Source organism: Paenibacillus planticolens, from assembly GCF_013141725.1.
Lineage (GTDB): Bacteria > Bacillota > Bacilli > Paenibacillales > NBRC-103111 > Paenibacillus_E > Paenibacillus_E planticolens.
On sequence record NZ_WHNZ01000017.1, the window covers coordinates 173,015 to 230,685 of the forward strand.

Annotated in this window: 47 protein-coding genes and 4 tRNA genes (2 of these 51 running past the window's edge); 7 read left to right on the plus strand and 44 right to left on the minus strand. The window is 45.4% G+C overall.

Annotated features, from left to right (window positions below):
* Together GC097_RS09530 and GC097_RS09535 are read right to left on the minus strand one after the other, a co-directional pair.
* Window positions 1-825 carry the 5' end (the start) of an S-layer homology domain-containing protein gene (locus GC097_RS09530; protein ID WP_171683093.1) on the minus strand. 2,049 nt of this gene lie to the left of the window's left edge, so only the first 825 of its 2,874 coding nucleotides appear in the window; it begins with the start codon at window positions 823-825; its stop codon lies off the left edge, out of view.
* 42 nt (window positions 826-867) lie between these two features.
* Window positions 868-6,528, minus strand: coding sequence for a carboxypeptidase-like regulatory domain-containing protein (locus GC097_RS09535; RefSeq protein ID WP_171683094.1), 5,661 nt, complete (start codon window positions 6,526-6,528; stop codon window positions 868-870).
* A gap of 1,230 nt (window positions 6,529-7,758) precedes the next feature.
* Here GC097_RS09535 and GC097_RS09540 point away from each other — a divergent pair.
* Window positions 7,759-9,033, plus strand: coding sequence for an ATP-binding protein (locus GC097_RS09540; RefSeq protein WP_171683095.1), 1,275 nt, complete (start codon window positions 7,759-7,761; stop codon window positions 9,031-9,033).
* Window positions 9,034-9,095: 62 nt separating this feature from the next.
* On the opposite strand, the gene GC097_RS09545 is transcribed toward GC097_RS09540, so the two are convergent.
* Window positions 9,096-9,629, minus strand: coding sequence for a YceI family protein (locus tag GC097_RS09545; protein ID WP_171683096.1), 534 nt, complete (start codon window positions 9,627-9,629; stop codon window positions 9,096-9,098).
* 199 nt (window positions 9,630-9,828) lie between these two features.
* Here GC097_RS09545 and GC097_RS09550 point away from each other — a divergent pair, with 199 nt between their 5' ends.
* Window positions 9,829-9,990: a hypothetical protein gene (locus tag GC097_RS09550; RefSeq protein WP_171683097.1), complete on the plus strand. Its 162-nt coding sequence runs from the start codon at window positions 9,829-9,831 to the stop codon at window positions 9,988-9,990.
* Window positions 9,991-10,032: 42 nt separating this feature from the next.
* On the opposite strand, the gene GC097_RS09555 is transcribed toward GC097_RS09550, so the two are convergent.
* The 15 genes from GC097_RS09555 to GC097_RS09625 form a co-directional block, all read right to left on the minus strand.
* A complete protein-coding gene (locus GC097_RS09555; protein WP_171683098.1) occupies window positions 10,033-10,458 on the minus strand; it encodes a MerR family transcriptional regulator in 426 nt (141 codons plus the stop codon).
* Between the two features lie 764 nt (window positions 10,459-11,222).
* Complete coding sequence (locus tag GC097_RS09560; protein ID WP_171683099.1) at window positions 11,223-12,665, minus strand: four-carbon acid sugar kinase family protein; 1,443 nt, start codon at window positions 12,663-12,665, stop codon at window positions 11,223-11,225.
* Window positions 12,666-12,671: 6 nt separating this feature from the next.
* Window positions 12,672-13,931 (minus strand): ribulose-bisphosphate carboxylase large subunit family protein, encoded by a 1,260-nt coding sequence (locus tag GC097_RS09565; RefSeq protein ID WP_171683100.1) that lies wholly within the window; start codon window positions 13,929-13,931, stop codon window positions 12,672-12,674.
* Between the two features lie 35 nt (window positions 13,932-13,966).
* On the minus strand, window positions 13,967-14,653 hold the full coding sequence (locus tag GC097_RS09570) for an aspartate/glutamate racemase family protein (protein WP_246294093.1): 687 nt from the start codon (window positions 14,651-14,653) through the stop codon (window positions 13,967-13,969).
* Window positions 14,654-14,824: 171 nt separating this feature from the next.
* Window positions 14,825-16,549 carry a glycoside hydrolase family protein gene (locus tag GC097_RS09575; protein WP_171683101.1) on the minus strand — a complete coding sequence of 575 codons (1,725 nt, stop codon included), beginning with the start codon at window positions 16,547-16,549 and terminating at the stop codon, window positions 14,825-14,827.
* A gap of 14 nt (window positions 16,550-16,563) precedes the next feature.
* Window positions 16,564-18,129, minus strand: a complete 1,566-nt coding sequence (locus GC097_RS09580; RefSeq protein WP_171683102.1) for a response regulator transcription factor — start codon at window positions 18,127-18,129, stop codon at window positions 16,564-16,566.
* Between the two features lie 37 nt (window positions 18,130-18,166).
* Window positions 18,167-18,985: a carbohydrate ABC transporter permease gene (locus tag GC097_RS09585; RefSeq protein WP_171683103.1), complete on the minus strand. Its 819-nt coding sequence runs from the start codon at window positions 18,983-18,985 to the stop codon at window positions 18,167-18,169.
* Window positions 18,985-19,854 (minus strand): carbohydrate ABC transporter permease, encoded by an 870-nt coding sequence (locus GC097_RS09590; protein WP_171683104.1) that lies wholly within the window; start codon window positions 19,852-19,854, stop codon window positions 18,985-18,987. The genes GC097_RS09585 and GC097_RS09590 overlap by 1 nt, the downstream gene beginning before the upstream one ends.
* A gap of 79 nt (window positions 19,855-19,933) precedes the next feature.
* The gene (locus GC097_RS09595; RefSeq protein WP_171683105.1) at window positions 19,934-21,295 is read right to left on the minus strand and encodes an ABC transporter substrate-binding protein; all 1,362 of its coding nucleotides are present in this window, start codon (window positions 21,293-21,295) and stop codon (window positions 19,934-19,936) included.
* Window positions 21,296-21,407: 112 nt separating this feature from the next.
* On the minus strand, window positions 21,408-23,222 hold the full coding sequence (locus tag GC097_RS09600; RefSeq protein WP_171683106.1) for a cache domain-containing sensor histidine kinase: 1,815 nt from the start codon (window positions 23,220-23,222) through the stop codon (window positions 21,408-21,410).
* A 102-nt stretch (window positions 23,223-23,324) separates the two neighbouring features.
* Window positions 23,325-25,931: a family 78 glycoside hydrolase catalytic domain gene (locus GC097_RS09605; protein ID WP_171683107.1), complete on the minus strand. Its 2,607-nt coding sequence runs from the start codon at window positions 25,929-25,931 to the stop codon at window positions 23,325-23,327.
* A 15-nt stretch (window positions 25,932-25,946) separates the two neighbouring features.
* Window positions 25,947-29,006, minus strand: a complete 3,060-nt coding sequence (gene lacZ / locus GC097_RS09610; protein WP_171683108.1) for a beta-galactosidase, LacZ type — start codon at window positions 29,004-29,006, stop codon at window positions 25,947-25,949.
* Between the two features lie 203 nt (window positions 29,007-29,209).
* Window positions 29,210-30,271 (minus strand): LLM class flavin-dependent oxidoreductase, encoded by a 1,062-nt coding sequence (locus tag GC097_RS09615; RefSeq protein ID WP_171683109.1) that lies wholly within the window; start codon window positions 30,269-30,271, stop codon window positions 29,210-29,212.
* 175 nt (window positions 30,272-30,446) lie between these two features.
* Window positions 30,447-30,528, minus strand: a tRNA-Leu gene (locus GC097_RS09620).
* A gap of 17 nt (window positions 30,529-30,545) precedes the next feature.
* Window positions 30,546-30,617, minus strand: a tRNA-Glu gene (locus GC097_RS09625).
* 155 nt (window positions 30,618-30,772) lie between these two features.
* Between GC097_RS09625 and corA the strand changes: the two genes are divergently transcribed.
* Entirely contained in the window at window positions 30,773-31,702 is a 930-nt protein-coding gene (gene corA / locus GC097_RS09630) for a magnesium/cobalt transporter CorA (protein WP_171683110.1), read from the plus strand.
* A gap of 395 nt (window positions 31,703-32,097) precedes the next feature.
* On the opposite strand, the gene GC097_RS09635 is transcribed toward corA, so the two are convergent.
* From GC097_RS09635 to GC097_RS09645, 3 genes are all read right to left on the minus strand, one after another.
* Window positions 32,098-32,186, minus strand: a tRNA-Ser gene (locus tag GC097_RS09635).
* 7 nt (window positions 32,187-32,193) lie between these two features.
* Window positions 32,194-32,269 (minus strand) — tRNA-Asn (locus GC097_RS09640).
* A gap of 19 nt (window positions 32,270-32,288) precedes the next feature.
* Window positions 32,289-32,762, minus strand: coding sequence for a SprT family protein (locus GC097_RS09645; protein WP_171683111.1), 474 nt, complete (start codon window positions 32,760-32,762; stop codon window positions 32,289-32,291).
* A gap of 151 nt (window positions 32,763-32,913) precedes the next feature.
* Between GC097_RS09645 and GC097_RS09650 the strand changes: the two genes are divergently transcribed.
* The 3 genes from GC097_RS09650 to GC097_RS09660 all read left to right on the plus strand — a co-directional run bounded on the left by GC097_RS09650 (window position 32,914) and on the right by GC097_RS09660 (window position 33,979).
* A complete protein-coding gene (locus GC097_RS09650; RefSeq protein WP_171683112.1) occupies window positions 32,914-33,267 on the plus strand; it encodes a hydrolase/acyltransferase in 354 nt (117 codons plus the stop codon).
* Window positions 33,268-33,341: 74 nt separating this feature from the next.
* Window positions 33,342-33,506, plus strand: coding sequence for a cortex morphogenetic protein CmpA (gene cmpA, locus GC097_RS09655; RefSeq protein ID WP_171683113.1), 165 nt, complete (start codon window positions 33,342-33,344; stop codon window positions 33,504-33,506).
* A gap of 149 nt (window positions 33,507-33,655) precedes the next feature.
* Window positions 33,656-33,979: a hypothetical protein gene (locus GC097_RS09660; protein ID WP_171683114.1), complete on the plus strand. Its 324-nt coding sequence runs from the start codon at window positions 33,656-33,658 to the stop codon at window positions 33,977-33,979.
* A gap of 126 nt (window positions 33,980-34,105) precedes the next feature.
* Here the strand turns inward: GC097_RS09660 and GC097_RS09665 are convergent, their stop codons facing one another.
* The 6 genes from GC097_RS09665 to GC097_RS09690 all read right to left on the minus strand — a co-directional run bounded on the left by GC097_RS09665 (window position 34,106) and on the right by GC097_RS09690 (window position 40,550).
* Window positions 34,106-36,415: a Tex family protein gene (locus GC097_RS09665; protein WP_171683115.1), complete on the minus strand. Its 2,310-nt coding sequence runs from the start codon at window positions 36,413-36,415 to the stop codon at window positions 34,106-34,108.
* Window positions 36,416-36,514: 99 nt separating this feature from the next.
* Window positions 36,515-36,865, minus strand: a complete 351-nt coding sequence (locus GC097_RS09670) for a type II toxin-antitoxin system PemK/MazF family toxin (RefSeq protein ID WP_028553893.1) — start codon at window positions 36,863-36,865, stop codon at window positions 36,515-36,517.
* 3 nt (window positions 36,866-36,868) lie between these two features.
* Window positions 36,869-37,150 carry a CopG family ribbon-helix-helix protein gene (locus tag GC097_RS09675; RefSeq protein WP_028553892.1) on the minus strand — a complete coding sequence of 94 codons (282 nt, stop codon included), beginning with the start codon at window positions 37,148-37,150 and terminating at the stop codon, window positions 36,869-36,871.
* Between the two features lie 216 nt (window positions 37,151-37,366).
* The gene (alr, locus tag GC097_RS09680; RefSeq protein ID WP_171683116.1) at window positions 37,367-38,539 is read right to left on the minus strand and encodes an alanine racemase; all 1,173 of its coding nucleotides are present in this window, start codon (window positions 38,537-38,539) and stop codon (window positions 37,367-37,369) included.
* Between the two features lie 403 nt (window positions 38,540-38,942).
* Window positions 38,943-40,121 carry an outer membrane lipoprotein-sorting protein gene (locus GC097_RS09685; protein WP_171683117.1) on the minus strand — a complete coding sequence of 393 codons (1,179 nt, stop codon included), beginning with the start codon at window positions 40,119-40,121 and terminating at the stop codon, window positions 38,943-38,945.
* A 144-nt stretch (window positions 40,122-40,265) separates the two neighbouring features.
* Window positions 40,266-40,550: a flagellin family protein gene (locus GC097_RS09690; RefSeq protein WP_171683118.1), complete on the minus strand. Its 285-nt coding sequence runs from the start codon at window positions 40,548-40,550 to the stop codon at window positions 40,266-40,268.
* Between the two features lie 203 nt (window positions 40,551-40,753).
* On the opposite strand from GC097_RS09690, the gene GC097_RS09695 reads away from it, so the two are divergent.
* Window positions 40,754-41,833 carry an acyltransferase family protein gene (locus GC097_RS09695; protein ID WP_171683119.1) on the plus strand — a complete coding sequence of 360 codons (1,080 nt, stop codon included), beginning with the start codon at window positions 40,754-40,756 and terminating at the stop codon, window positions 41,831-41,833.
* A 50-nt stretch (window positions 41,834-41,883) separates the two neighbouring features.
* Here the strand turns inward: GC097_RS09695 and GC097_RS34690 are convergent, their stop codons facing one another.
* From GC097_RS34690 to GC097_RS09775, 17 genes are all read right to left on the minus strand, one after another.
* Entirely contained in the window at window positions 41,884-42,009 is a 126-nt protein-coding gene (locus GC097_RS34690) for a hypothetical protein (RefSeq protein WP_281364279.1), read from the minus strand.
* Between the two features lie 85 nt (window positions 42,010-42,094).
* Complete coding sequence (locus GC097_RS09700) at window positions 42,095-43,501, minus strand: undecaprenyl-phosphate glucose phosphotransferase (RefSeq protein ID WP_171683120.1); 1,407 nt, start codon at window positions 43,499-43,501, stop codon at window positions 42,095-42,097.
* 6 nt (window positions 43,502-43,507) lie between these two features.
* Window positions 43,508-44,374: a glycosyltransferase family 2 protein gene (locus tag GC097_RS09705; RefSeq protein WP_171683121.1), complete on the minus strand. Its 867-nt coding sequence runs from the start codon at window positions 44,372-44,374 to the stop codon at window positions 43,508-43,510.
* Window positions 44,375-44,469: 95 nt separating this feature from the next.
* On the minus strand, window positions 44,470-45,417 hold the full coding sequence (locus GC097_RS09710; RefSeq protein WP_171683122.1) for a glycosyltransferase family 2 protein: 948 nt from the start codon (window positions 45,415-45,417) through the stop codon (window positions 44,470-44,472).
* Entirely contained in the window at window positions 45,404-46,261 is an 858-nt protein-coding gene (gene rfbD / locus GC097_RS09715) for a dTDP-4-dehydrorhamnose reductase (protein WP_171683123.1), read from the minus strand. The genes GC097_RS09710 and rfbD overlap by 14 nt, the downstream gene beginning before the upstream one ends.
* Before the next feature lie 2 nt (window positions 46,262-46,263).
* Complete coding sequence (gene rfbB, locus GC097_RS09720; RefSeq protein WP_171683124.1) at window positions 46,264-47,280, minus strand: dTDP-glucose 4,6-dehydratase; 1,017 nt, start codon at window positions 47,278-47,280, stop codon at window positions 46,264-46,266.
* Between the two features lie 18 nt (window positions 47,281-47,298).
* Entirely contained in the window at window positions 47,299-47,844 is a 546-nt protein-coding gene (rfbC, locus tag GC097_RS09725) for a dTDP-4-dehydrorhamnose 3,5-epimerase (protein WP_171683125.1), read from the minus strand.
* A gap of 20 nt (window positions 47,845-47,864) precedes the next feature.
* Window positions 47,865-48,602, minus strand: coding sequence for a sugar phosphate nucleotidyltransferase (locus GC097_RS09730; RefSeq protein WP_171683126.1), 738 nt, complete (start codon window positions 48,600-48,602; stop codon window positions 47,865-47,867).
* Window positions 48,603-48,683: 81 nt separating this feature from the next.
* Window positions 48,684-49,088, minus strand: coding sequence for a divergent PAP2 family protein (locus GC097_RS09735; RefSeq protein ID WP_171683127.1), 405 nt, complete (start codon window positions 49,086-49,088; stop codon window positions 48,684-48,686).
* Window positions 49,089-49,111: 23 nt separating this feature from the next.
* Entirely contained in the window at window positions 49,112-50,020 is a 909-nt protein-coding gene (locus GC097_RS09740) for a decaprenyl-phosphate phosphoribosyltransferase (protein WP_171683128.1), read from the minus strand.
* A gap of 18 nt (window positions 50,021-50,038) precedes the next feature.
* Window positions 50,039-50,389 carry an EamA family transporter gene (locus GC097_RS09745; protein WP_171683129.1) on the minus strand — a complete coding sequence of 117 codons (351 nt, stop codon included), beginning with the start codon at window positions 50,387-50,389 and terminating at the stop codon, window positions 50,039-50,041.
* Window positions 50,390-50,436: 47 nt separating this feature from the next.
* Complete coding sequence (locus GC097_RS09750; protein WP_171683130.1) at window positions 50,437-51,138, minus strand: class I SAM-dependent methyltransferase; 702 nt, start codon at window positions 51,136-51,138, stop codon at window positions 50,437-50,439.
* 95 nt (window positions 51,139-51,233) lie between these two features.
* Complete coding sequence (locus tag GC097_RS09755) at window positions 51,234-52,571, minus strand: glycosyltransferase family protein (RefSeq protein WP_171683131.1); 1,338 nt, start codon at window positions 52,569-52,571, stop codon at window positions 51,234-51,236.
* 6 nt (window positions 52,572-52,577) lie between these two features.
* Entirely contained in the window at window positions 52,578-53,519 is a 942-nt protein-coding gene (locus tag GC097_RS09760; protein ID WP_171683132.1) for a glycosyltransferase family 2 protein, read from the minus strand.
* Entirely contained in the window at window positions 53,509-54,600 is a 1,092-nt protein-coding gene (locus GC097_RS09765) for a glycosyltransferase (RefSeq protein ID WP_171683133.1), read from the minus strand. The genes GC097_RS09760 and GC097_RS09765 overlap by 11 nt, the downstream gene beginning before the upstream one ends.
* A 19-nt stretch (window positions 54,601-54,619) precedes the next feature.
* Window positions 54,620-57,367 (minus strand): glycosyltransferase, encoded by a 2,748-nt coding sequence (locus GC097_RS09770; RefSeq protein WP_171683134.1) that lies wholly within the window; start codon window positions 57,365-57,367, stop codon window positions 54,620-54,622.
* A 58-nt stretch (window positions 57,368-57,425) separates the two neighbouring features.
* Window positions 57,426-57,671 carry the final stretch of an ABC transporter ATP-binding protein gene (locus tag GC097_RS09775; protein WP_171683135.1) on the minus strand. It continues 1,068 nt past the right edge of the window, so 246 of the gene's 1,314 nt are visible here — the last part of the coding sequence; its start codon lies off the right edge, out of view; it ends in the stop codon at window positions 57,426-57,428.

Consider the following 57,671-nt stretch of genomic DNA (forward strand, 5'->3'; position numbering starts at 1 on the left):
CGAAGTAACCCCTGACATATAGGTGACGACTGCCTTCTCAGGTTTAGTACCGCTTCCGCCGCCGGATGAACCGCCGTTACCGCCAACACCTCCACCTCCGCCTCCACCGGGATTACTTATTCCTGGCGTACCGGACGTTGGTGTATTTCCCGAGTTGGGCGGTTCTGTCTTGCCTGCCTCTTGGAACCTCTCCAACGCACGGTCCAGCGCAACTACTGCCTCAGCCCTTGTAACCTTATTGAAGCCCTGGAACGTGCCGTCTTCGTATCCGTTAATAATCCCCAGCTGCTTCAGAACGTGTACGGAATCTTTAGCCCAACTTGGAAGCTCGGTTTCGTCTGTGAATCCACCCAGCGTAGCCATGTCTTTCTTCAGTACGGGTTCTAGCACCCGATAAATCATTACCATTAATTCATTACGGGTAATGGGTTCTCCCGGATGAAACAATCCATCCGGATAACCCTGAACATATCCGTGCTCATACGCTGCGGCAATAGCGTTATGAAACCAATCGTTCTTCTTCACATCCGGATAGGGAGATGCTGTTCCTTTGCTCTTCATCTCAAACGCACGGTATAAAAGCGTGACGACTTCAGCTCTCGTTACTTGTCGAGCGGGTCCGAATAGGTCATTTGAATAGCCTTGAATCCAATCATGGTTATACCATTTTTTCACAACCTGGCTCGCCCAATGATTCTCCATATCTTTAAATGGAGTCGTTCCCGTAGAAGGTTCCGCGCTGGCAGCATTAACCGCCGAGAGCGGAACAAGGAAGGCTACCAATAAACACATAATTAGCAACAGCTTAGTAATTTTAGATTTCATTGATTTAATTGATCTCATCGATTTCTTTAGTTTCATAGCTTTCTAGTTCCCCCGTTCCATTCGATTTTCGAGTTGATCAACAAAATCAATTGTTACAGGAATAGGCGTACCGCTGCTTTCATCCGTAACGAAAGATTTCGTTAAATCCAATTCGCCGTCAATCAGCGGAACGAGCAAATAATCGAAGATGGCCTTGTCGTACGGCGCCAGCTCATCAATCAGCCGTGGTTCAAGTTGCCCACTGTATGCCGATGTATACCCCGCCTCAGCGCTAGCCTCTTTCAGTTGAAAACGCAGCCGGTAAATAGGGGCGTCCGTCATATTTTCAATTTCAAAGCGGACCAGATAAGGCAGGCCTTTCTGTACCAGCTTTTCAGCCGTAATGTGCATCCGGTAAGCATCCCCTGCATATACCTTGATAGCATCATCCGTTACGAAATGAGCTGTGACAGGTACATGGAATACCGAGAGCTGTGCTTCAAAATCAGCACTCACCTTGTACTCGCCTTTTAGATCGCCTCTTAGAATCCATGTTGCATGCGTTTCTAGACTACCTGGAATACTCCCCAGATGAATGTCCAATGATTGCGACGTTGCTGTTGGTGCCAGCGATAAGCCTTCCGGCAATGACAGTGTTGCGGTCGCATTATCCAAACTGAAGGCTGAGCTGAACGAATTCCATAACACCAGCTCCACCATAAAAAACTCCTTCAAACTCCGCACCTCGCCAGGAATGATCAAGTAGGCTACTGAGGGCTCAATCTCCGGATGTCCCGGCACTGGGAATACGTTTAATTGCGCTTTACGTCCATCGCCTAAATCGATGCCGCGGGGCACGCCCCCTCCGTTGCTACCGCCCTCGCTGCCACTGCCGACAAAATCGCCCATTCCATTGATAGCGTAGGACACCTCATGCGTGGCTAGTCTGGTTGTGAACTGATAGACATACTGGTTTCTGCTGTCATTCGGATCGATCCCCTGCTGCTTGATTTGCTCGAGGGTCATCCGGTCTACAGTCATCTTCCCTTCGATTAAGCTTGCTTTTGTCAATTTGACAGTAGTGAACGTCTTTTGACCGTCAACCACCTTCACCTTTTGTTCAACAGGTTGAAATCCTGCGCGATACACATCGACCTCATATTCCCCTTGCGATAAAGCAGCATGAAGAACGCCCTGAGCATCGGTAACGGCTGATAAAATAGTTTCCTTATTGCTATTCCGGATAAGGACCATAGCACTGCCAAGAGGCGAGCCGCCCATATCTTCTACAGTTAAATTAAAAGGACCGTCTGTTTCTGTCCTAACGACTATCGTGAAATCTTGACTAACAGCAAATTCGCCTCTACTAATGGATGCAGTGATTTTTACTGTGCGGTCCGTCCCCCCGAAGGCTGGGCGTGTTACTTTTCCGTTTGCAGCTATAACATCAAGATCTTCGCTAGTCCACACAATATGAGTGCCATATGACCCAGATTCAGCAAATTTCAAATCATGGATGACAGTGCTCAAATTGCTGTTGTCTCCGGCGATACTTTGCTCGTTCAATTGATTGCGTGCATAATTCACTGCTTCTTCATCCGTCGGTTCCTTCTTCTTCACCAAAACTTGAAATATCTTCTGTTTCTGTTCGGTCCCTCTACGGGCAATAGCCGTTAGCTGCACCGCTGCATCCTCTGAATCAAAGGAAGGACGGGTTACGGTTCCGTCTGCTTGAACAATAACAGGCATGCTGGACAGCCATGAAATATCCGTCCCCTCAATCCCTTGCTGAGGCAAATTTAATGCGCTGGTGATTTGCAGCAGATTGATATTTCCACCCTTAATCGTGTCTTGCTGTATGCCATCCAAGGTCAGAACAACAGCTTCGGCATCCGTCATATCTTGACGTTTCACCACAACCTTGAGCGTCATATCTTGGGGCGCTGCAGTTCCTCTGGAAACCGCAGCCGTAAGCGTTACAGCAGTATTCCCCGTTGTATAAGCAGGACGGTTAACTATCCCCTGATTGGAAATTACATCGGGATGGCTGGAGCGCCAAGCAATAGCTGTATGCTCCAAACCTTCTGCTGGCAAAATTAAATGATCGACAATCTCATCCAAGCTGATGTTATTTCCCTTTATACTCTCTTGATTAAACCCTTGAATCGCAAGATGGATGGCCTCTTCATCTGTCATATCAAGTGCTATCACCTTGACCTCAAAAGATTTCGACCGAGAATCCGCGCTTCCCTTAGAAAGGGTAGCGACTAGAGTAACGTCTATCGCCCCCATCGTATAAGAAGGCCTGTGCACCGTGCCATCCGGCAAAAGATATCGGCTGATCGATGAAACCCAGGCAATATCCGTACCGTTCTGCCCCTTCTTCGGCAAATTGAGATTCGATGTAACCTGTGATAATAGCGGATTATCAGCCTTTATTGCATCCTCCGTCAGAAGCATCCAATCCTCGTTAATGGCTTGAATGTCCGCACTGTTATCCTCAAGCAAAATAATCGCTTGTAAATCAATCATTTTCCCTTGTTCAACTACAATGTCTCTGCGTTCAATAAGTTGATAGCCTTGCGCATAAATCCTAATGTTATAACTGCCATCTTTTATATCTCCAAAATGAAATTCTCCTAATGTCCCGGTCCTTGTTTGATACATAATCTCATCTCGATCATTAACAAGGAATACGGATGCGTTCGATACTGCGATGCCGTTGGCTAGAACAGTTCCCTTTATTGCTCCGCCTGTTTGGCTTCCATCACCAAAATCCAGGTTTATGTTGCCCAGATCCTGGCCAGGAAGAACGGTTATCGCTTTCTCGCGAATAACATCTGCACCATTGTTCTGAACAATCGCTTTGATCATATAGCTTCCGGCCTCGAGGGGTGATAGGGTGTAGGAATCGTTTGAGAAATATGATTTTATTTTGGGCAGGACGCTGCCTTGCTTGTCGCTTATCGTGAACTGTACCTCGCTTGCACTCCCGAACGGATTATGAATCAAACCCGACACAGTTGCAGCCTTTATTGGCGTAATCACGATTTTGGCTGTTTCTTGATCGGGGCTAACCCAGATATTCCCTAGCCATGCTGAAAAATACCCAATTGCGTCTGCTGACACCGTATAAATGCCCGCTGGAAGGCCTTCAAACTTAAAACGGCCTTCCGAATCCGTTGAAGTTGCCGTGTTCCACTGCATGCCGTCACTTATCGTCAGCTTCGCCTTCAACGGTGCCTCCGAAGGATCACGGACAATTCCTGAGACCGTGCCGCCCATTTGCATTTGGAAGTTCACATAGGATTTCGTCTCTCCAGCAACAACATCAACACCGGACAGCGTTTGCTCCATATACTTGTTTTTAGTTGCTCTAACCTTATAGGTTCCGCTCGGTATTCCATCAATTCCATACTCGCCCTTATTATCCGTGAGCGTTGATTTCATCGTTGTGCTATGATCCTGGAATACGCCAATCTCCACGTCCGAAAGCGGGTTTCCGTAAATATCTGTTACCGTACCCGTGATTCGGCCGCCGTTCGAAAAAACAAAATTAATTCCTGCTGTCGTCCCTCTGCTGTCAACCACAATCCCATTCTTCTCATAACTCGGGTATCCAGACTTCCAGGTACTAAGCTGGTAGGACCCTTCCCTTAAACCTCTTAATAGATAAATTCCTTGGGAATTCGTCATTTCGCTCTTATAGAAGAAACCTTGCTCACTATTTGCCGACACCTGTACACCTTCCAAAGGATTTCCGCTCCCGTCGGTGACGGCCCCCATAATTATGCCGCCTTTGACCAACGCAAAGTTCAGGCCTGTAACGGGTGTTCCGATGGCAACGTTCACATTCTCTCTCTGATCAGGAAGGTAATCCTCCGACCACGTCTCAACCGTGTAAGTCCCGCTTGGCATTTTGGAAACGGAGAAATGACCTGAACTATCGGTATAGGAAGAACTTATCTCCATTTGCTTCTCAGGCTCTTTCACTATGACCCTAATGTCACGCAAAGGCTGCCCTTGTTCATCCGTTACCGTACCCTCAATGATTGCCGAGGGCTTAAGGTTAAAATTCACATTGGCGTGCTCTTGTCCGATAACGGCATGAATACCGGATATCGTTTCTTTCAAATAGCCGTCTGCTTCCGCTGTTACATCATAAGTTCCTTCCGGCAGCATCCCCAACATGTAACGGCCGTCATCCATGATACTCTGTCCATAGCCATTATGGGTAAGCGTATCGAAAGCCATGATCGAAGCATTTTTCAGCGGGATGCTGCTATTTGACGTCACCTTGCCTGATATAATTGCAGCTGGAGCTAATTTAATCCTTATTCCTTCCTGATCTTGTCCCTCGCTGATGGTCGCCCTCGTGTTCCTACCGGAAATATATCCATTGGCGGTTACATCGAGGGTGTAAATTCCATCTGACAATCCGGCGATATGAAATCTCCCGGATGAATCTGTCGTTACGTATTCGGAACCTCCTCGGTCACCGCTTGCATATACGTTTGCTCCGGCAATGGGATGATCCAATTCATCCGTTACCATCCCGCTCAGGCTTGCACCCTGTTGCAGAACGAAGTCTGCATTGGGGTTCGCTGAACTTGCATTTACCTCTACCCAATCACGTTTAGCTCTTGTGTACCCTTGTTTGTATGCTTCCAGACGATAACTCCCTGTAGGTAAAGCATCCAAACTATACGTACCTGAAGCATCTGTTTGCGCAGAATCTTGGTAGCGGTTCGACAGAGCGTCATAAGCCATAACATTGACTCCTTCGATAGGGGCGCCATTCGTATTTGTGATTTTCCCCGTGACCGAACCGGCTTTTCTTAAAATAAAATCTACCTTTCTTTCTTCCGTGCCTGCAGTGACAACGATGTTATCTCTTTGCTCACGTGCATACCCTCTCGCATTTACGCTTAAAGTGTATGTTCCTGGAACCAAATTACCCAAACGAAACGCACCGTTCACATCCGACGGTTGACTGGAAAATCCACTCTGCGTTTGTTCGTTATAACCACTAACGTAAACGCCGGAAATTGGCGCTCCTGACTCATCTTTTATGTTGCCTGTAATCACTACCTCCGGCTGCAGCTGAAATCGAAGGCCTTGTGTGGTTTCTTGGGCTCGAACCTGCACATCCGTAACGCTTTCTCTCGCATAGCCGCTTGCCGTTACTTCCACCGTTACAAGCCCAGGCGGGACGGTCGCTAGCCAGAAATTGCCCTTTGAATCTGTATAAGCACTATCGTAATAGGAATAGTTGCTATCATGGACAAACACTGTTGCTTGCGATACCGGCACTCCTTGTGGATCCGTAACCGAACCGCTGACAGCTCCAGCTATGCTTAGCGCATAATTTTTTGTCACTTGTTGGTTACCCATGACCAAGACGGTACTTTGATTGTCTGCCACAAATCCATCAATCCTCACTTGCAGCGAATAAGTATTTGAAGCTAGTCCATTTACTTCATAATTGCCATCTGCATTGGATTGTACGGTCTTAACAAACTGATACGCCCCGTATGTGGATTCGAACACAGTTATACTTGCCTGAGCCAGTGGATTTTGATTGGTATCCGTGATTTTACCCGAAATACTTCCACCGGAAGCCGCTTCTACAGCCAGTGCCGGAAAAAATGGCATCAACAGGATGAAGCATAGCAATAGAATAATGAAACCTTTTTGACCTTTTTGCTTATGAGCTCCTAACAAACTTACCCCTCCTCAAAATAAGACCATCGGTAAAAGGAATCGCAACAAAAAAAGCGATACATAACTACCGCTTCTTCATGTCTAATTGGCTTTTCCATTTGAGTTGCATGCTTAAAACACCAGTATGATATATATTACAGACCAAAAGACCTATCGTAAACAAGAATTCTGTCGATTAATCTTCATATTTCCTAAAGAAATAATAAAGTAACGCTTAGCTCCGCATACTCCTTGCCGTGCCTGCAACTAACAGACCCTAGTTCCCTATCCCTCGCTCTAAGGACTGCGCTTTCAAGTGGGGGAGTTTCTGCTCGTGGAAAAACCAGGTGATGGAATCCTATGTCTCATCACACTTCGGACACAGGGGCCGTTATCTTCGCGAAAAGCGTCGTGTCTCTCTACAAACAGACACCAGAGTCTTTATATGCCGATTTCGTGGCGAAATCAGTCCCCAAGTAAGCAAGTAACAGCGCTGGTGTCCGTTACATGTTTGAAGTGGTCCTTTTCCATCGAATAAGGGCATCTCTGTCCGTCAGCGAGGACAAAGACTATGCTAACGCCCATTGCGTCTGCTCGACCGGCTGAGCAAACAGCCTTCCAAAGCTTTTCGTCGCAGGAACAAGTTATACATGAACGCCACTTTCAACAGTACGGTATCCGTAAGCATCGCTCACGTCCGAACGCCAATATGTGTGAACAAAAATCGCCAGGGAGTCCTGACGATCCTTTTGCGTGTAAACTCATTCTTTCTGCATACGGATTGATAAATAATCATGGTACATACGCTTGTAAAATAGAGGACTGTAGTTCTCCTCATCAAAAATTAACGATATCCCTGACAGAAACCGACATTTATTGAATCCCTCTTCGTATATAATCAAAAAGATGAAGATCGTGAGTTCCATCATTCATTATAAAAGTCGGGAGTGTTAACTGTTGGTCATCAAGATACTCAAACATATTGGGGTCCCCTTGATTTGTTTTTTGACCATTTTTTCATCCATTCTGTTAGGAAAAGCGCCAATTATCGCAGCAGTCCTCGGCTGCGTTTTTTATCTCAGCATTGCCTTTGAGCGTAAGCTCCCTTTTTCGCGTGTCTTTCAGTTTATATTCCTCGCCCTTTTTCATTGGTACAGCCATTTAAATTGGTGCTTGATCCTGTATTATTTATTGATCTGGTTCGCTATTGCAGATAAACAGAAAATCACCTACACCCTTCGGACTACTCTTATGTATATCGGGGTATACTCCATTATTCGTTTATCCTATGTACCCTTTACTTCCTACAACCTGCTGGTTTCGATCTACGATATCGCCAGTTCTATGATTTTCGTACTGCTTATGCAATATGTTCTTAAATCCGAAATAGAAAACAAACGGTTACAGCAAGAAAATGATTATCTCACTACGCATGATCCGCTAACAGGGCTCCTTAATTATGAAGGGTACGTAACCACCATTGAAAATCTAATCGTTAAGCGCTTCAACTTTGTGCTGGTTTTACTGGATTTTCAGGATTTCAAATCGGTGAACAGCGAAAATATACATAACGGAAATGAAACGTTGAACCAGATCTCGCTTTTGCTCGGCAGCATGTTCGACGATTCATATGCCATGTCGCGGTACGCCGGGGACCAGTTTGCCATAATTTTGCCGGCCAAGGACAATCTCATTCCTACGATTAGCGAATCCTTGGATTCGAATATTTTAGGCTTTCAAGTCACATACAGCTTTGCTCAATATCCTTTAGAGGCGTCTACGAAGGAAGAGCTAATCTCACTGGCCGAAGAGCGGTTGTTCCAGAATAAACGAGCCGTGTGGCTCAAAAGAGAAGAGCATTTATTCCGCTCTGAGAAAATGAAGATGATCGGGGAACTGGCCGCAGGCATGGCGCATGAGATTCGAAACCCGCTCACAACCATCAAAGGCTTTATGCAAATCGCGACCACAAGAGCATACAATATCCAACCTTGGCATGAGCTGATTATGAGTGAAATTCGAAGAATGAACGAGCTGACCGCGGAATTTCTGCAATTCTCCAAACCGCATATCAGCAATATGAAGCCGGAGTCCGTAAGCGATTGTTTGGACAGGGTTTTGTCCTTGGCCGAATCGGATGCGCTGTATCGCGGGCATAACATCATTTTTGAAGACACAGAGGAAGCCTTGTATATTTTCATTGACCGGGATAAAGTTGTACAAGTTCTATTGAATTTGATCCAGAACGCGTTTGAGGCGATGACACAGCCCGGCGATGTTCACGTGCGCATAAAACAGGAAAATGAACTCGCGATCATTGAAATTGAGGACTCCGGCGGCGGCATGTCCGAAAGCGAACTGGAGAAAATTTTCAACCCCTTTTATACGACCAAGGAAAACGGTACAGGTTTGGGGCTCTCCATTTGCCATAAGATTGCTGTAGATCATGGGGGATCGCTGGAAGTGAAAAGCTCAATAGGCTCGGGCTCCATCTTTAGCTTCAAGCTGCCGATCGTGGAGATGTAGCTGCAGGCGAAAAAAAACCAGCTGAATGGGAAGCTTCCCGATTCGCTGGTTTTTGTTATCATTTAGGGCTGCTTAACAGCCTCAATTTCAATTGAAATTTTGACCTCATCGCCAATGAGGACTCCGCCTGTTTCCAATACGGCATTATAGGTTAATCCAAAATCAGCCCGCTTGATGCTTCCGGCTGCGCTGAAGCCAACCTTTTCGTTGCCCCAAGGATCCTTGCTCGCGCCTTCATACGTAACTTCAAACGTTTCCGGTTTCGTAACGCCGCGAATGGTCAGATCGCCGGTTACCGCGTATTCCCCATCGCTGGTTTTTGTGACTTGCGTAGACTGGAACGCCATTGTGGGATGCTGCTCGCAATCGAAGAAATCGGCCGAACGCAGGTGCGCGTCGCGATCTGTATTCCTTGTGTCTATAGAGCTTAGATCAACTTGAAAAGCAATATTCGCTGACGTGAGATCCTCCGCATCCGCTTCTATTTGTGCCTCGAACGAGTGGAATGTGCCCTTAACTTTAGCGATCATCATGTGCCTAACGGAGAAGTCAATACTGCTGTGACTTGCATCTACTGCCCATTTCGATTTTGCCATAAAAGTTACGCCTCCTGATTAGTTATAGCTTATTTAAAATAATATACTAACTAATACTCATTCCTCATTCATCGTAACCCGGGTACCGCCTTTTGTCAAACAAATTCTGGAAGATACGCATTGTTTAATCCCCCATTTAGTGATACATTATGTATCAGATAGTTTAGAAAAAACATCCCATTTGTAGGAGGAATCCGGCATGACTTCAGAACCCAAAAAACCTGTGTATTATGATGGCAGCGGGGTGCTTCAAATTCCGCCCCAGGAGGCGAATTCAAAGGATACTGTCATTAAGCCTGCAGATGCGAATGCCCAGCCTATCCAGATTCCATATTTCCCTTATTTACATTTAAGGCCTTGACATGCGTGGAGACCGCCAGGGTCATAGCCCTGACGGTCCGCTTTACTTAGACATATTTTCAAGCGCAGCTTGAACTCGTTTGTACTTGAGTTCCGTGATTTGGCGAAACTCTGCAATTTTGGCGAGCTTCAAATCCATAAGGTGAAGCTGGTCCCGAATAATTTGCTCCATCTCCTGCAATTCCTGTTTCTTCAGCATATTGTCTTCCGTTTGCAAAAAACCTTGATGATGCGTACTCAACTTCCTGCTAATCGATACAAAGTCTTGAATCTCCTGCAGGGAGAAACCCAATACATCGCGCGCATTAACGATTTGCTTCAGCTGATCGATATGCTCACGCGCGTACAGCCGGGTACCTCCTTCACTCCGATCCGGCGCCTCGAGCAATCCAATTTCTTCGTAATAGCGGATTGTTCTTTTTGTTAACCCTACTTCTTTAGCTACATCGTCTATTTTATATGTGTTCAAGGTACAGCCTCCCCTTGTCTCTAACAAGCTATCCTTCCATTTTACCAGACCTTTCATTCACAATAAAATAAGGGATCGTTTAGTGTAGAAGGGTGCCCTCGGGGCACCCTTTAGCTATTGCGAGATTTCCGCGTCACTTGTGCCGCGGTGCCAGGAGCGACGCCCTCTTTCATCGTACGGCGCACCGCATAAGGGAACTCAGAGCCTCTATTTTGCCGAATGTGGCCAGATGCTCTTATAGGGGGAACCACAGGGCCTTATTTGACATTCTTGCACCTCCTATCGGCCAGAAACAGTAAAATAGAGCCCTGTAGTTCCCCTTCAACCGCCAAAATGCCGCTTTTCAGGTAAATAGGGGACCGTAGTTCCCAATCAATAGCCGTTAGCGTTGGGAAGCAGCTGGACTTTGACCGTGGTTGGGCCTCCACGTCATCGTTAAGCTTGTTTTACAGCGTTAACTTCAACCGGCTGCCCATTCACCACACTTTATCGCGGAAAACAGGGTTAGAGCAGGACTTTGGCCGTGGTCGGGGCTCCCACGTCATCGTTAAACATGTTTTACAGCAGCGTAAACTTCATCAGGATGCCCATCCATCACACTTAGCGCTGAAAAACAGCGTTTCAGCAGGCTTTGACCGTGGTCCGGCTCCCACCTACAATAAAAAAATCCCACCTTGGTACGCATTGTGAAGATGCGTGGTGGGATCCTGCCAATATGCTGCATATACGTCAACAGGCGTAATGGGAATGCAAGCATTCCCTTCTCACCTATACTTTGCAACCCGCTCAAAAAAGTCTTTGCCGCCCACCTGTCCGCCCTTGAGCACAAGCTCCAGACCGTTAAATTGCGGCTCATTCGAATAAGCCCGGCAAAGCGGCCCCCCCGGATCAAGCACAGAGATGCACTCTAAAGCATAGATACCTAGCTCCCTGGTCACATAGCCTGAGGTGTCCCCTCCCGCTATCAAAACACGGGAAATTCCGAGCTGCCTGACCAGCTCTTTCGTCAGAGCGCCTAGTGCTGTGCCGAGCAAACGGCTGCTGTCTTCAGATCTAATTCCCTGCGCGGATAGCACTTTCCGCATGCGTTCGATGCTGTCATCGTTAGGTCCCGTCGCAGAGTAAACGATGACGCTTTTGCCGCTTGCCAGCCATCGCTGCGCCTCTTGCTGTAAAGCAGCTCTAGCCGCCTCCTGCGTATCAGGGCTCAACAGCTCCTCCATCCCAACTCGAATGCCCACAAAACCGGCCTTCAGCGCTTGCCCGATCTGCTCTTCCGTGACCGGCGAACAGCTGCCTGAAACGACCAACAGCGGAGTTTCCCTTGGGGCTTCCACTCGCGGGGGCTCCGCACGGTTTAATGCACGACCGGCTACTGCGTTAATCTCCACCGATCCTGCATCTTTCCGCCAAACAGCCCCAAGCGCATACTCAACGCCCGAAGACCCGATGACAAATAATCCGTCCTGAACCGCTGCTTCTTCCCAGATCATTCTCCCGGCCGCTTCCAATCGCCGTTCATCCAATACGTCAAACAGGAGAAGATCGGGCTCTTCCTGCCCAATAACCTTCTCCAAGCGCTCCCGCACCTCGGCATATGAGCCGTCCAGCGCCAAAATATCCAACAAAGCAGTTTTCAGCCCTGTCTGCTGCGCTAAATGCTTGCGAAGATCGGCTTCCGCCATTGGCGTAACCGGATGCTTGGACATGGTCGGATGGCGGTCCAACCGATGCACAATCCCACCGCTGCCGCCAGCTGCAAAATGGTTGCCGAACAGCGTATAGCGGCCCAGATAAGGAACTCCGGCGAGCAGCGGAATGTACCGGCCGTCGAATACCTCGCGCCCGATTTCCGCCGCCTTGCCGATGCTGCCTGTGCCGGGCGAAGAGTCAAACGTCGAGCATATTTTATAATGCACGACTGCGGCTCCAGCCGCTTTTAGCATTGTAAAAATCGGTCGCAGCTCCCGTTCCATCTCTTCGGGAGTAAAGGAACGCCCCACGCCGGCAACGCCGAAACAGTCGGCGTCTTGAAACCGCTCCTGCAGTAGCTCAGGCGTAGGAGGCTCCAAAAACAGGACGGTTTTGAGACCCGCCTGGAACAGTGCTTCCAGCACATCAGTGGAACCGGTAAAATCGTCGCCGTAATAACAAAGCGGCCGCCGAGCAGCAGGCTTTGTCCCTGCCTGTTTAGGGGTGTCGTTCATCGGCCTTCACCCCTTCCCGTATTTTTCAATCGCCTTTTGCAAGGAAGGATGCTGAGCCGCATAAATGTCCAAAGGTATGCCCTGAACCGCCGCCTCCCAACCAAGCTTCATGCTCTCAAAGCCTGCCGCCGGACCGTCCGGATGGGCAAGCATGCCTCCCCCGGCTAAGTGCATCACGTCAACCGTGCCCGTTGCCGCATACGTAGCCGGCGCCGTTCCGGCCCACTGGGCTGAGGAAACGACGGGCATCGCCTTGTAACCGCCGAACAGAGGCGCCGAGCAAGCCGCAATGGATCGAACCACAGACTCGTTGCTTTCGTAAAACTTACTATTTAAGCCGTTAACATGCAAATGATCAGCCCCGGCTAGCCGGCAAAGCTTCTGATACGCCGTAAATTCAATGCCAAGCAGCGGTGAACGGGTTAGCATCCCCCATTGATTGCGATGCCCATGAATCGGAACCTCGCTGAATTGGTTCAGATACGCAAGCCCGGATAACCCGATGCTGAGGATGCTCACCATGACGCAAGTACCGCCTGCTTTTACAACTAAGTCATGGTTCCTGCGCAGCTCATCGTAATCGCCTGTAATGTTAAAAGCATACATCAGCTTCTTGCCGGTGGCATCGGCAGCCCGTTCGACAGCTGCCATGACAGCCTCGACTTTGTCCGCTAAAGGCGCATAGGGCGGATTCGCATTCAATTCATCGTCTTTGATGAAATCCATGCCTGCTCTCGCCAGTTTGCCCACCAAATCCGACAACTCACCGGTCGTTAATCCTATGCTGGGCTTCACAATCGTCCCAAGTATCGGCCTGTCATACACGCCCGTCAGCTTCCTTGTTCCTTCTATCCCGAATTTCGGTCCGGTGTAGCGCGAAGCAAAAGCGTCCGGCAGCTCCAAATCCAAGAGTCTCAGTCCGGACAATTCCTGAAGCTCATACAAATTGCCGGCTACGGCAGACATCAGGTTCGGAATGGAAGGACCGAAATTATGGAGAGGAAACGATACCGTCACCCGTCCACGGCGATATTTACCGTCATGGCCCGGTGGCGTCTTCGCTCCCGGCAGGGACGGAGTATCCGTTTCTTCCAATGCTTCAATGCTCTCTACTCTTGCGCCATGCCGCTGCTTCAAGTCATCCGTCTCTCCCGGGACAGCCGTGAAAGTCCCCGTGGACTGCTCGCCGGCAATGGAAGCGGCAGCCCGCTCCAACGAATACGCCGTCTCCACCAAATAGACAGCTGTTACGCGATCTTGCTTCATCCTGCTTCTCCCCCTCCTCTAATCCAAGCCGCTAATTAGGAACTTGACTTGGCATCCTTCGCCGCTTCAAGAATAGCCTTCACATGCTCGACGCCGAATCTCGGCGATGAAAGAACAGGCTTCCCGGTCGCCTCTTCCAGCGCTTTCTCCATGCGCGCCATCGAGCCTTGCGCCAGTACCAACACATCCGCCTCGCTGGCGACCCGCATCGCGGTTTCCAATAAAAGACGGTCATGCTCTTCCGGCTTGCCGCTAATCAAAGCATCGAAGGCCCCTTCAGCGAGCCCGTTCACAAGCTGCACTTCTCTTCCAGCTTCATTGGCCTTACGACCAACTAATCGCAGAGTTGGTTCCAAGGTCGATGGCAGCGTGGCCAACACGCCAATCCGAGTATAGCTCGCCACCGCTTTGGCCGCCATCCATTCATCGATTCGGACAATCGGTATACCCAGCATCCCCACCGCTTCATCCGCCACATCACCGACGGAGGAACACGTGTTGAGGATTACATCCGCACCGAGCTCTTCCGCATGACGGTAATACTGAACCAAATGACGGGTCACGACATCCGGAATATGCCCGGCACGCACGACATCGCCAATCAGGCTGTCATCGATAATATTCACGAGTCGAATATAGGGCAGCAGCTCTTGAAATACCTTTTTCAAAGGATCAGCCAAGCCCTGACCTGTATAGATCGCAACAACGGTCTGCATAGACATCGAATTCCTCCTCAACGCTTCCCACCAGGGAAGCCGATTTAAACTGCACTTACTCCTGTACTATTCCTGCACTTGCACTTGCACTTGCACTTGCACTTGCACTTGCACTTGCACTTGCACTTGCACTTGCGCTTGCGCCTGCACTTACTCTTGCACCCTCACTAGCCATACTTACCAAACAAACTCCCGATCCAACCGGCGATAATCCCCCTCACGCATCGGAGCCTCTTCAAACACCTGACGCCCGCTGTACAAAGGCTTCTTCGTCCCTTTCGGCGTTATATTCACGACATCGTCACCACGCCATTCCGTTTCAAACGTTTGTCCCACCGCGTTCTCCAGCGTTTTGCGGAAGCTCAGCGGGAAGGTCACCGTAATTTTCTCTCCTGCGACTGCCGAGCCAAGCAAGAGGAAGTGCTTATTGACCCAACTGCTCGCCTCGCTGCCCTTGCCTTCGATCACTTCGCCGCCACGTTCACGTACATATTTAATTTTCGTAAAGCCGGCCCACTCCGGAATTCGGATCTGCAAACGAGAAATATCCGTATGAATATCGAGGACGACCTTCCCTTCATGCGGCAGGTAGGAACTGACGTCGAGCCATTTGGATCCGCGGTTCAAAAGGAAATTGACGCTGATCGCACCGTTTTTCTCGGTGATCGTATGACTCCAGCCCATAAAGAGACCGCGTGTCCCCGAGCCCAAGCAGCAAATCTGCAAATCGCTCGTATGCCCGCGTCCTTCGTTCACATCGCAAACAAAATCGTTCGGAGCCGAGTAACCGGCAAATGAACCCCGCGTGCGCTCCGCTACTTTATAGAAGCTTTTGTTCGCCGGAATGTCACTCGACTTGTCGTCGGACTCTTCCACCCAATCCAAGTCAAGCAGCTGCGACTCTGCCAGATGGTTGCGCAAAAACCGTTCCACAGTTCCCCAATATTCCACATAGCCGCTTTGCGCCAAGGTGATTCCTGTCGCAATTAAATCGACCAAGGAGCATGTTTCATGCTCATAGGCTTGTTCGTGCAGATCGCCCGGCGTCCAGCCAAAATTCGTACATTTGGTCAATGCCCAATCGTAGCATTTCTTAACCCAAGCAATCATCGCCGCATCACCCGTGAATACGCCGAACCTCGCAATAGCGTCAAGCGTACCGATCCGCGTATGGAAATGCCCGCTCCGGTAAGCAAGCGAGTCGTTGAAGCTGCCGTCCGGATTGAACACGCCGCTGCGTTCCATAATTAAGGCCGTGAAAAACTGGCACAGCTCAAAAGCATCCTGATTCCCCGTAAGCTCATGATATTTCAGCAAAGGCATCACCAAACGGCCGCAGAAGGCTGCCGGATCCGGCGCCAAACGCAGCTGAATCGCGTTGCTGGACGGCCAGCCCGTTTCTTTGTATTCCGAAGCCGGATAGTACCAGACATCTCGCTCTTTGACTGCGATACGCTTGAGTGCCGCCACATGACGGTCAGCCGCTTCTTTGACCTTCGGGTCCTTCGATTCCATGTACCAAGTCGTCAAAGACAATATTACCGCCCGCTGATCGATCAGGTTCGCATTCGGCTCCCAATTGCGGGTCGGATTGATCTGTCTGTAGCTCATCCCGTCTTCTTTAAAAAAAGACAGCAGATTCGCACGGTAACGCTCCTCGACCTCTTTCCCGAACTCTTCTCCCGACATATGGCGGGCAAGAATTAAACCGTCGATCATCCGTCCGTGAGAGGAACCGTAGTCCCAATCCCCGTGCGTCATGAAAGCGGGCTTGTGCATCAAATCAGCTGCGAAAAACGGGATATAGTTATGGTCGCGATCCGCCATGCCGATCATGGCATTAATAGCGTGTGCGGCACGTTCTTCGAGCATAAGCGTATCGGGAATTAGACGTTTCGTCATACATTCTTCTCTCCTTATTGGTCCGCCTGACCGATGACTTTGCGGTATTCACCGATGGTCATGCCGACTTTTCTTTTGAAAATCTGGCTGAAATACCGGTAATCCTCGTAGCCAACCTTTTGCGCGACTTCATAATTTTTGTATTTCGATTTATTCATCAGCTCTTTGGCTTTATGCATGCGGATATCGGTTAAATAGTCGACGAAGTTTTTCCCCGTCATTTTCTTGAAAATCCGGCTTAAATAATCAGGATTCAAATAATAGCTGCTGGCAATTTGATGTAAGGAGAGAGACTGGTCATAATTGCTCTCCATCCACTTCTTCAGCTCGCCGACGACCTTCTCTCCTTGGTTTTCCCCTGATTGACTGTAGAAACAAAGCACAGCAGGAAGAAGGTCATCTTTGAAAATCTTTTTCATAGCCTCTACATCATTGCGCTGGTGAATCAATTCCGAATACATGAGCGTATTTTTGCCGCATAGCTCCTCTACTCGGATGTCCTTCGCCTGAAGCTGCTTCTCCATCGCATGAAGGAGCAAATCCGCGCTCCACTGCAAATGCCCCACCGTCGTAGCGTCATTCACGAATGCCGCAAACAATCGCTCAAACTCTTGTTCCACAGCTTGCTTATTGCCAGATTGAAGCACCCATAAGAAAGCATTCTCTTGGTCCTGCGGGTAGTTCCCGGATAAATGCACAGCATTGTTCTCGGCAAAAAGCAAAGCGCTTACCGCCGCCAGCGGTTTACCCGACAATGCCTTTCTCGCTTCGCTATACGCCTCTCCCAGCTTGGCGGCCTCCAGCTTCCTGGTGCTCACACCAAAGCTGAAGGTCGTACTTCCGGCCTGCTTCAATGCGGTTTGCACACTGGTATGCAACCGGCCGAAATCTTTCGGCTCCAGCCGTGCTCCGCAAAGGGCAATCGCGATTTCCCTGCTGTCCGAGAACGTCGTAACCTCAACCTCCCAGCGTCCCCCGAAAAGGAAGGGCTTCATCCGGTTTATTTGTTCATGAATGGCCGGCAGCAGACGAGCAAAATCACACTGTTCATGGAAGGTGTCCGTATGTCCCAGCATCAGGGCATACTCGCCCCCTTGCCAGCTCGATGGAACGAAGGCTTCCTCCCCTTCCTCGGCATGCAGCAGCAGCTGCCGCAGCCAATCTTCTCTTTGGACGCGGGATGCCTTGCGTTTCTCCGCTTCGCGCCGATCCAGCTCCAGAAGGGCCTTCTCCACCACGGCGGCAAGCTCTTCCTTTTTGACCGGCTTTAGCAGATAGTCAAACGCTTTATGGCGAATCGCTTCTTTCGTATATTCGAAATCCGAATACCCGCTGATCACGATGGTCAGCAAGTCCGGCAGCTCTTGGCTCAGCATGCCGAGCAGCTGTTTGCCGTCAAGGCCCGGCATACGCATATCGAGGAAAAGCAGATCCGGCTTTTTATCCAGAGCCATTTCATAGCCCTCTCCCCCGTCACTCGCTTCGCCAGTAAGCTCCAAGCCCCATTCGTTCCAGGAAATGGACTGAATCAATCCTCTGCGTATCCACTTTTCATCGTCAACTATGATGACTCTCCGCATTTCCTTTCCCTCCTAAAGCTATCGATTTCGTTTATATTCAGCCTTTCATGGAGCCGGCCGTCAGCCCGTCAATAATATATCTTTGAAGCAGTAAATAAATAATCAGAATCGGCGAGATGACAATCACCATGAAGGCAAACACAACGCCCCAATTCGTGCTGTACATCGTGACAAAATTGAAAATTTGCAGCACAATCGTCCACTTCGTACTGTCTGTCATGAGATAGAACGGCCCAAAGAAATCGTTCCATACCGATACCATCACGACAATGGACACGGTCACGAGTACCGTTAGCAGCAGCGGCAAAATGATTTGCCAGTATAACCGGAAATAGCCGCAGCCTTCCAGCAAAGCCGCTTCATCCAATTCCCTCGGAATCGACTTCATGAAGCCCACGAGCAAAAACACGGCAAAAGGCAGCAGCACCGCCGTATAATACATAATCAGGCTGAAATAAGTGCCTTTAATATGAAGATCGCCAAGCAGCTTAATCGTCGGCACGATAGATACGGGGACGATTAGCCCCATAATGAACATGTAGTAAGCCCCTTGCAGGAACCGGCCGTCTCTTCGTTGGATGATGAAAGCAGCCATAGAGGCAAATAAATTCACACAGACAACAACCAAACCGGAGATCAGAATACTATTTTTAAAGCCCCGCAAAATGTTCGCCTGCTGAAAAACTTCCTTATAATTCGTAAACTGCCATTCCGAAGGAAGGGATAAGCCGAATAGTGCCGATTCGCGAATGCCTTTGAACGAGTTGATCACAATCATCAGAAAAGGAATCAGAATGAGGCATGCCAAGCCTATCGCGATTATTTCCAGAATCCATAATCTCCATCTTTTTCCCATCACATCTCGACCTCCCTCTTCTTCATCGCCATCAGCACGGGAACGCCGACAATAGTGACAAGGACGAACAAAACAACGTTAACCGCCGTCGCATAACCGAATAAACCTGTACTGAACATTCCGCGAATGTACGTATAAAATACTTCCGTTGTATAGCCAGGCCCCCCTTCCGTCAGCACCATCACCATCTCGAACACTTTCATGGAACCAATCATCGAGAGGAGTACATTGACCGTAAGTGCCGGAGCTAACAGCGGGAAAATAATGGAGCGGAAACGCTGCCAATACTGCGCCCCGTCCATGGACGAGCTTTCAATCAAATCCTTTGGAATAAATTGCAAACCAGCCAAATAAACGACCATCGAGAACCCTGCAACACGCCAAAGATCGGTCACAATAATCGAAAACAAGGCATACTTAGGATCGTTCAACCAATCATGCACCATGAAGGAAAGCCCTGCTTTATCCAACAACGTATTGATGATGCCATGCTCAGGATGATAGATCGCTCGGAAAATATAGCCTATAACAATCGGCGCAATCACGTAAGGCAAAAAGAAGATCATGCGCAGCAGATTTCGCAGTTTAAGTGCTTCGTTCAAGATTAAGGCTAATCCTAATCCCAAAAAATTTTGCATCAAGGTCACGACTGCCGCAAAAATCAATGTATTGACCAAAGCCGTTTTCAAGCGGGGCTCTTTGAACAACTCGATATAATTATCCAATCCATTAAAACGAATCTGATCGGCGTTAATGTTCCAGTCCGTAAAGCTGTAGTAAAACCCAATCAAAGTTGGGGTAATGAAAAATAATAGAAAAACGGCGAGAGCCGGGAATGAGAAATAAAGCGGGTATTTCATCTTGCCCATCTCGTCTCCCCTCCTTCATCTTAAGATGTTCCGGCCGGAAGCGGGTTCCGACCGGACTGTAGCATAGATGCAGATTAGCTTATTTGAAACCATCCAGCAGCTTGGCTTTTCCGTCTTTCTCATAGTTCGCAGAGAATTCCTTCAGCGCTTTGTCGACATCTCCATCGATGAAGAAATTTTGCAGCGTTTTCTGGAAATCAGCGAAAGTTGGTGTCAGACGGTTTTGCACGTTGATTTTCGCTTTATTCGCATCGATCAGATCCTTCACCGTTTGCTGTACAGGATACAAGCTGCTCTTAGCGCCTTGGAAAATCGGGATACCCGGACTTGTCTGGTAGTACAGATCCACCATCTCCGGCGAAATCATGAATTTAACCAACTCGGCTGCCACATCCGCATGTTTCGCTTTGTTCGGAATCATTAACTGATTCGGCGGCGTTATCATAGCTGTTCCTGCGTCCGCTGCGGCAGGGAACGGGAAGAAGCCGATTTTATTGGTGACGAAATCTTTGCCGAATTTTTTCTCCAATTGCGGAATGATGCCGTCCAGCATGAAGGCCATGCCTACTTTGCCTTCGCCCATCAAATTTTGCAGTTCATCGAATGTGCCTGCCAGCGGGTTGGACTGGATCAGTCCAAGCTCTTTCAATTCCTTTTGTTTCGCAAAAAGGTCTTTGAGCGCTGGAATATCGGCCAGCTTGAGCGCATTCTTCTCGAGATTTTGAACGCCCGCATCCCCGATGACCGGGTCCACATTCGATACCCAACCCGTGAAGTAGAAAACTTGCGGCGGCCATCCGTCTTTGACACCCTCATAGAATGGCGTGACGCCCGCTGCCTTGATTTTCTTCGCGCTCTCGATCATGTCCGCATAGTTTTTCGGTGGCTGAACGCCCGCCTTGGCAAATACGTCCTTGTTGTAATAAATCCCCATCATGCCGGTGGCGCCGAAAGGGACACCATAAATTTTCTTGTTCGCATCCGCTTGAAATTCTTTCATCGTCGGAATAATACGGTCCCATACCGCCTGATCCCCCGACCATTCGCGAAGCGTTTCGGATGCTCTAAGCTTCACATACTGTTTAGGGCCCGGCTGCATGAGAAACAGGTCCGGGAAGTCGCCTGTGGAGAAGCGCGTTTTCATCATGTTATCGAAATCGCCGCCAGGCAGTGCCTGCAGTTCGACCTTATTGCCCGTTTTCGCTTCAAACTCTTTGAATATTTTATTAAAAGGTGTGGCGTCAACCGTATTGGCAATGGCAAAAGTGAGCGTGACAGGATCCTTTTTTGCCGGAGCCGGTGTCGCTGTGGTTGTTGATGCCGCAGGTGCCGCAGCTTTCGGTGTAGAGCTCCCGGCGCCAGTTCCTTCGCTTCCGCAAGCCGTTAATGCCATAACTGCCGCAATGGATGCAGACAGTGTTACCGTTTTCATTTTCCTCATTTTCTGTACCCCTCCTTTAATGTTGCTTACGTATTTGATTATATTGCAACCGCTTACTTCAACCCCATGCACGATAACGACTTTCAATGTTGAATATTCCTACATCCCGTTTTTAGTTAAGTTGGGAAGCCAGCTTTAAGGTTACTCCGGTGCCTGCCCCTTTTTTACTTTCAATACTGAATTGAAACTTTTCTCCGTACCGAATTGTGTATCTCGCGTACACGTTCTGAACGCCAATGCCGCCACTTGCGGCAGACAGCTTATATTCCTCTTGATAGAGCGGTTGTCTGAGCGATGCAAGAATCTGCTCCAGCCGGTTCTCCGAGATGCCGACCCCATCGTCTTGGACTTGGATATATACCCAGTCATCTTCCTTCCAAGCCTTCAGGTGAATCGTGCCCTTGCCTCTTTTGCGTTCGATACCGTGAAATACCGCATTTTCTACTAGGGGCTGCAGCGTCATTTTTAACATAGGATAATTGTACAGGTCTTCTTCGATCTCTACGTGATAGTCGATTTTCCCCTCAAAACGAATGCTCTGGATGTTGATATACGCATCAATCTGCACGAGTTCTTCCTGCAGTGTGACGATTTCATCGGTATTTTTCGTGTTATAGCGGAACATATCGGCTAGAGACTGCGCCATTTGGCCAATTTGCTCCACATCGTGGTAATCGGCCATCGCTTTAATGCTATCGAGCGTGTTGTATAAGAAATGAGGGTTAATCTGCGAGTAGAGCATCGCCAGCTCCATCTGCTGCAGCTTAATTTGATACACATACTTCGTTTCGATCTGCTTCTGCAGCTCATCCTGCATAGCGTTGAAATTCATAGCGATCCGGCCAATCTCATCTTTTCGTTTAATATCCACCCTAACGGAGAAATCCCCGCGTTTAATGTGGTTTACCGTTTTATATAGATTAAGAATCGGATTGGTAATACTTCTTCCGAACAGCAGGGAGAGGATCGCCGTCACCAAAAAAGCGGCCAAAGCCGTCCAAACGGCTGTCGTTTTGATGGAATCAAGCGAACTGAAGATTTCTTTTTTGGGCATGATGAGCACCGTTTTCCAATTGGAATACGTTGAGCGGGTGTACGAAACAAGCATCGTCTGATCGCCGCTGCCCGTCCAAAACTTACCGTTGTCCCCTTTGATCTGGGCTAGCGTTTGCGCATCGATGGCAGCTGCTTGCCCTTCTCCCGAGTCGAATATCGGATTATTAATCTCATTCAAAATAAGAAAACGGCTGTTCTTCGTCAGATCCGCACGTTGACCGATCCCTTTGAACAGACCGTAATTATAGTCGGCACGTACCACAATAAACCCGATCGGATTTGAAAAATCGCGAATCAGCATCGAGGTCGAATACGCTGTTGCACTCTCATCCTGACCGCTGGCCTGCGGGGGGCTGAAGAAATTCACAAGCCCGTCTTTGGCGACAGTTTGCTTAAACCATTCGGCGTTCAGCACCTGGCTCGCGCTGCCAGACGAGCTATTGTCCGAGGAGTTGAGCAGCTCCCCATTGCTGTAATAAATCTGAAAACGGATGAAGTCCGGAATCGGCGTAATGTTAAAGCTTTTCAAAAACAGATCCCCAAGCTTCTGGCGAAAAAGAAACTTGTTCTGGCTGTCCATAGCCGGGTACGCATTAATATTGTCAATGTACTCCTGATTGTAATAGGGGGCGAGAAGCAGATTTCTTTTATTATGAAAATCGTTATCCATGTTAAACTCGATCTGCCGGACGATTTGAGCGCTGGCCGTCTCCACGCGTTCCGCCATGGAATTGTATGAGATGTAGAATGAAGCGGTACCGATCAATGTAATGCAGAAAAGGATGATGACAAAATAACTTAACAGCAGCATCGTACGAATTCTCGGAAATAGAGCCTCTAGCTTCTTTCTTAAGCTTTCCATCCAACGCATTCTGAAGCCCGCCTCTCTTTCTATGCGAAAACAGCCGGAGCCAGATGGAAGGAAGCGCTGCCCGCTCACCCTCTATCCGATTCCGGTCTGTTTGACTTGCCTTTAGTTTAGCATAGAAACGCTTTCAAACACATAACTTCCTGAACCTACCTTATGCACGGAGGCGGTTGGGCCCGGCACATGAATGGTTGCCGTCGTATTGGCGGGCACTACTACTTGAAGACGGAAATCCCCCGCCTCCGATAGACTCCACTCTACCTTGACGCACCCATACAGCGATTCATAGCTTGCCTTCACCCAGCTCAAATTTCCGCCCGGCTTTGGCCTTATAATCACATGCTGAAAACCGGGCTTCTGAGGATCCGCTTCAATGCCAGCCATATACCGGAACATCCACTCGCCGACAGAGCCAAGAGAGTAGTGATTGAAAGAATTCATCGAAGGCGTCTGGAAGCCTTGCTCTTCCGTCCATCCATCCCAGCGTTCCCAGATTGTGGTCGCTCCGTGTTTGATGGAATACATCCAAGACGGGAACGCCTCCTGCGTCAGCAGCTTGTATGCGACATCCAGGCTGCCGTTGTCCGTCAGCGCCGGCAATAAGTAGCCTACGCCCAGGAAGCCCGTCGACAACCGGTCGCCACGTCCATGGATGTCAGCCACAAGATGCTCGAGCGCTTGTTTGCGCAGCTCTTCCGTTAAGAGTCCGAATTTCAGAGCTAAGACGTAAACCGTTTGCGTATCGCCGTGAATTCGTCCGTCTTCCGTGACAAAAGCGTTGCGGAACGCCCTAGCGATATCGTCAAACAAGGCTTGGTACTCATTCGCGTCTTCGGTTTTGCCCAGCACATCGGCAATTTGGGCAAGCAGCTTCGTGCTGTAAGCAAAATAAGCGGTTGCGAGCACTTCGTTCGGCGTATCAGCCCCAATCGACAGCCAGTCGGCGTAATTGGCATAATCTGGACGCACCAGTTCATCTGTAGTGTTTCTCAAATAGTGCACCCATTTAACCATGGCGTCATAATGGGTTTCGAGAATGCGAACATCCCCGTACATCAAATAAACCGTCCACGGAATAATAACGCCGGCATCTCCCCAACCGGAGTTGTCCGGGGCGAACCAATTCAGCCTCGTGTTCCAGTTTTTATGGCGAATCCAGCCCGCATCCGGTGCCACATCGGTAAAAGCGCCCGACGGCTGCTGACAATCCACCATATCCCATACATATTTGCTGAAAAATCGCGACACGTCCATATTGTAAGCTGCTGTACGAGCGAATATTTGCGCATCCCCTGTCCAGCCAAGCCGCTCATCCCGCTGCGGACAATCCGTCGGCACCGACAGGAAGTTTCCGCGCTGTCCCCATGTAATGTTGGCGTACAGCTGGTTCACCATCGCATTCGATGTCTCGAGCGAACCTGCGACCGGCGTATCCGAATGGACGACTTTCCCTGTAATCGTGTCGAGATCAGGCTCTCCGGGGTATCCGAGCAGCTCCACATAACGGAAGCCGTGGAACGTAAAATGCGGCTCATAGCTCTCCTGCCCTTCTCCCTTCAGGATATAGTGATCCTGCTGGCATGCTTCGCGTAAGTTATCCACATATACTGTACCGTCGGGGTTCAGCATCTCCGCATGACTTAATGTGATCATCGTGCCACGAGGACCTTGCACCTTCACGGCTGTCCAACCGACCATATTCTGGCCCATATCATAGATATAGGTACCCGTTGCTGTCTTCTTTAGGCTAATCGGTTTTAGCGTTTGCGTAATACGGATCGGAGGTTCTACCGCAGCCACCAGAAGTCCGTTATACCCGGAGCGAACATCCGGCGCTTCCCAAGACGAATCATCGTAGCCGGGCTCGTGCCATCCGGTAAGCTCCTCTCTCGCATCGTACGCTTCCCCTTTGATCATATCGGAATATTGAATCGGCCCCCGGCTCGTCATCCACGAATTATCCGTGATGATAGTTTCCTGCGTTCCATCCTCATAGTCCAAGCTTACCTGCATGAGGAAAAAGGGTCTTTCTCCGTAAACTTTATCACCGAGAAATCCGACCGTTCCCGCATACCAGCCGTCTCCCAAAATAACGCCAAACGCATTGTCGCCAGCCTTCAGCTTGGCTGTCAGATCGACAGCTTGAACCTGTACGCGGATATTATAATCCGTCCATCCCGGGGCAAAGCGGTCGCCGACTCGCCCCCCGTTCACATACAAATCATAAACGCCTAATGCTGTCGCATACGCAATAGCCCGCCGCACCTTTTTCTTGACCCCAAACGTTTTTCTAAAATACGGCGAAGGCTGCATGAGAGCGCCCGGCTCGGATTTGCGTCCGATCCACTGAGCTTTCCATTCGCCTCGCGACAAAATCCCCATCATCCAATACGCCGTTTCGCTCCATTCGGATACCTCGCCGGCGCCGTCCCAGATGCGTACTTTCCAATAATATTCCCCTTGGGATTGAAGCGTTTTACCCTCGTACTGCACATGCGTTGAAGCGTTCGAGCTTACTTTGCCGCTGTCCCACATATCCGCTTGGCCGCTCTCAAGCCTATCCCGGGATGAAGCCACCATAATGTGATAGGCGCTTTGCACTGCCCCTTCGCTATCGGCGAGCAATTGCCAGAAAAACCGGGGCTTCAGGACATCAAGGCCAATTGGATTCGTCAAATATTCGGTTTTACATGCTGCAACTCGTGTCGTCATTAGATAACCCTCCATTTACAGTGTTGTTGAATGTGAAACAGGTTTCAAACTAATCGTAAAATGCATCGGTTTTGCTTCCAGCAAGTAGGCCTGAAGCGTAGGCGCATAGCCGCAGCTATGATTGCCTAGTCCGCTCTGGCGGGCATCTATTTTGACGATCGTTTGATCGACCTTGGTCAGTTGATGAACATGCTTCGCAGTCGTCAAATCTTCCGTCGTATAATGGTGGACACTCGTATCGAATATCGGCTGCCCTGTGAACAAAAGCCCGATGCCTTGCTGATTCATCAGGGATGACCAGCGTACGTCCGACTTGTTGCCATTTTCCTGCGGCTTAATATAAGGTACGAACTGATCCTGTACCGATCCGCTGTAAATGCCCAGCTTCCCGCTCTCTTTGCGGTCCGCATAGCACTCATGAGGCCCACGGCCAAACCAGGCCAGACGGTTGAAATCAGCCGGCATGACAAGCTCGACCCCGAACCTCGGAAGGGGCGGCAGCTTCTCTCTCGGTTCCAGCACCACTTGCAAGGTCACTTCCCCGCTCGCAGCGATGGCATAGACCAGGCTCGACTCAAAAGCAATCTTCTCTCCGCGCGCCCCGACGATGGATGTCATCGTAATCCGGCAGCCTCCTGCTTCCGTACGCTCAACCTTGGCCTCGCGCACATCAGTGGCAAGCCGGTTGTAGCCGGCTTTCACCCACTCTTTGGCGAGATGAACATCATTATCGACCGGAGCCCGCCATAGATTGAGTTTGGGGCCCGCTGTCAGCAAGGCAACCCCTTTATACTTCCACGTTGTCATGGCGCCCTGATCTTTATCGAATTGCATGCAGAAATCATCGCCCGTAAGCGTAATATGTCTGCCGTTTTCCTCAATCGTCAGAGGGCTGGCCTTCTGGCTGGTAGGACTTGCAGCTAGCTCCTCTGTGACGACAGTCACCGGAATATCCGCCCAGGCGACTTCATGCCCTTCATTAGCCCAAAGAACCGTGTCCCGCAGTACGAAACGCAGGTGGAGCCAATATTCGCCCACCAGCTTCAGCTTATGGCTGTCCATGGGAATGCCGACATCCTCCATCTCGCCGGCAGGGGTATGCAGGATTCCGAGTACCCCTTCGTCCACAACGGATCCGTCCCGCAGCAAACGCCACTCCCCCTGCAAATGAGACAGCGAAAGGACATCATACCTGTTCCGCACCCGCAACTTTCCATGCAGCGCGTCGATGCCCTCGATCTTCACCGGCTCAATCGCCTTCTTGTACTCCAGCAGAGAGGCTTTGACCGACCGATCCGGGAATAGCAGCCCATCGAGGCAAAAATGACCGCTGTGCGGCTCTTCACCGAAATCGCCGCCATACGCATACCAAGCTTCATCCGTTCCCGTGCGCTGCCCGATGCCTTGGTCCGCCCATTCCCAAATAAGGCCGCCAAGCAGGCGGGGATACGTATAGACCGCGTCCCAATACTCCTGCAAATTCCCGACGGAATTGCCCATCGCATGACCGAATTCGCACATTAAATAGGGGCGTTTATCGTCCTTGCTCCCCTCTTGGATGATCGTTTCCACCGCAGGGTACATCGAGCTGACAATATCGACGACCGGAGCGTCATAGGCACGTTCGTAATGAATCGGGCGAGTCGGGTCGGCTTCCCTGATCCATGCCGCCATCGCATCGTGATTAGCGCCATACCCGGACTCATTGCCAAGCGACCAAATGATGATGGAGGGGTGGTTTTTATCCCTTTCCACCATTCGTTTCGCCCGCTGGACGAACGCTTCTTTCCACTCGGGAAGCTGCGCCAGATGCCCCTCGTTCCCGTAGAAATGAAACCCGTGCGTTTCAAGATCCGTTTCATCGATGACATATAAACCAAAGCGGTCACACAGCTCCAACCAGCGCGTATCATTCGGATAGTGCGATAAACGAACCGCATTGATGTTGTGCCGCTTCATTAACGTCATATCGTGCAGCATCGTTTCCATCGTTGTCACATAGCCAAGATCGGGATCGAACTCGTTCCGATTGACGCCTTTGATAATAATCGGGCATCCATTAACGAGCAGCCGTCCCTCCTCGATCCTAACGTCCCTGAAGCCGACGTGTATTCTTTTGACCTCCAAGATTTGCTGCGCATTACCGTACATGGTCAATAAGAGCGTATATATATAAGGTGTTTCCGCCGTCCATAAAAAAGGAGAGAGCACTTCCTCTGCCAGCTCAACCGTAGGTTCATCCTGCCTTACATGATGGAAGCGGTCGCAGACGATACGATGCTCCGCATTCAACAACGTGATTCTTAACTGATGGGAATCCGATTCTAATGAGTGATCCATTACTCCGGCAAAATCTACACGAACCTCTAAGCACGCTTTCGTGTAACTCTCATCCAGACGCGTCCTCACCCTTGCGTCCCTCACTGACACTTGAGGCGAAGCCAGCAAATACACGTCGCGGAAAATGCCACTCATACGCCACTTATCCTGGCTTTCCAAATAAGTCCCGTCGCACCACTGATAAACTTGAACGGCTATTACGTTATGCCCCTCGCGTAAGTAAGGGCTTACAAGAAACTCGGAATGAAAGTGGCTCCCTTGGCTGTAGCCGACGAAGTGTCCGTTAATCCAGAGGTGAAATGCCGAATCCACGCCTTCAAAAACGAGATGAACTTGCCGATTCTTCCATGTCTCTTGGAGCTGAAACCGGGTTCTGTATAAGCCAACTGGATTGAGATTGGGTACATAGGGCGGATTGATTGGGAAAGGATACGGACAGGAGCTGTATTGAGGCCTCCCATATCCGTGCAATTGCCAGTTGGAAGGAACCGGTATCGTGCTCCACCCGATCGGCTCAAAGGTGTCCGCATGGAAATCAGCAGGCGCGGCAGTCGGTGATTCTCTATAGCTGAAATCCCATTCGCCATTCAACGATTGAACATACGGCGAACGTTCCCTCTCATTAGCCAGAGCGCCCTCCCAATCTCCGAACGGTATCAAATCCGCATGCGGCTGCTCTGTATTTCTCTCTAAAACACTTAGATTTTGCCAGTCCGGAATATGTTCTATAGCCATCCTATTCTTCGCCTCCATCGTCGATCCTATCTAGCATAGTCTACGAATAGGGAGGGTGAACATTCAAAAATCCGACTATTTTTGTTGTGAAAACTGTGCTGACACAGGTCGGTGTTTTTGAATCAACTTGAAATTAGCGGGAGAATTCCGGTACAAAAAAAAGACGATCACATCTCAGATGTAATCGTCTTTTCTCCAGTAGCCTACGGCGTCGCTTCGTTCTCCGCTTCCCATTTCGCTACTTCTTCCCGTACACGCGGTGCCACCTCTGTGCCCAACAGCCGGATGGCCTTCATCACATCTTCATGCGGCATCGAGCCTACAGGCACGTGCATCATAAACCGTGTGATACCAACGTTTTTTCGCAAATGAACGATCTTCTGGGCAACGGTCTCCGGATCCCCTACGTACAAGGCGCCATCGAAGCTCCGCGCCGCATCAAAGCTGGACCGGTCGTACCTCCCCCAACCACGCTCGCGCGCCAGCACGTTCATAACTTGCTGCGTTGGAGGGAAGAACTTGTCGGCAGCCACCTGCGTATCCTCCGCTAAGAAACCATGGGAGTGCGAGGCAACCGGCAGCTTCGAGACATCATGGCCGGCGCGTGCCGCCGCTTGCTTATAAAGCTTCACGAGCGGTGCGAACTGAACCGGGCTCCCGCCAATGATGGCAAGAACAAGCGGCAAACCGAGCATACCAGCACGGATGACAGACTGGGTATTTCCACCGCTGCCAATCCAGATCGGCAATGGATTTTGAACCGGGCGGGGATAGATGCCCAGATTATGAATAGGCGCCCGATGTTTGCCTTGCCAACTCACCTTTTCGGACTGCTGCAAGGTCAACAATAAGTCCAGCTTCTCATCGAAGAGCTCGTCATAGTCATTCAAATCATAGCCAAACAACGGGAAGGATTCGATAAAAGAGCCGCGGCCCGCCATAATCTCCGCACGTCCGTTCGAGAGTCCGTCCAATGTAGCAAAATCCTGAAACACCCGCACGGGATCATCCGAGGATAGAACCGTAACCGCACTGGTCAGCCTGATCGTTTTCGTCTGCATAGCCGCAGCGGCCAGCAGCACGGCAGGCGATGACGCCGCAAAATCTTGACGATGATGCTCGCCTACCCCGTACACGTCCAATCCTACTTCATCCGCTAAAACAATTTCCTCCACCACTTCGCGCAAACGCTGCGCATGGCTGATCACCTCGCCCGTTTGGGGGTCCGGCGTTGTCTCTACAAAGGTCGTAATTCCTATCTCCACTTGCTATTCCTCCTAGCTCAAAGCAGGTTATCTTATCATGGCTCATGCTTATATTTTGTACTTTTCGGCCAACGATTACAAGTTATCGGGACGTGACCTAACGACTCGAATATGCAAAAAACCTTTAATTCCACTATAATAGCGGAATTAAAGGTTCTCTTGTCATAACTTGGGATGCGGTCGGAGGGATTTGAACCCTCACGCCTTGTGAGCGCCACCCCCTCAAGATGGTGTGTCTGCCGTTCCACCACGACCGCATAAGAGGATAAATAACTGACCCGTAGGGGACTCGAACCCCTGTTACCTCCGTGAAAGGGAGGTGTCTTAACCACTTGACCAACGGGCCGCGAATGTCTTTAAGCTTGTGCAGCCCTTTTTGACGACAATTGTTATTATAAGGGATGAGTTCATAATTGACAAGTGCAAAATCTGGAACACAAGCGGACAAATATGGTATGCTGAAACCAATTCATCCTAACCGAGGTGTTTGGTTTGCCGTCCATGCTCATTTATGAATCCACACATGCTGCAGTCCACGAGGAAGAGGCACGCGTTCCTGCCTCAAACGAAGTCGTTTGGGTGCGAATGGAGAACCCATCGCCGGATGAAGTCAAACATGTCCTAGGCGACATATTCAAGTGCCACCCGCTCCTCGTTGAAGATGCCATCAAGCTCAATCAACGACCGAAGATGGATATGTATAAAGAGCATGTCTTCCTTACTTTCTTTGCCGTATCCGAGGAGCTGGAGCCGCAGGAAATTGCGATTGTCATCGGCTCGAATTTCGTTATTACCGTCTACAAAAATAATCTACCTTTCATGGATCAACTCTACCACACATGTCAAAAGGTCCCTGAACGGCTAAGTCACCCTGGCGCTATTCTGCATGCCATTCTGGACCGCTGTGTCGACGATTACTCCATCATCGTGGAGCATCTGGACGACCGCCTGGACAGCATGGAACAGGCTGTGTATAATGACCCTTCGATTCGCATCGCCCAGGACATTTTCCAGCTAAAAAGGATGATGCATCAAATACGCCGCGTCATCGTCGACGAAAGAATAACGCTAACGGCAATCGCGCACCATTCATTCCCCTACACTCGTGACGAAGATGACGTATACTTCCTGGATATCATGGACCATATCACACGTGTCGTAGATTCACTGGATATTTTTCGCGAATCGCTCACTGGGCTGCTGGAGCTCCAAATGAGCATGAAGTCCGACCGAATGAATGAAATTATGAAAACATTGACGGTTTTCAGTACGATTTTTTTACCGCTAACTTTTATTGTCGGCTTATATGGCATGAATTTCAAAGATATTCCCGAGCTAAACTGGGACAATGGCTACGTGTACGTCTGGATTCTGATGATCGGCATCAGCGCCTTGATGTGGTACTTTTTTAAGCGCAAGCGTTGGTTCTAACTTTGGAAACGAAGGGCATCCCACATGTCAACATCGCAGAGGTGCCTACTCTCCCTAAAGATCCGCCCCCCGGCTTAGGGGAACTTGAGTCCCTTATTTTGGCGAAAAGTAGAATTTCTGAAGGCGGAGGGGAACTGCAGGGTCTTATTTCACCTCAAACCGTCCAAATATTTGTCCCGATTGCGATATAGCGGACCGTAGTTCCCTTTCCCTCGCTCAGAAAGCTGTTTCTGGAAAAATAGCGCCCTGTAGTTCCCCCTCCGCCTCACCTCATCTCATCTCATCTCATCTCAACTCACCTGCCCGAGACCATTGAAGCCCACCATCACCCCAAAACAAGAAAAAAATAAGCTCAAACGGCGTAAACGCCATTTGAGCTTATTTTCAATTCAGTACGGAGAGAGAGGGATTCGAACCCTCGCACCGCTTACGCAGTCTAACCCCTTAGCAGAGGGTCCCCTTATAGCCACTTGGGTATCTCTCCAAACATATGGCTCCCCGAACAGGACTCGAACCTGTGACAACTCGATTAACAGTCGAGTGCTCTACCAACTGAGCTATCAGGGAATGAATAAGTTTAATTTTATTATGAAGGCGCTTGTAAGTCAAGTGTATACGATTTCAATTTTCCCTTGCATTTTCCACAGGCATATTTGCGGACATCCACTTTACGCTTGCGGTAGTACTCGGTTTTGCAATTGACGCATTCCAGGCGGTATTTAAAAGCTCTTTTCTGACGTGCCTGCGGCAGCGATTTGCAGAAGCGGGTACCTCCGACCTGCGCCAGCAGCGTTTTGAAATCATGATCGCGATGCTGGTAGCCCCGTTTTAAAATATGCAAATGATAATGGCAAAGTTCGTGCTTAATGATTTTCTCAATTTCATCCCGGCCAAATGTTTCCCACTGCATCCAAGAGATTTCGATATCGTGGGATTTTGTAAAATAGCGCCCGCCCGTCGACCTCAATCTTCGGTTAAAACGTGCCTGATGAACAAACGGCCTGCCAAACGAAGCCAAAGAAATCTGCTCAATCCACTGCTGCAGCTCCCGATCCTCCATCCCCTACGCTCCTTACAGTTTTCTTTAGAAAACTTGCCTCGTAAGCATTGCTTAGACAAGTTCTCACTTGAATTTGTACCGTATGTACGGCTATACTGTCAAGTAGAAAAGAAAGAACGAAAGCTTTCCACAGAAAGGATTGAACAATCATATGCCACAAATGCGATATGCCATTCTTCAACTCGACCAGCAATTGGAATTCGTTGCGATGCCATCATCTTATTCCTACCAACTGACCGCCCTGAATCAAAGATTGCACAAAGAATTAGATAAACTGACCGCTGACGATGTCCCTAGACTCCCTAAAGTAATTGCCGAATGCGACGATTTGGAGCTGATCGGTACGACGTATACGCTCATTCAAGGATTAGAGTATCTGAATCGTTTGGAGAAATCTTTTGCCGGCATTCAGGAGAAATCCTATCCGCTGATCTCGCTGCTAACCGAAATCCGCGCGCTTCAAGCGCAGCTGGAGCAGTGGTACGAAGAGGAATTTGAAGGTTAATACCAAAAGGACCTGCACCCAACTCCCTGTATCTTCATATGCTATAAGTACATGGCGAAGAAGGGGATGGGCATATGCCGCAATGGCTCTGTAATCAATTAATGCGGGCCTTCCAGAACAAAAACCGCAGACAAATCCGATTGCTGAATGACAGCTGGTACTTTTACCGCACCCGCCGCTCACAAGAGGAGTGGCCTGACACCCAAACGACGGACGGACCGGGCAAGCGTAAATTTTGATAAAAAAATATGTTGCATATTTGAAATGAGCCCACTATACTGTAAATAAAAGTAAACTCGTTGAGTGAAGCACACTCGATCCGGCAGGATGACCTGCGGTTCGGTGTGCTTTTTTGCTATCTAAAAATAAATAAAGGGAGTGTATGATCATGGTTTTACGCCGTAGAACAAAAAAAGTTCAAGGAGACAACGTTTACTTGCTGCAAGAGAGGAAGTCATCATATAACGTGCACAGAGGACCTACGTTCTCCACTCCGGATCTGTGGGAGTTACGAAAGCAAGTTATACTTCAGGTTGCCAAGCGCTGCGATGGCATCATCCATATTCGGGACATCGCAGCTGAATGCAATGTCAATATTCGCATCGCGTCCGAATGGCTGAAGCGTTTGGCACGGGAGGACATGCTTACTGCCGTAGCCGGTCAGCGAAATACTGCCGTTTACTCCGTAAAGGAGGTGGGGCCGCAGCGGTAATGAGCGTTTACTCCGGTTAGAGAGGATGATGTGAAGATGATTTTGGAGATTACATGATGAGAGGATGATGTGAAAAAATAGAAAAAAGCAGCTGACAGTCGGAGGCTGACAACTGCTATCTACTTCTTATTGCTGGGGCTTTTTCATGGTCAAGCCGACACGGCCTTTTTTCTGATCCACGTTCAGTACCCACACTTGGACGATGTCTCCGACGGAAACCACATCCATCGGATGTTTCACGAAACCGTTCTTGAGCTGGGAGATGTGTACCAGCCCGTCGTTTTTAATGCCGATATCGACGAAAGCGCCGAAGTCGATAACGTTGCGCACCGTGCCGGTCAATTCCATGCCCGGCACAAGGTCCTCAAGCTGCAGCACGTCGGTGCGGAAGATCGGCGCGGGGACTTCGTCCCGCGGATCCCGCCCAGGCCGCTGCAGGCTGTCCAGGATGTCCCGCAGCGTCGGGACACCAACGCCCAGCTTCGGAGCCAGTTCCCCCGGCTCCAGCGTCTGCAGCAGCGCCAGAAGCTGCTGCGAGCCCAGCTGCGCCAGTTCCAGGCGCAGCTCCTTGAACAGCCGATCCACGACGTCGTAAGACTCCGGATGGATCGGGGTGTTGTCCAGCGGGTTCCCGCCGCCGGGAATCCGCATGAACCCGACACACTGCTCGAAGGTTTTCGCGCCGAGGCGCGGAACCTTCGACAGCTCCTGTCGGGAGCTGAACTTGCCGTTCTCCTCGCGATACTTGACGATGTTTTTGGCCAGTGTCGCGTTCACGCCCGACACGTACGAGAGCAAGGACGGGGACGCCGTGTTGAGGTCCACGCCGACATGGTTAACGGCCGATTCGACGACGGCCTTCAAGTTCTCGTCCAGACGTTTCTGCGAAACGTCATGCTGGTACTGCCCGACGCCGATTGCCTTCGGCTCGATTTTCACCAGCTCCGCGAGCGGGTCCTGCAGCCTCCGCGCGATGGAAATCGCGCTGCGCTCGGCGACGTCGAGGTCCGGGAACTCCGTCTGCGCCAGCTTCGACGCGGAATACACGCTCGCCCCCGCTTCGCTGACGATCAAGTACTTCAGCTTCTGCTCCTGGATCTCGCTAATCAGCTCCGCAACAAACTGCTCCGTTTCACGGGAAGCCGTTCCATTCCCAATGACGATCAGCTCTACGCCGTGCTTGCTGATCAATTGCTTGAACTTCGCCTTGGCTTCCGCCACCTTGTTATTCGGAGGTGTCGGGTACGTCACGGCGATTTCAAGCATTTTACCGGTGTCGTCGATGACGGCCAGCTTGCAGCCTGTCCGGTAAGCGGGATCGACACCCAGCACGACGTGCCCTTTGACGGGGGCTTGGAGCAGCAGATTGCGCAGATTTTCCGCGAAAATCTTAATCGCCTGCTCCTCGCCCATCTCCGTCATTTCTCCACGCACTTCGCGCTCGATAGACGGTGCGATTAAACGCTTGTAGGCGTCTTCCACAACCGCACGAAGCACATCTTGAACAATGGATTGCCCCTTAATGATCTGTCTGGCTATATAATCATGAATTTTATCAACCGCAACAACCAAGTTAACCTTTAGAACTTCCTCGCGCTCTCCGCGGTTAATAGCCAGAATACGATGAGGCGGCAGGCGTTTCACAGGCTCCTGATAGGCATAGTACATCTCATAGACGGACTCGGCCTTTGCATCTTTTGCCTCCGTATGCAATATCCCTTGATCCTGTGTGTATCTGCGCACCCAAGCCCTAACTTTGGCATCGTCCGCGATATTCTCCGCCAAGATGTCCATCGCGCCCTGAATAGCGTCTGCGGCGCTTGCAACCTGCTTGTCCGCGTTGACATAGCGCTCCGCCTCTTGTTCAAGCGAGCCCTGTCGCGGCTGCTTCCAGATCCATTCCGCAAGCGGCTCCAAGCCGCGCTCTTTGGCCACACTGGCTCTCGTCTTCCGCTTTTGACGGTAAGGTCTGTACAAATCTTCGATTTCCTGCAGCTTCGCAGCGCCTTCAATCGATTTGCGCAGCTCATCCGTCAGTTTCCCCTGTTCGTCGATCAAACGAACGACCTCCAGCTTGCGATCTTCGAGGTTGCGTAAGTACTGCAGCCGCTCCTCAATATCTCGCAGCTGGTTTTCATCCAGCTCGCCCGTCATCTCTTTCCGGTAACGAGCGATGAAAGGAATCGTATTCCCTTCATCAAGCAACCCCATTGTCGTTTTCACTTTGCCTGCGGGCAGCTGCAGCTCTGCGGAAATTTGCTTTAGGATTCGCTCCTGGATCTCGGCTTTCTTCTCTTCAGAGAGAATGACTTTGTCCTTTGGCTCTTCCTCGTATTTGTTTTTTGCTCCCTTGCTTCCCGCCTGCTCTTCATCCGCTGCGCTTTTCACTCCGCCATTTGCAGATAGCTCGCCAGCCGCATAGAACTGTTTGTTCATGATCATTTCCAATAAGGTCATTGTCATTCCTCACTTCTATGTATGTATGCAAACCAAAAAACGAGGGAAATAACTACCCTCGTCCGTTCCAGATCCTATTCAAAATTCTATCAGTCCCACACTAATTTGCAAAGCGTCGTCAACCTTACGCATTGTCTCTTCATCCAAATGCGTAATTTTGTCCGTTAACCGTTGCTTGTCGATCGTTCTGATTTGTTCAAGCAGAATAACCGAATCTCGATCGAAACCGTGCGTCTCCGCATCGATTTCCACATGCGTGGGAAGCTTCGCCTTCTGGATCTGAGCTGTAATCGCTGCAACAATCACGGTTGGGCTAAAGCGGTTGCCGATATCATTTTGGATCACTAGAACAGGACGAACTCCTCCCTGCTCCGATCCTACTACCGGCGAAAGATCTGCGAAAAATACATCGCCACGTTTTACAATCACTGCCTACACCCCGCTTACTAAGCGATCAAGCGTTCCATCGGCTTCTTCCTCCGCTTGAAAAGCTTCAGATGCCATGCTGAGATTAATTTTCGCCATCTCCATATACCCACGCTGCATGGATTCGCGTAGACTGCGCTTTTTGCGTTCAATTAAATACAGCTTCATTGCCTGGCGAATAAATTCGCTGCGATTGGAGTTCTCCTTCTCGACAATACCGTCCACTTCTTGCAACAGATTGTCAGGCAAGCTAATCATGATCCTTTTCGTATTATGCGCATTGCTCACACTTTAGCACCCCCAGAAACGATACAAAGACAATATTACCAGTATGTCATCTTGAAAACCAAATTATACAATAGATATATGCAACCAGTATATCAAATATGTTACATCCTTGGATATAAGATTCTACACTACGTATTCGATAGCCTACTCCAAATTCCTCTACAGGAAGGATACTTTTCATATGGTAAATTCATGAAGAGCAAATTTGACGCTAGTCTAGTAGCGATGACGCATCAGCGGATTAATGGCATCCACACGTTCACTTCCACGTACATATACGCGCGCAACCCGATGCGAGATCATACAGATCACTTCATAATTAACCGTGCCAAGCTGGTCTGCAATATCTTCTGCCGTAATACGCTCTCCATCCTGTTCCCCGATCAGCACAACCTCATCCAGCGCCTGTACATCCGTGACATCAGACACATTAATCATGCATTGGTCCATACAGATTCGACCGACGACCGGTACTCTTTTTCCCCGAACTAGAACCTCCGCCTTGCCCGAAAGCATCCGCGAAAACCCGTCCGCATACCCAATCGGGAGCGTCCCGATCTGCTCTTCGCCCTTTGTATGGTAAATCGTTCCATAGCTGACCCCGGAGTCCGGCGGCAGCGTTTTGAGATGGACGATTCCTGTTTTGAGACTGAGTACGGGCTTAAGCTTGATCTTCGTTTGATCGACATCCTCAGAAGGATACAGCCCATACATCGAAATGCCCAAACGCACCATCGAATAGGTTAAACCCGGCAAATCAATAGCAGCTGCGCTATTGCCTGCATGTATATAAGGAAACGCAACACCTTTATCCGTAAAATAGCTTACTATGCGCTCAAAACGGCGGTACTGCTCCAGCGTGTAGCTTTTATCCACTTCATCCGCGTTCGCATAATGCGTGAACAAACCCTCAACTTCCACATTCGGCAGCGTTAACGCTTGCTCGATAAAAGGAATGGCATCCGCTTCCGTATGCAAACCGAGACGCCCCATGCCGGTATCCAGCTTAATGTGGATTTTCAGCTTCTTCTTATGCCGCTGCGCTTGCAGCTCCTTGAGGACATCATGGCTGTAGACAGCTATCGTCACATCCAGCTCACGAGCTCGCTCTACCCCTTCAGGAGGCGTATAGCCGAGTACCAGAATAGGTGCTGTAATGCCTGCATTTCTTAGCTCCAACGCTTCATCAAAAAACGCCACACCCAAGTAATCCACACCTGCGGCTAGAGCCTCTTTGGATACTTCAACAGCCCCGTGTCCGTACGCATCCGCTTTAACGACTGCCATCTGCTTCATTCCTGCCGGCAGTATCTTCTGAAAACCTTCAATGTTGCTTCGCAGAGCATCTAACGAAATTTCAACCCACGTGGGACGATAAAAAGCATCCACCAGCGTTCACCTCTTTTTCCAAATGCAAAGGACAAGGGAAGGCCCGCTCTATGCGAGCAGCAGGACTCCCCCTCCAATAATTCGAACCCGTTCGGACCGATAAACCTATGTTAAACCGAGTCACGAAACACTGTCAACCGTCCTTTGGGCTCAAATGAGGCAAAATCGCGTCATATCCAAACTACAGGCTTGATAGGTATGTTTGTTCGTATTGCAACCAACGATTGGGTTTCGGCTGGAAGCTACTCCCCCCATACATTTGCCGCCCTTTTTAAGATTCTTTGCAGCACCATGGTTCACCCCATCCTGCCCCACCTTTTACCACATTAATTTTCTCTGAAAATGGCCCTAAAGCGCTGCAAAAAAGGACCTGCTCCTAAAAGCAGATCCCCTTATTACCTATTTATTTACCGGACTGACCTTCCGTCGCCATCGCCACTTTAATCATTTCATTCGTCGGCAAATCGCCTGTGGACAATCTGAACTCCACTCCGTCATTCGTCCAAGTGAGCGTCTTCTTATCCTCACCAGTCAGCACGCCGATCGTAAACCCGAGATCCACAATGTCGCCCGGCTGCAAGGAAACCGACTTCGCCTGAGGTCTCACTTCAACAATGCTGAAATTGTACTTCCCTTTATATCTTAAAAGGACGGCAGCGTCTTCACCCAGCTTCATATCCGTAATGTCCTGTTTCACGACATCTTTAGGCAGATAGCTCGGCTCTATGATACCGATATTTTGCGGCTTGCTGGCCGCGGCATCCGGCTTTGTTGCATCCGTTTTCGTACCCGTGGAAGTTGCAGCTTTCTGTCCATCCTGCACTTTGGTTTGATCGGATTGACCGCCTGTAGCTGTCAAGTTTTTGTCCGTTACCCCGACTGATGACGGGTGATTGGCATCCGCTGCCTTAACATCCGACATTGTCGGTAAGGTTTGCATGTTCCAGCTCGTCATGTTGCGCTCCATTTGGAAGAAATCCTTATCAAACTTCGCATCGAACTCAAACTTCGTGAAGTTCACCTGCACCATCACATTTTGGTTCGCATCGGACACTTGAACCTGCGCGGGTGCCAGCGTCTTTTTATTCAGCCAAATTTTCTGGCGAGACAGCTGCTCATTCTGATAGTTCGCCGCTACATCGAACACATACATATCGTTGTCCGTTGTAAACTGGCGATCCTTGTCGGCGATAATACTTTTCGCCAAAGATTGGAACAAGTATACCTGTCCTTGATTTTCCGGCCAATCGCTTTGGAAACGGAAGCTTTTCTTCAGGTGCGGCGTTAGCACGAACACACCCTCTTCATTACGCAGTACAATCTGCGTAACATCCTTTGACGCATTTGTCAGCGAAATTCGGTAGAAATGATCAGGCGAGAACGCCACCTCCACTTGATATTCTTGCGGCTGTGATCCCGTGTGCAAAATCATGCTGCCTGAAGCCTGATAGCTATTCGCTTTGCTGATCACATGATCCAAATCCTTTACGATAGATCCTGCATCTTTCTTGCCCATCCCGCATCCAGCGAGAACCAATGCTAAGCACATCACCACTGCTACCACCCATGTGACCCGGCGCATTCGATCATCCCCTCACTCATGATTAACATCAACATAGTACATGCATATGAGGGGACTTGGCCGATTATGCAGCCAAGCTGCCGGCTTGGACGTTTTTAGGCAAAAAAAATAAGACTAGCCCAGATTTCTGTCTAATCTTACTTGTTATTTGACTAATTTGAGTGTTTGAATGCTTGCGGCATGTTCCATCATCGTTACAGCAATTCCTGCTAGTTGTTCACCTTGTTGAACTTGGACTTGCTTAATCTCTTGCAAAGTGTTTTCTACATTTGACATACGATTTTCTAGATTGCCCATACGATCTTCTAAATTACCCATTCGTCTATCAAGACTGTCAACTCTGTCTTTTATAGCTTTAACATCTGCGCCTATTTCATTTATTCTGCCGAGCATGGCACTTAGAAACTCACGATCCGTCATTTCGGCCACCCATCTCCCTCCAAATCCTATGCTTTTTTCCTTTCATTATAACCTAGATTATAAGCAAAAAGAATCCCTCAAAAAAAAGAAACCGACTAACGAATCCATTCATTCCAACCCTTCTTCAGGTTGTATACATAATTTCTTCACAAACTTCTGGCATGATGATCTTGATGAGCATAGGATCCATTCATAAACCGGAGGAATTATCATTGAATAAAAACCAAAAAATCGTTCTCCAAGCATCAAGAGGAGCGGCAGCATTCTTTGTACTGCTTTTCCACACTTCAGCCATGTCCTTCAAGTATTATCAATACGACTTTCTAGGGGTGAGCTCTATTGGGAGGTCTGGCGGGGTAGATTTCTTTTTCCTATTGACCGGCTTCCTTCTCTTTCATACATATGGCCATAAAATCGGCACGCAAATGACTGCTCTACCCTTTTTAATCAACCGTCTTATACGTATTTATCCTTTCTATTGGCTAATTACACTCGTCGTACTGCCCGTGTATTTTTTTGTTCCAAGCTTTGGATACGGCTATGAGACCCATAAAGATACTATCATGAAATCTTTCCTGCTGCTCCCTCAATCTCATGGCCCCGTGCTGCCAGTCGCTTGGTCGTTAAGTTACTTTGTGCTCTTTTACTTGATATTCAGTCTTTTCATGGCTTTAGGGAAAAAGCCCGCTTTTATTATCGCTTCAGTGTGGATTGGCTTAACTTTGTGTCATTTTCTGCGAGTTCCTTGGATAAGTGCCGATATTGACCGTCATTTCTATCTGAGCTTTCTCTTTAGTGATGTGAACTTAGAATTCATCGTAGGCTGTTTATTGGCCAAATGGGCCGAACATCATAGAAATAAACATTATAGGCTGCTGATTGCCACAGGAGCGCTTGGATTTTTACTCATATGGATAAATAACAAATATCAGTTTGCTCCTTTTCACAATTACCTGCTATACGTTATTCCAGCCGTATTCATACTGTTGGGTGTATCTTCTGTTCCCGAAGGGCTGCAGTTGCCTAGGTGGGTGCATACCCTCAGTAAACTTGGTAATGCTTCATACACAATTTTGCTTACGCATCTAATTTTCATTTCAATATTAATGAAGCTAAGTGTGGCTACACATGTTGCCCACTACTTGGGTTTCCTATTCACAGACGTACTCATTGTTGCCTTGGTCGTGCCCTTATGCTACATAGTCTACAAATTAGCTGAAAAACCGCTTGCTTCAGGACTCAAAGACGCAATAAAAGTAAGTCCTTCCCGCTCCTCAAAGCCTATCTTATAAACAAAAAGACTGCCTAAGGCTCTAAAGCCCAAGCAGTCTTTAATTATTTTCTACCACATATACACAATACCTGTAATAATACCTGCCCAAATCAGGGAACCGAACACCACACCAATAATCAAACCTTTGCCGATCGACAAGCGTTCATCTTGGTAAGCGTCATCATGATCAATCATAAAAAAACCTCCCCGCACTACTTCAGTATATGCATAGTATGGGGAAGATGCTGACGAATCATGCCCTAAAGATGGAAAAAATTATTTAATAGGCATTTTTATTTATAAAACCGTTAATAATCGTTCGCCAAATGATTTTAATATCAAATAAAAAAGTCCAATTTTCAATGTAAAAAATATCGTGCTTGATACGTTCTTCAATAGAAGTATCCCCGCGCAAACCGTTGCTCTGCGCCCAACCCGTAATGCCAGGCCGAATATGATGCTTCACCATATACTTGGGAACTTCTTCTTTGAATTGTTCCACGAAGAAAGGACGTTCCGGCCTTGGACCAACTACGCTCATATGCCCGAAAAGCACATTGAAAAACTGAGGCAGCTCATCCAGACTCGTTTTACGTAGGAAAGTACCTACCTTGGTGCGCCGCGGGTCATTTTCCACCGTCCACTCCGTATTCGATGCATTCTCCGGCAGCACATTCATACTGCGAAACTTATACATCATAAAGTTCCTGCGGTTCAAACCTACACGTTCCTGTTTGAAAATGATCGGCCCTGGAGAAGTTAGCTTAATCGCAATGACAGATGCCAGCATCACCGGCGCTGTAATTATAATTGCTACTAGAGAGAATACGATATCAAATGCTCGCTTGAAAATCCGGTTCCGAAACTCATCCAGCGGTATATCCCTCACATTAATGAGCGGCATCTCCGCAAAATTATCGAAATACGGACGGGATGGCAAGAAGTCATAGAAATCAGGAATAATCAAAGTTTTAACGCCGATTTTCTCACAGACATTAATAATACGTCCGAACTTGCGATGGGCATCCAGCGGGAGTGCGATAATGACTTCATCAACGATAAGATCATTCAATATGGACTCCAAATCGTCTATCTTCCCTATAATCGGCTTATAGCTCTGATAAGCAACTTCATGTTTTTCCTGAAAATCATCAAGAAACCCGACGACTTCATAACCTAACTCCGGATGCTGTCTAAGCTTCGTGTAGAACTTCCGTCCAAGCGATCCTGCCCCGAGGATAAGAATGAATTGCTTGTTGTAGCCTTTCTGGCGGACACGTTTCAGCGAAATTTTAATCATATAGCGGTAAAAGCTAATGATAAGGATATTATTGACTAGGAAAAGCAAAAGATAAGAACGTGAAATGTCGACTTCTTTTAAAATAAACAAAAGGCTTAAGAGCAGCAGCAAGCTGAGAATATGGACTTGAATAATTTTAAATACTTCAAAAGAGAACTGCTTCTTTCTCTTCGGCGTATAAAAGTTGGTCATATAACTGATAAAAATCGCAATTAAGGCGTAACTGACGCTCCACATCACATAGTGCTTGAAAGGCAGCGGAGAATCAAAATGAATCCAGCCACTCCTGAATTTCAGCCACCATGACAGTAAAAAAACGAGCTGAATACACAGGAAGTCGGCCAGCGCGTATAGTTGGGTCAAGAACCCTTGACTCTGTCGAATCAATGTAACTCACCTCGTTGGACGTAATTTATTTCTAGCCAGTGAAAGTACAAACTTCAAACCCACACCTATGTACACCGCGGCATTCGTGAACCAAGAATACTTCTTCCGATAATGCTTCTTATGGAACAAAATCATTGCCCGATGGAACTCGTATATGATTTTAAAAGGCTTCCTTCGACTGCTTGCGCCTTTGTAATGAATAATTTGCGTACGCGGGTAATAATAATTCACCCAGCCTGCTTCCTTTATCCTATAACACCAATCTATATCTTCGCCATACATAAAAAATTCCTCGTCCAGCATCCCCACTTGCTCAATAGCCTCACGGCGAATTAGCATGAAGGCTCCTACTAGGGAATCGATACCGTATTCCTCGTCTGGATTCAAGTAGCCTAGCTGGTATTGATTGAAGCGTGGAATTTTCGGGAATAGCTTTGAAAAGCCAAAGGCATAGTAAAAGGACGCTGACGGCGTCGGGAAGCCCCGTTTACAAGCTTTATCGAGCGAACCGTCTGGCAGTACGATTTTGCAGCCGCTGGCTCCTACGATCGGATTCTCGTCCATGAAACGAAGCATCGTTTCCAATGTGTCTTGTTGGATGATCGTATCGGAGTTCAGGAGCAGCACGTATCTCCCTTTCGCGATGCGAATACCTTGGTTGTTGGCTCTTGAGAAGCCAACATTGTCTTTATTTGCGATACAGACGACTTGGGGGAACTGCTCGTTAACTGACTTAATGATGCCGTCATTGGAGGCATTGTCGATTAAGATCGTCTCGTATTTGTATGCTGTAACTGACGAAAATACTGAGCGTATACAGGCCAGAGTTAGGTCATGTGTTTTGTAATTTACGATAATAATTGATAAATCCAAGGGAAAACCTCACTTATTTTGAGTTCATTATCTCTATTATAACATGGGTATATTAAAATAAGCCTAAAAAATAAGATTAGCTTTCGCTAATCTTATCATTTAAACCATTTATATATTTCGCTTGAAGCTACTTTATGCTTGCTGCGAATCATATGTCTTTTTTGGCGAAGGTCCGAATATTTGCGAAAGAAGTCAGCCCATGCCCCTAGCAGCTTAGGTTCCCTCACAATAGCGTAAGCAAGACTAAGACATTCATACCCCAAAAATGGCATACAATGCTTCAGCATCATAGGGATTGTATCATTTTTCACCATCATTTTATAACGGTTGATATAGGACAATCTCCTGACAAAAAGCGGTTTGCTGCTCCTGCCGCCTTCTTTCCAGCCTCTTTCGTGATAGGCGGCAGCAGATGGCTCATATAGAGCTTTCCAGCCTAGAAGCTGGGCTCTCCATGCAACATCCACATCTTCTTTGTACGCAAAAAAGTCTTCGTCGAAAAATTCGTCGTTTACGCTAATGTCGTTGATCATCTCGCGTTTGTACACCGCCGCGGCACCTGAGACGCCAAAAACTTCCTCAGCTTGCTGATAGTGTTCGCCAGGTTGATGTGCTCCCCGGTCAAAAGCTCTACGCGCTTTATTGATGATAAGCCCTGTGCTGTCAATGCGCGTTGGGTCGGCTTTAAAAAGCAGCTTCCCTGTGGCGCTGCCGGCATGAGGGGTGTTCTCTAACGCTTTTATCGTGTTAAGCACGTAGTCTTGATCCAGAACTACATCTGGGTTCAAAATAAGGCAATAATCCGTGTTTGTTCTTCTTATTGCTTGATTATGGCCGCCGGCGAAGCCGTTGTTCGTGGGATTTTTAACAAGTAGAATCTTATCCGACCATTCTTGTAATTTCCCAAGCGTATTGTCTTTTGATGCATTATCGATAATTATGATTTGAGTAATGGGATACGATTGCTTAGTAACTGCTTCTAAACAATCATCAATGTGTTCAGAACTATTGTAAGTAACAATATGTACACTAACGGTTTTCATGACCTACTCCAAGTTCCATTAAAAAAGCCTTCAGTCCCTCACGCCATGGCCTCAAATCTTCAAATCCATTCGTACGAATCGATAAATGCTCCATCGCTGAATATCGGGGTCTTGGCGCTGGTCGCGGGAATTCTTCTGTTGAGCATGGCTCCACATTCATCTTTTTTCCACTCTCTTCGAAGATTGCATTGGCAAAATCAAACCATGAGCATACTCCCGAATTCGAAGCATGATAAATGCCATAACGCTCTGTCTGGACGAGCTGTTCTAAGAAGTTTGCAAGATCAACCGTATAGGTCGGAGATCCGAACTGATCATTCACAACCTTCAAGCTATCGCGTTCTTGAGCAAGCTTTAGCATCGTTTTCACAAAATTCGCTCCATACAAGCCATAAACCCACGATGTCCTAACGATAAAATATTTACTAGAAAGCGTTTGAACGAGGTGTTCCCCAGCTCTTTTCGACTTTCCATAGATACTTTGGGGATTCGTATTGTCGTATTCTCGATATGGCTTAGAGGCTGACCCGTCAAATACGTAATCTGTACTGATATAGCAAAGCTTAGCCCCTACCTTTTCAGCAGCTACAGTAAGGTTCCTTGTTCCAACTGCATTAATCTTATAGGCCATATCTTCTTCAGTTTCAGCAAGGTCTACAGCCGTGTAAGCCCCGCAATGTATGACAGTATCAGGCTTCAAGGCTTCGAGAACCTCGAGACACTGGCTTTCATTCGTAAAATCAAGCTGCTCTCTCCCAAAACCATGAACCTCATGATTAGTACCTAAAACTTTAACGACATCCTGCCCTAATTGGCCATTAGCCCCTGTCACTAAGATCTTCATCATTAAACTCCCAGGCGTTCGCCATATTGTTTAGCAAAATATTGTTGGTATTCGCCGGTCTGAATTCTTTTCCACCAATCCTGATTGTCCAAGTACCAACGAATCGTTTCATGAATACCCGTCTCAAAATTATGCTTTGGCTCCCAACCAAGCTCCTTTGTAATCTTCGTTGCATCAATACCATATCGGCGGTCATGGCCAGGACGGTCTTTCACATATTGAATTAACGCTTCTGGTTTCCCCAGCTCGCGAAGGATCGTTTGTACGATTTGAATATTCGTTCTCTCATTGTTTCCACCAATATTATAAACTTCGCCGTTAATCCCTTTATGTAAAACAAGATCGATCGCACTGCAGTGATCCTCTACATACAACCAGTCACGGATGTTAAGACCATCTCCATATACAGGGAGAGACTTATCATTCAATGCGTTCGCAATCATTAAAGGGATAAGCTTTTCAGGGAATTGATACGGACCATAGTTATTAGAACAACGTGTAATATTAACAGGCAGCCCAAAAGTTTCATGATACGACCTAACTAGAAGATCCGAGCCTGCTTTACTAGCGGAGTACGGACTGTTAGGAGATAATGGGGTTTCCTCCGTGAAAAGTCCTGTCTCACCAAGTGTTCCATAAACCTCATCCGTAGAGACATGGACAAATTTCTTAACGTCATACTTTCTTGCTGCTTCAAGCAAAACTTGCGTTCCTAGCACGTTTGTCTTCACAAATACATCTGGCTCCAAGATGCTTCGATCCACATGCGATTCTGCGGCGAAATGGACGACAGTATCTACACCTTGTTCGAATAGACTATTGACTAGCTCCGTGTTTGTGATGTCGCCTTTTACGAAGGAATAATTGCTATTTTCTTGGATGGATCTGAGATTCTCAAGATTCCCTGCATAGGTTAATGCATCCAAGTTAATGATTTGATAGCCAGGATAACGATCTAGCATATAATGAACGAAGTTGCTGCCGATAAAGCCGGCTCCGCCGGTTACTAGTATTTTCATGCGAGTAATACTCCCACCTTAAAAGTTTATTTCTGCATCTTTAAGCAGCGGATGCTTTTGATCTTTATCAGAAAGGATTGGTTTGGATGTCGGCCAATCAATCGCTAGCGCAGGGTCATTCCAAAGTATACCCCTATCATGTTCAGGTGAATAATACTCATCTACTTTGTAGAGCACCTGTGTATTCGGAACAATCGTGCAAAAACCATGGGCAAAACCTTGTGGAACAAGCAGTTGACGCTTGTTTGCTTCGCTTAGAATAACGCCGACCCACTGCCCGAACGTAGGTGAGTCTTTGCGGATGTCCACCGCTACGTCGTATATTGCACCAGATGCTACTCGAACGAGTTTCGTTTGAGCCTTTGGGTTTAATTGGTAGTGGAGTCCACGTAATACACCAGTTTCTACGGATAAAGAATGATTATCTTGTATAAAAGGGAAATCAATTCCGTGCTCAGCGAACTTCTTACTGCTGTAACTTTCCATAAAAAAGCCCCGATTGTCTCCGTGGACATCGGGCTCAATTAGATATAAACCTTCTAACTTTGTGGAGATAACTTTCATTGAATCAGACACCTCATTCTTTAAAGTTTCCCGAATTCTTCGCCAAGAAAAATATCTTTAGCTAGCTCATTAGCTTTAGCCAGAGATGCATGTGTTCCTGCGTCTGTCCACCAGCCTTGAAGGATGTCGTATGTAAGTTGTCCTCTTTCAATGTAGGCGTTGTTAACATCTGTTATCTCAAGCTCGCCACGACTAGATGGTTTCAACGACTTAATTATTTCAAAAACCGAACTATCAAACATATAGATACCTGTCACAGCAAAGTGACTTTTGGGTAGTTTAGGTTTCTCTTCAATTGAAACGATCTTATCTCCCAGAAGTTCAGGGACACCGAATCTTTGAGGATCTTGAACTTCTTGAATGAGTATCTTAGCTCCGTTATCTTGGGCACTAAAGTTATTTACATATGGATCGATGCTGTCCTCAAATACATTATCTCCGAGGATTACTACCATTTTATCGTTACCAACAAAGTGTTCCGCAAGACCAAGAGCCTCGGCAATACCTCCGGCTTCATCCTGCACTTTATAAGTGAAGGTAATACCGAGCTCCTTACCGCTGCCTAACAAATTAACTACGTCACCCATGTGCTCTTTACCGGTTACGATAAGAATGTCAAAAATATTTGCCTGTTTCAGTTTGGCAATAGAATGAAAGATCATTGGGTATTTTCCGACAGGAAGAAGGTGTTTGTTTGTTACTTTGGTTAAAGGATAAAGACGAGATCCAGTACCTCCTGCAAGGATTATACCTTTCATCAATAGTAACACCTCTCCATTCAATTCAGATATATCTAAATTAAGTACTAAGTTATAAACAAATGATCAGTTTGATTTAAACTATATACTACTTTTTAACCACCATAAAAATGTAGCAATAATACTACCTAAAATAAGTCCACCTAATATCTCCAGACGAGTATGGCCCATACTCTCACGAAGTGCTTTATTGGCATTTAACTTGTTAATAGAAATAGCATGTTTCCCTACAGCAATTCTTAGACCAATTGCATCAATTACTACAATCAAAAGAAAAGTAACTCCTAGTCCAAAAATTGCACTTGTAAAACCTTCATTTAATCCAATTAATGCGACAGTAGTGGTAACTATTGTTGTATGAGTGCTAGGAAATCCTCCATTTCCTATTCTTTTTTTTGCTTCACTTCCAAACTTAATATAGTTTATAGCAAATTTTAAGCAACCCGAAATTAGCCAACCTAAGAATGGTGCGAATAAATAAAGCATAATGTAACCACTTGACTCCTTTATTAAAAATATTTTAGTATAATCATTACTAATATACTGTAAAGAAAAACTGTTATTAAAATATGTTTATCTTCAAAAAGCAGTTTATCCGGGCTTCCACCTTTCCCTTCTACATGAATCAAATAAAGATATCGAAATATCCCATAAAGGACGAAAGGAATTGTCCACATCAAATGTATGGTCCTTCCAGATGTGAAAGTAAATAGTGAGTAACTAATTATAGTTGCAGTTGTTACGATACTATTCATCTGATCAAGCAGACTTAGGTTATAAAATTGTAACACCTTTCTATGAGATGTATTACTTTCTTTTGACATAATAAATTCATGCCTTCTTTTACTAATCGCCAAAAATAACGAAATTAACATTGTACATATTAAAAACCACGGAGTAATTATAACATTTATAATTATTCCACCACCAAATGCCCTTAGAACAAAACCTGAAGCAACTAGCATAACATCAAGAATTACAACATGTTTTAGAAAAGTGCTATATGCAACATTTATTAAAAAATAGATTATTAGTATAATTGCAAATTTTAGATTGTAAAGAAATGCAATGATCATAGAACTTAAAAATAAAAAAATGCCAACACTTATTGCAAGTTTAGAATTAAGTAGTCCAGAGGCCATGGGACGATGTTTTTTTATTGGATGATTCTTATCAGCATTAATATCTAAATAATCATTCAGAATATATACACAAGATGAAACAATACAAAACAATATAAAACCTAATGTTGATTGCCAAAACATACTGAATTTTAATGAATCTATTGAAAAAACCATTGCTGCATAAAGTAAAATGTTTTTAGTCCATTGCTTCGGTCGCATTTGTCTAAACATTAATAATAAGTTGGAATATATTATTCTTTTTTGAGAAAAGGAATACTCAATATTACTTTTCATTCTATATGCCTCTTTCGGTTAAGACTTTGAAATAAAAATCACACCAATTACAATGATAAGTAAACCTATAATTTTCTGTGCATTTAATGGTTCATTGAATATGAAATAGGATGCAATTGCTATAATAATATAACTAAATGACACCATTGGATAAGCAATAGACAATTGAGTTCTAGAAAGTGCAACTATCCAAATAATTGTTGACAATCCATATAAAAACAATCCACTAATTATTGATACGTTGGTTATTAAATGTACAAGTATTTTCAATTTTCCATTATAAAGAATGAGTTGATTAGCACCATTCTTCATGAAGATCTGTCCAAATGAACTCAATAGAATCGAGATCAATATAAGTAAATAATTCATGTTTTATCCTGCCTAATAGAATTAATGTGGATGTTTATCTCTAAAGTCTACTTTTTTTGAGCAACTACTCTTGCTAAAAATGGATCCTCATCTTTATAGATAGATAAACCAGTTCCTTTTTCAAAGGATACAATATTAAATTTATATTTCCTTTCCAAATCACTAAGAAGATTTTCAGATGTAATAAACCTTCTATAATGAGGATCAAATACTTTCAAACGCTCTTTGTCCTCAATTGTTCTAAATTCTGCTGCAAAATAATCCCCTTTATTAAGGTATTTAGAGATGGTTCTTAAAAATGTTTCTTCTGCAATTTCATCAATTGAGTGTAAAAAAAATCTAACATAAATTACAATAGTCTTTTCGTTGCTAATTGCTCTATTTCTTAATAAAATCATAAATTTACTTAAGGTTTCTTTATTACTTACATCAATTACATTAAATTCAATATTATAATTTTTATAAAGTTGATTTTTTCTTGATAAATTATTAGCTTTTATAGCTTCCTCAGACCTGTCAATACCTATAACATCATACCCGTCTCGTCCAAAAGAAAATGTATCCCTTCCAGAGCCACACCCTACATCCAGTATAATAGAATTATTATTTATCTTTTTTTTTATAAAACTACAAAAACTCGATTCATTTTGTATTAATATTTTTTTATAAAAGTCATTCCAATATATGATGCTCTTTTCTTGACTTTGCTCAGATTGCTTAGCCATTAATTCCTTATTCTTATCATTCAAGAGACTTTCACTCCAATCCTTCCAAAACAATATGATATTGTAAAAATGAGAGAAAAACATTTTATTTTCTCAATGTTCTTCTCATTTATAATTCATTATTGATTTAACTTTCTAAGAGTACTTTGATTTGAAGACATAATAATTTCAACAAAATAACAAAACCCCATTGCTAATAGGAATAATACAGGGAAGTTATAACGAGGTTGCCCTTCGTAGACAAAATAAACTGAAAAGAAAAAACTTATATTTAAAAAAGGGATTGAAATATTATATGCTAATTTTCGACTCTTGGAAAATAATGCTACCAACATTTTTTTGAGGTTAAAGATTAGAAATAAAATACTCGAAATACTTAAAATCAATATCAAATTAGCACTTACTCTTGAAAAAACGTCTATTGCTCGTAAAAAATTCAAACTTTTTAGTTTCTCTTCTGGATAACCATTCATTGCCCACTCTCTAATTTCGGATTTACTATTAAAAAAAGTATTTGATAATCTTATTATTCCCAATTTCATAAACTCAATTGGATGTGCTAAAATCCACTTTTGTGCTTCTTTTTTATACAGTGGCTCAGCAATGGCGCTTATCTCACCATAGTTCACACCTATTTTCTCTAAATCTTTTATCAGTTTCTCAGAAGGCGGGATACTGGTAATAGGTATCCATTCACCAGTAATATTCACATCATTATTGTTGAGATACATAACATAACCTGAATTATAAGAAACAGGTATTATTCGATCAAAAGCCTTATAATTTCGATATGAATAAGGTGTAATGATAGCCAAGATAGGTATCAATATAATAAGAGTATATTTAACTGTTTTCTTTAAATCTTTAGTGTACAACCATAATATTAAAGCATAAAGGATAGGGTATACAATGAACTGAGGTTTTGTTAAGGTGGCAATGCCTACTAACGCTCCAAGAATAACTAATCTCCAGTTTTTAATAGAGACATTAACTTGAATGTAAACAATTGTTGCAAATGTGCAAGCAAAAAATATCTCAGTCCCCAAAACATTATTATATGCAATAAAATTCGGAAGAAAAAATATTATTGATATATATATTAGCTTAACTCTATTATTAATAAAGAATTTATTAGCAATTCCTATATTAATAATCATAAAAAGCGCAGAAATTACAATATTGAATATTTTTGCAGATTCAATACTTGATGTATTGGTCAATAAAAAATAAAGACCTAATGCTGCAGGATACCCGATCCCTTGTAAGCCATATGGCACCCCATCCACAGTAAATCCTTTTCCTTCGGAAACACTTTTTGCCACATTATAATATTGCTCAAAATCTGAAATTGGAAAGCTGGGGATCATTATCACCCATACTATCCTTATAAGTAATGCCAGCAGAAAAAGACTAATAATAAAATAATGATATTTATTCATTTCTTTAATCTTAAACAAAACTTATCACCTTTTCATTATCAATAATTTGATCCATAACCCTATATTTCTTAGAACACCATTTTTAATTAGCTTATGATTTATTAAAACGATAGGCCTTTTCCACTTTGGTATATTTCCTATTAATATTAGAGTATCTATTGTATTAATGGTTTCACGGTCAAGTTCAGCACCATAATTTTTTTTGAAAATCAAGGCCTGTCTACTATTTACAATTAGCGGATTATTTCTGTCTTTTAAAACTTTTTTTATTAACCTAAAAACATCATACTTTTTTGCACCAATTAAATTTCCCCCATGCTGCCTGTAATAAAGAGTCCCTTCATCTAAGAAGGTTATATGTCCAAAAATGCTACAAACTAAAGCAATCCACCAATCATGCATAATAACACCTTCAGGAATAGGTGTAGCTTTTTCAGCAAGCTTGCGATTAATCATCATCGAACACCCAGTAGTAATATTTTGCATAAGTAACCTTTCAAAATCTGAGGCTCTGGGACTCAACTTTTGATATTTTAAAAATGATCGATCAATAATTGCTAGGGTTTGATTAGTTACAATTAGATCTGTATGAACAAGTATAGGTGAATCGTAAGATATATTTTCAGTTTTCTTCATCAAATTTAAAGTTTTTTCTATTTTTCCAGGAAGCCAATAATCATCCTGGTCAGCAAACATTATATACTCATACTTTTGTTCAAGAGCTAATTCTAATAATTTTGAATAACTTAATATTACACCTAAATTTTGTGTTCCAATGTGCAATTGTATATTTTTATGTTGTTGTGAAATTTTAATTAAGTTCTCACGTTCAATAATAGTTGAGCAATCATCTCTTATTATAATATCAAAGTTTTTATAAATTTGTTTATTTAAAGACTCAATTAACTCTAGTAGATAGTTCCCAGCATTATATGTTGAAAGTAAAACTACTAAATTATTCCCCATTGGTTCTAGTCCCCAATAATTTATGGATTTCAAACGCTCTAGAATCCCAACAATTTTTCTGCAAGAATTTATTAACATTGATCCTATCTTGAGTTACATATTTATTATTAATAATATTCAATATTAACTCTTCAAGTTGTTCATAATTATTATACAACGAAATATACGGTAGAAACTTCTTTGTTTCATCATAATTAATAGCCACTACAGGTTTTCCAAAAGAAAGATATTCATAAATTTTCACTGGATCGACAGATAGAATTAAATCGTTAATAATAAAAGGCATTATGAATGCATCAGTATTACTACACAGTCTTTTTAATTCACTATGTGCCACTGGTGAAATATATATCAAATTCCCGTGTTTTGGCAGTTTGATTTCTAAAGGTCCAATTAATATAATTTCGATATTAGGAATATTTTGTAGTAACCGCTCTAACATGTTCATATCCATCCACTTCGAAATAGTTCCAAAATAAGCCAATCGAAATTTTTTTTCAACCAATTCGACTTGATTTTGTTCATATGGATATTCTTGAATAAAAGAACGATTGAGTGCATTATTTATAACTGTTATTTCTCCTTTATAACCTCGAACATGAAGTTTCCTCTTTAAATCATTTGATGATGCAATAATTACAGATGATTTATTCAAAAGCAGCAGTTCATTTCTCTTCAATAAATCAATTATTTTACCTTTCTGTGGGAATGCTAAAACATCATCCATACAATCATAAATTACATTTTTAGTTAAATTTATATTTACAAAATCTAAAACTACAGGAGATGTAATCCAAACCCAGTCGTAGTGAGAATTGTTCAGTTTCTTTTGAGTTCTGCGGTTAATTCTATTTTCTATAAATTTAACGATCGAACTCCTGGCTGAAAATGGTAATTTAATAAAAAAACCAGCCAGACAAACAGTCGGACTGGTCTGCGCTGGAACTAGCATTTTTCTTCTAAAGTTAGCAATATAAAACACATCTATTTCATACCATTTCGACAGTTCTTCAGCTATGAAGTGGGGACGCTGTTTAATCCAACGCCAATCTACGTGCATAATGTATGCAATTTTTTTCATAATATATGCCCTCAAGAAGTCATAGATTCTTTTGAATTAGATTGGAGATTACATTGGCTTTTGAGTCCCATGCATTGCCTTTAGCCTCAGCATCCATTATTTTCAAATACTCCATATCCTTTTCTTTAGATAGAGCCACATCAATCATCTCAATAAAGTTTTCTTGATTCTCGCCAATCAATACTGATTGGTATTTCCGACATTCTGGCATTGCAGTTGTAACAATAGGGTGACCCAATGCCATATATTCGAATAGCTTTATCGGAGATGTGGATTCAGTTATTTCATTAATAACAAAAGGAATGATTGAAACATTAAACCATCTTGCATACTTCGGTAAATTGAAATAATCGACTGGTCCTACGAATGTAATGTTATCCATTTTTTTCATGTGCTCCCTATCTGATAAACTCTCATCATAAGTAGGACCAATTAATAAAATTTGATAATCTGGACGTTCTATCGCGAGCTTTTCAATAAGTTCATAATCAAACCATTTAGCTAGTGCACCAAAGTATCCAATAATAGGTTTTCCTAGCTTTTGAATACGTTTAATGTGATCCGGAATCTCCTCTAAATCTTTTCGATTATGAAAGTGTTCGTATTGGACCCCGTTTGTAACGAGTTCCACATTTTTTGATCGATAGCTCATGACTTCATTATACAGTTTATCTGCAGTAACAATAACTAAACATGCTTCATTCTTAAGAATCTCTTTATGACGTAAATATACTTCAGCTGATACAGGTCCTGTTATATCTTCATGTATTTCGTCAATGTATTCATATAGAATTACATTTCCGTTCTCAAGAGCTTCACTAATGAATGATACTGGAGTTCGCAAATCTGTTGAATATAGATGAAAAATCTTTTTACCAGGCAGTTTAGAAAGCAAGTCATACCGGTTCGTTACAAACTGGGAACTTGCCACTTGTTCAAATCCACTAATATTATCATAACGGTCGTTATTTGTACAATAGAAGTATAAATAATTTTTATTAGCTAAATGTTTAGCTATATGCTGTGGTCTTTGATACAAAGGTATATGCCAGTCTACAATCGGTGGAAAAATAATTATCTGTTTTTTAGAATTAGCCTTTAAAATTGTATTAAGGTATGTACTATGTGCATCTGCATTTATTGAAATATTTCTCTTACGTCTTAATTTTAATTGAATTCTTAATAGCAATCCTTTAAATCCGTGAAGTTTTAAAACTTTTATTGCTTTAAGTAAATAATGTAGTCTAGATTTATCCCTAAGTTTATAATAGACTAGCCCAACTTTCCATAAGTTAGATTGATGAATCGTATTTAAATTTTCTTCCAGTCTTCTATACTTTAAACTTTCTTCCTCCAATTGATTAATAAAATTTTGTTCTAATTCAGAGTAATAAGAATTTTGATTTGTTACTTCGTGAATGATTTCATTAAGCTTTCTATTATTTATTTTCTCCTCATTATATAGCTCTTGTAAGTCAGTAATTCTTCTTTGTTGATCATCTCTACTTTTCTCTAAAAGCTTTAGCTTTTCACTTTTTTCCGTAAATTCTTGGACAAATAATTTGTTCTGAATGCGACTTTCCTCTAATTGATCACTTAGATTTTTAATTGTCTCTTTGTGTTTTTCATGAATATCATTAATATTACTCTGATATTCCTCGAATTCTACTCTTTGGTTAGTGCTTTTTTCTGTTAATCCAATAATATATCTTTTCAATCTGCTATGCGCCCGTAAATAATTACCGTTTTCCTCCAGAATTTCACTTTGAAGGTAAGGCATTATGCTCTTCCAAAAAATGTTTATTCCTTCGTCACCTGAAACTGAAAATAATTTACTTCGTAATAATTCTTGTTTTTTTATTGCAGTATCATCGCTTAATACATCATATATTTTTTGTTCTAATTCGCTAGGATCATGAATTACAGTTACTAAATTCTCCAGTATAATTTGTTGTTCAAGTGACGGCTTACCTTCAAAATATTCAGGTGCAACGGGCTGATATACAACTATAGGTGTTGAGGTTGCTATTGCATCAAATATGGCCCCAGATCCATCAGAAACTACAAGATCTACATTTGCCATCAAATCTTTTAAGGGAGTTTCTAAGTTTACTAGATTACCTATCTTTTTCACTAACTCATATCTTGCAGTTTCTAAATAATAAGTTCCATGATGAAGTCTTATATAGAATTCAACACCCCCTCCGGAAATTTTTTCAATAATAGGTGAAAGTTGTTCTATTGAACATGCATCCCCATAAGTAGGCATATATAATACCTTCTTCTTGTTCCCACTGTTCACTTTTTTAGTAAAATCAGAAAATCTTATTGGACCAATTTGAACAGTTCTTGTATATGCACTTAAATATGAACTATCATAAGCACCGTAACAAAATATTAAATCATAAAATACATTCCATGTATCGAAATTCCAACTTTCTTTAGCCAAAGAGTAGAGTAAACGTACATTATAAAATCCCTTAGGCATAATAGAAGAATCTGAGTAGTAGGAACCACTTACTATAACTTTATAAACTAAGTCGGGGATATCGTCGAGAAATAAAACACGATATCCTTTTGATTTAATAAATTGAAAGGTGTCAACAGACATTTGATTCCATAATGCGTCCGTAAATTTAGGAATATATATATCATATTTTACTGGACTTATTTTCAACAGAGGCTCAATTATTTCAAAAAGAGTAAGGTTGTGTATTATGAACGCTATTGGAGCCTCAGACAGCTGCTCAGTTTTAAAATGATTCATGGGAAACCTCACAATCTTTATTTTCTATTTGACATTTGAGAAAAAAATTATGATTTAACTACTTTATTAAGAATGAAAATTCATTCGGAACGTATACGAGCCCTGGAACGTAATTCTTGTCTTCCAATGGAAGGACTTCAAAAACTACTGCAACATGAACACTATCCAAATATAGAGGATCTATTGGTTTAGGTTTTAAACCTAAAGAAATCGAATAAGAGCCTGGAGATAAAATATTAGTAAATGAAAACTCGGCTTCTAGTATTTCCCCCCTATTAATTGGTGGTAGTAACTTAGATAAATT

Bases quoted from the DNA above. Each gene is read 5' to 3' on its own strand.
- GC097_RS09540 (WP_171683095.1), top strand. From the start codon at position 7,759: ATGTATATCGGGGTATACTCCATTATTCGTTTATCCTATGTACCCTTT.
- GC097_RS09545 (WP_171683096.1), bottom strand. From the start codon at position 9,629: ATGGCAAAATCGAAATGGGCAGTAGATGCAAGTCACAGCAGTATTGAC.
- GC097_RS09550 (WP_171683097.1), top strand. From the start codon at position 9,829: ATGACTTCAGAACCCAAAAAACCTGTGTATTATGATGGCAGCGGGGTG.
- GC097_RS09560 (WP_171683099.1), bottom strand. From the start codon at position 12,665: ATGAACGACACCCCTAAACAGGCAGGGACAAAGCCTGCTGCTCGGCGG.
- GC097_RS09565 (WP_171683100.1), bottom strand. From the start codon at position 13,931: ATGAAGCAAGATCGCGTAACAGCTGTCTATTTGGTGGAGACGGCGTAT.
- GC097_RS09570 (WP_246294093.1), bottom strand. From the start codon at position 14,653: ATGTCTATGCAGACCGTTGTTGCGATCTATACAGGTCAGGGCTTGGCT.
- GC097_RS09575 (WP_171683101.1), bottom strand. From the start codon at position 16,549: ATGACGAAACGTCTAATTCCCGATACGCTTATGCTCGAAGAACGTGCC.
- GC097_RS09580 (WP_171683102.1), bottom strand. From the start codon at position 18,129: ATGCGGAGAGTCATCATAGTTGACGATGAAAAGTGGATACGCAGAGGA.
- GC097_RS09585 (WP_171683103.1), bottom strand. From the start codon at position 18,985: ATGGGAAAAAGATGGAGATTATGGATTCTGGAAATAATCGCGATAGGC.
- GC097_RS09590 (WP_171683104.1), bottom strand. From the start codon at position 19,854: ATGGGCAAGATGAAATACCCGCTTTATTTCTCATTCCCGGCTCTCGCC.
- GC097_RS09595 (WP_171683105.1), bottom strand. From the start codon at position 21,295: ATGAGGAAAATGAAAACGGTAACACTGTCTGCATCCATTGCGGCAGTT.
- GC097_RS09600 (WP_171683106.1), bottom strand. From the start codon at position 23,222: ATGCGTTGGATGGAAAGCTTAAGAAAGAAGCTAGAGGCTCTATTTCCG.
- GC097_RS09605 (WP_171683107.1), bottom strand. From the start codon at position 25,931: ATGACGACACGAGTTGCAGCATGTAAAACCGAATATTTGACGAATCCA.
- lacZ (WP_171683108.1), bottom strand. From the start codon at position 29,006: ATGGCTATAGAACATATTCCGGACTGGCAAAATCTAAGTGTTTTAGAG.
- corA (WP_171683110.1), top strand. From the start codon at position 30,773: ATGCTCATTTATGAATCCACACATGCTGCAGTCCACGAGGAAGAGGCA.
- GC097_RS09645 (WP_171683111.1), bottom strand. From the start codon at position 32,762: ATGGAGGATCGGGAGCTGCAGCAGTGGATTGAGCAGATTTCTTTGGCT.
- GC097_RS09650 (WP_171683112.1), top strand. From the start codon at position 32,914: ATGCCACAAATGCGATATGCCATTCTTCAACTCGACCAGCAATTGGAA.
- cmpA (WP_171683113.1), top strand. From the start codon at position 33,342: ATGCCGCAATGGCTCTGTAATCAATTAATGCGGGCCTTCCAGAACAAA.
- GC097_RS09660 (WP_171683114.1), top strand. From the start codon at position 33,656: ATGGTTTTACGCCGTAGAACAAAAAAAGTTCAAGGAGACAACGTTTAC.
- GC097_RS09665 (WP_171683115.1), bottom strand. From the start codon at position 36,415: ATGAACAAACAGTTCTATGCGGCTGGCGAGCTATCTGCAAATGGCGGA.
- GC097_RS09685 (WP_171683117.1), bottom strand. From the start codon at position 40,121: ATGCGCCGGGTCACATGGGTGGTAGCAGTGGTGATGTGCTTAGCATTG.
- GC097_RS34690 (WP_281364279.1), bottom strand. From the start codon at position 42,009: ATGATTGATCATGATGACGCTTACCAAGATGAACGCTTGTCGATCGGC.
- GC097_RS09710 (WP_171683122.1), bottom strand. From the start codon at position 45,417: ATGAAAACCGTTAGTGTACATATTGTTACTTACAATAGTTCTGAACAC.
- rfbD (WP_171683123.1), bottom strand. From the start codon at position 46,261: ATGAAGATCTTAGTGACAGGGGCTAATGGCCAATTAGGGCAGGATGTC.
- rfbB (WP_171683124.1), bottom strand. From the start codon at position 47,280: ATGAAAATACTAGTAACCGGCGGAGCCGGCTTTATCGGCAGCAACTTC.
- rfbC (WP_171683125.1), bottom strand. From the start codon at position 47,844: ATGAAAGTTATCTCCACAAAGTTAGAAGGTTTATATCTAATTGAGCCC.
- GC097_RS09730 (WP_171683126.1), bottom strand. From the start codon at position 48,602: ATGAAAGGTATAATCCTTGCAGGAGGTACTGGATCTCGTCTTTATCCT.
- GC097_RS09735 (WP_171683127.1), bottom strand. From the start codon at position 49,088: ATGCTTTATTTATTCGCACCATTCTTAGGTTGGCTAATTTCGGGTTGC.
- GC097_RS09740 (WP_171683128.1), bottom strand. From the start codon at position 50,020: ATGAAAAGTAATATTGAGTATTCCTTTTCTCAAAAAAGAATAATATAT.
- GC097_RS09745 (WP_171683129.1), bottom strand. From the start codon at position 50,389: ATGAATTATTTACTTATATTGATCTCGATTCTATTGAGTTCATTTGGA.
- GC097_RS09760 (WP_171683132.1), bottom strand. From the start codon at position 53,519: ATGGGGAATAATTTAGTAGTTTTACTTTCAACATATAATGCTGGGAAC.
- GC097_RS09765 (WP_171683133.1), bottom strand. From the start codon at position 54,600: ATGAAAAAAATTGCATACATTATGCACGTAGATTGGCGTTGGATTAAA.
- GC097_RS09770 (WP_171683134.1), bottom strand. From the start codon at position 57,367: ATGAATCATTTTAAAACTGAGCAGCTGTCTGAGGCTCCAATAGCGTTC.